49 protein-coding genes (1 of these 49 running past the window's edge) are annotated in these 57,671 nt (G+C 70.2%); 22 read left to right on the forward strand and 27 right to left on the reverse strand.

Annotation, left to right across the window (positions count from 1 at the left end; translation table 11 throughout):
• Window positions 1-731: CHAP domain-containing protein (locus E1292_RS10645; protein WP_132594554.1), on the reverse strand; the 731-nt coding region annotated here is incomplete at its 3' end.
• A gap of 198 nt (window positions 732-929) precedes the next feature.
• Complete coding sequence (locus tag E1292_RS10650) at window positions 930-1,700, reverse strand: PP2C family protein-serine/threonine phosphatase (protein ID WP_132594556.1); 771 nt, start codon at window positions 1,698-1,700, stop codon at window positions 930-932.
• Window positions 1,701-1,775: 75 nt separating this feature from the next.
• On the opposite strand from E1292_RS10650, the gene E1292_RS10660 reads away from it, so the two are divergent.
• The 10 genes from E1292_RS10660 to E1292_RS10710 all read left to right on the forward strand — a co-directional run bounded on the left by E1292_RS10660 (window position 1,776) and on the right by E1292_RS10710 (window position 14,729).
• On the forward strand, window positions 1,776-3,851 hold the full coding sequence (locus tag E1292_RS10660) for an N-6 DNA methylase (protein ID WP_246090043.1): 2,076 nt from the start codon (window positions 1,776-1,778) through the stop codon (window positions 3,849-3,851).
• A gap of 81 nt (window positions 3,852-3,932) precedes the next feature.
• Entirely contained in the window at window positions 3,933-4,823 is an 891-nt protein-coding gene (locus E1292_RS10665; protein ID WP_132594558.1) for a serine/threonine-protein kinase, read from the forward strand.
• Window positions 4,824-4,998: 175 nt separating this feature from the next.
• Window positions 4,999-6,297, forward strand: coding sequence for an ABC transporter substrate-binding protein (locus E1292_RS10670; RefSeq protein WP_132594560.1), 1,299 nt, complete (start codon window positions 4,999-5,001; stop codon window positions 6,295-6,297).
• Window positions 6,294-7,256, forward strand: a complete 963-nt coding sequence (locus E1292_RS10675; RefSeq protein WP_132594562.1) for a carbohydrate ABC transporter permease — start codon at window positions 6,294-6,296, stop codon at window positions 7,254-7,256. Before E1292_RS10670 ends, E1292_RS10675 begins: the two co-directional genes overlap by 4 nt.
• Window positions 7,253-8,056, forward strand: a complete 804-nt coding sequence (locus tag E1292_RS10680; RefSeq protein ID WP_132594564.1) for a carbohydrate ABC transporter permease — start codon at window positions 7,253-7,255, stop codon at window positions 8,054-8,056. Before E1292_RS10675 ends, E1292_RS10680 begins: the two co-directional genes overlap by 4 nt.
• Entirely contained in the window at window positions 8,053-9,423 is a 1,371-nt protein-coding gene (locus E1292_RS10685) for a GH1 family beta-glucosidase (protein WP_132594566.1), read from the forward strand. Before E1292_RS10680 ends, E1292_RS10685 begins: the two co-directional genes overlap by 4 nt.
• 35 nt (window positions 9,424-9,458) lie before the next feature.
• Window positions 9,459-10,454 (forward strand): LacI family DNA-binding transcriptional regulator, encoded by a 996-nt coding sequence (locus E1292_RS10690; protein WP_132594568.1) that lies wholly within the window; start codon window positions 9,459-9,461, stop codon window positions 10,452-10,454.
• A gap of 78 nt (window positions 10,455-10,532) precedes the next feature.
• Window positions 10,533-11,816, forward strand: coding sequence for a phospholipase D-like domain-containing protein (locus tag E1292_RS10695; protein ID WP_165974475.1), 1,284 nt, complete (start codon window positions 10,533-10,535; stop codon window positions 11,814-11,816).
• A gap of 529 nt (window positions 11,817-12,345) precedes the next feature.
• The gene (locus tag E1292_RS10705; protein ID WP_165974476.1) at window positions 12,346-13,443 is read left to right on the forward strand and encodes a SagB family peptide dehydrogenase; all 1,098 of its coding nucleotides are present in this window, start codon (window positions 12,346-12,348) and stop codon (window positions 13,441-13,443) included.
• A 17-nt stretch (window positions 13,444-13,460) separates the two neighbouring features.
• On the forward strand, window positions 13,461-14,729 hold the full coding sequence (locus tag E1292_RS10710; protein ID WP_165974477.1) for an MFS transporter: 1,269 nt from the start codon (window positions 13,461-13,463) through the stop codon (window positions 14,727-14,729).
• Window positions 14,730-14,860: 131 nt separating this feature from the next.
• Here the strand turns inward: E1292_RS10710 and E1292_RS10715 are convergent, their stop codons facing one another.
• Window positions 14,861-15,385 carry a carboxymuconolactone decarboxylase family protein gene (locus tag E1292_RS10715; protein ID WP_132594576.1) on the reverse strand — a complete coding sequence of 175 codons (525 nt, stop codon included), beginning with the start codon at window positions 15,383-15,385 and terminating at the stop codon, window positions 14,861-14,863.
• Between the two features lie 103 nt (window positions 15,386-15,488).
• Here E1292_RS10715 and E1292_RS10720 point away from each other — a divergent pair, with 103 nt between their 5' ends.
• Window positions 15,489-16,955: a nitrilase-related carbon-nitrogen hydrolase gene (locus E1292_RS10720; protein WP_132594578.1), complete on the forward strand. Its 1,467-nt coding sequence runs from the start codon at window positions 15,489-15,491 to the stop codon at window positions 16,953-16,955.
• A 4-nt stretch (window positions 16,956-16,959) separates the two neighbouring features.
• Here E1292_RS10720 and E1292_RS10725 read toward each other — a convergent pair whose 3' ends face one another.
• The 5 genes from E1292_RS10725 to E1292_RS10745 all read right to left on the reverse strand — a co-directional run bounded on the left by E1292_RS10725 (window position 16,960) and on the right by E1292_RS10745 (window position 22,752).
• The gene (locus E1292_RS10725) at window positions 16,960-18,474 is read right to left on the reverse strand and encodes a glycoside hydrolase family 13 protein (protein WP_132594580.1); all 1,515 of its coding nucleotides are present in this window, start codon (window positions 18,472-18,474) and stop codon (window positions 16,960-16,962) included.
• Between the two features lie 4 nt (window positions 18,475-18,478).
• A complete protein-coding gene (locus E1292_RS10730; RefSeq protein ID WP_246090044.1) occupies window positions 18,479-19,414 on the reverse strand; it encodes a carbohydrate ABC transporter permease in 936 nt (311 codons plus the stop codon).
• Window positions 19,411-20,277, reverse strand: coding sequence for a carbohydrate ABC transporter permease (locus E1292_RS10735; protein WP_132594582.1), 867 nt, complete (start codon window positions 20,275-20,277; stop codon window positions 19,411-19,413). The genes E1292_RS10730 and E1292_RS10735 overlap by 4 nt, the downstream gene beginning before the upstream one ends.
• A 4-nt stretch (window positions 20,278-20,281) precedes the next feature.
• On the reverse strand, window positions 20,282-21,631 hold the full coding sequence (locus E1292_RS10740; RefSeq protein ID WP_132594584.1) for an ABC transporter substrate-binding protein: 1,350 nt from the start codon (window positions 21,629-21,631) through the stop codon (window positions 20,282-20,284).
• A gap of 110 nt (window positions 21,632-21,741) precedes the next feature.
• Window positions 21,742-22,752, reverse strand: coding sequence for a LacI family DNA-binding transcriptional regulator (locus tag E1292_RS10745; protein ID WP_132594586.1), 1,011 nt, complete (start codon window positions 22,750-22,752; stop codon window positions 21,742-21,744).
• A 238-nt stretch (window positions 22,753-22,990) separates the two neighbouring features.
• Here E1292_RS10745 and E1292_RS10750 point away from each other — a divergent pair, with 238 nt between their 5' ends.
• Window positions 22,991-26,263 (forward strand): discoidin domain-containing protein, encoded by a 3,273-nt coding sequence (locus E1292_RS10750; RefSeq protein ID WP_132594588.1) that lies wholly within the window; start codon window positions 22,991-22,993, stop codon window positions 26,261-26,263.
• Window positions 26,264-26,278: 15 nt separating this feature from the next.
• On the opposite strand, the gene E1292_RS10755 is transcribed toward E1292_RS10750, so the two are convergent.
• Window positions 26,279-27,154, reverse strand: a complete 876-nt coding sequence (locus E1292_RS10755; protein WP_132594590.1) for a sugar kinase — start codon at window positions 27,152-27,154, stop codon at window positions 26,279-26,281.
• A gap of 190 nt (window positions 27,155-27,344) precedes the next feature.
• On the opposite strand from E1292_RS10755, the gene E1292_RS10760 reads away from it, so the two are divergent.
• The 4 genes from E1292_RS10760 to E1292_RS10775 all read left to right on the forward strand — a co-directional run bounded on the left by E1292_RS10760 (window position 27,345) and on the right by E1292_RS10775 (window position 29,929).
• The gene (locus E1292_RS10760; RefSeq protein ID WP_132594592.1) at window positions 27,345-28,076 is read left to right on the forward strand and encodes a hypothetical protein; all 732 of its coding nucleotides are present in this window, start codon (window positions 27,345-27,347) and stop codon (window positions 28,074-28,076) included.
• A 140-nt stretch (window positions 28,077-28,216) separates the two neighbouring features.
• Complete coding sequence (locus tag E1292_RS10765; protein ID WP_165974478.1) at window positions 28,217-28,921, forward strand: DUF4344 domain-containing metallopeptidase; 705 nt, start codon at window positions 28,217-28,219, stop codon at window positions 28,919-28,921.
• 17 nt (window positions 28,922-28,938) lie between these two features.
• On the forward strand, window positions 28,939-29,643 hold the full coding sequence (locus tag E1292_RS10770; RefSeq protein ID WP_132594596.1) for a maleylpyruvate isomerase N-terminal domain-containing protein: 705 nt from the start codon (window positions 28,939-28,941) through the stop codon (window positions 29,641-29,643).
• A gap of 31 nt (window positions 29,644-29,674) precedes the next feature.
• A complete protein-coding gene (locus E1292_RS10775; protein ID WP_132594598.1) occupies window positions 29,675-29,929 on the forward strand; it encodes a DUF6343 family protein in 255 nt (84 codons plus the stop codon).
• Here E1292_RS10775 and E1292_RS10780 read toward each other — a convergent pair.
• Window positions 29,900-30,130 carry a DUF3040 domain-containing protein gene (locus E1292_RS10780; protein ID WP_132594600.1) on the reverse strand — a complete coding sequence of 77 codons (231 nt, stop codon included), beginning with the start codon at window positions 30,128-30,130 and terminating at the stop codon, window positions 29,900-29,902. The genes E1292_RS10775 and E1292_RS10780 overlap by 30 nt on opposite strands.
• 125 nt (window positions 30,131-30,255) lie before the next feature.
• The gene (locus E1292_RS10785) at window positions 30,256-31,014 is read right to left on the reverse strand and encodes an SDR family NAD(P)-dependent oxidoreductase (RefSeq protein ID WP_132594602.1); all 759 of its coding nucleotides are present in this window, start codon (window positions 31,012-31,014) and stop codon (window positions 30,256-30,258) included.
• A 101-nt stretch (window positions 31,015-31,115) separates the two neighbouring features.
• Here E1292_RS10785 and E1292_RS10790 point away from each other — a divergent pair, with 101 nt between their 5' ends.
• Window positions 31,116-32,306 carry an MFS transporter gene (locus tag E1292_RS10790; protein ID WP_246090045.1) on the forward strand — a complete coding sequence of 397 codons (1,191 nt, stop codon included), beginning with the start codon at window positions 31,116-31,118 and terminating at the stop codon, window positions 32,304-32,306.
• A gap of 61 nt (window positions 32,307-32,367) precedes the next feature.
• Window positions 32,368-34,176, forward strand: coding sequence for a DNA helicase RecQ (recQ, locus tag E1292_RS10795; protein ID WP_132594604.1), 1,809 nt, complete (start codon window positions 32,368-32,370; stop codon window positions 34,174-34,176).
• A 763-nt stretch (window positions 34,177-34,939) separates the two neighbouring features.
• Here the strand turns inward: recQ and E1292_RS10800 are convergent.
• The 4 genes from E1292_RS10800 to E1292_RS10815 all read right to left on the reverse strand — a co-directional run bounded on the left by E1292_RS10800 (window position 34,940) and on the right by E1292_RS10815 (window position 38,234).
• Entirely contained in the window at window positions 34,940-35,578 is a 639-nt protein-coding gene (locus E1292_RS10800) for a DivIVA domain-containing protein (RefSeq protein WP_281284015.1), read from the reverse strand.
• 8 nt (window positions 35,579-35,586) lie between these two features.
• Window positions 35,587-36,708 (reverse strand): globin domain-containing protein, encoded by a 1,122-nt coding sequence (locus tag E1292_RS10805; protein WP_132594608.1) that lies wholly within the window; start codon window positions 36,706-36,708, stop codon window positions 35,587-35,589.
• Window positions 36,709-37,077, reverse strand: a complete 369-nt coding sequence (locus E1292_RS10810) for a group I truncated hemoglobin (RefSeq protein WP_132594610.1) — start codon at window positions 37,075-37,077, stop codon at window positions 36,709-36,711.
• Window positions 37,078-37,634: 557 nt separating this feature from the next.
• On the reverse strand, window positions 37,635-38,234 hold the full coding sequence (locus tag E1292_RS10815; RefSeq protein WP_220446758.1) for a TIGR03086 family metal-binding protein: 600 nt from the start codon (window positions 38,232-38,234) through the stop codon (window positions 37,635-37,637).
• Between the two features lie 92 nt (window positions 38,235-38,326).
• On the opposite strand from E1292_RS10815, the gene E1292_RS10820 reads away from it, so the two are divergent.
• On the forward strand, window positions 38,327-38,911 hold the full coding sequence (locus E1292_RS10820; protein ID WP_132594612.1) for a hypothetical protein: 585 nt from the start codon (window positions 38,327-38,329) through the stop codon (window positions 38,909-38,911).
• Between the two features lie 364 nt (window positions 38,912-39,275).
• On the opposite strand, the gene E1292_RS10825 is transcribed toward E1292_RS10820, so the two are convergent.
• The 4 genes from E1292_RS10825 to E1292_RS10840 all read right to left on the reverse strand — a co-directional run bounded on the left by E1292_RS10825 (window position 39,276) and on the right by E1292_RS10840 (window position 44,314).
• Window positions 39,276-40,088: an alpha/beta hydrolase gene (locus tag E1292_RS10825; protein ID WP_132594614.1), complete on the reverse strand. Its 813-nt coding sequence runs from the start codon at window positions 40,086-40,088 to the stop codon at window positions 39,276-39,278.
• 429 nt (window positions 40,089-40,517) lie between these two features.
• On the reverse strand, window positions 40,518-41,675 hold the full coding sequence (locus tag E1292_RS10830) for a serine hydrolase domain-containing protein (protein ID WP_165974481.1): 1,158 nt from the start codon (window positions 41,673-41,675) through the stop codon (window positions 40,518-40,520).
• A gap of 700 nt (window positions 41,676-42,375) precedes the next feature.
• The gene (locus tag E1292_RS10835; protein WP_246090046.1) at window positions 42,376-43,056 is read right to left on the reverse strand and encodes a helix-turn-helix domain-containing protein; all 681 of its coding nucleotides are present in this window, start codon (window positions 43,054-43,056) and stop codon (window positions 42,376-42,378) included.
• Between the two features lie 43 nt (window positions 43,057-43,099).
• Entirely contained in the window at window positions 43,100-44,314 is a 1,215-nt protein-coding gene (locus tag E1292_RS10840; protein ID WP_132594618.1) for an amidohydrolase family protein, read from the reverse strand.
• 101 nt (window positions 44,315-44,415) lie between these two features.
• Here E1292_RS10840 and E1292_RS10845 point away from each other — a divergent pair, with 101 nt between their 5' ends.
• Window positions 44,416-44,859 (forward strand): SRPBCC family protein, encoded by a 444-nt coding sequence (locus E1292_RS10845; protein WP_132594620.1) that lies wholly within the window; start codon window positions 44,416-44,418, stop codon window positions 44,857-44,859.
• A gap of 115 nt (window positions 44,860-44,974) precedes the next feature.
• Here the strand turns inward: E1292_RS10845 and E1292_RS10850 are convergent, their stop codons facing one another.
• From E1292_RS10850 to E1292_RS10875, 6 genes are all read right to left on the reverse strand, one after another.
• The gene (locus tag E1292_RS10850) at window positions 44,975-48,184 is read right to left on the reverse strand and encodes an AfsR/SARP family transcriptional regulator (RefSeq protein WP_132594622.1); all 3,210 of its coding nucleotides are present in this window, start codon (window positions 48,182-48,184) and stop codon (window positions 44,975-44,977) included.
• A 47-nt stretch (window positions 48,185-48,231) separates the two neighbouring features.
• Window positions 48,232-48,594 carry a nucleotide pyrophosphohydrolase gene (locus E1292_RS10855; protein WP_132504665.1) on the reverse strand — a complete coding sequence of 121 codons (363 nt, stop codon included), beginning with the start codon at window positions 48,592-48,594 and terminating at the stop codon, window positions 48,232-48,234.
• 247 nt (window positions 48,595-48,841) lie between these two features.
• Window positions 48,842-50,212: a glycoside hydrolase family 5 protein gene (locus tag E1292_RS10860; RefSeq protein ID WP_132594624.1), complete on the reverse strand. Its 1,371-nt coding sequence runs from the start codon at window positions 50,210-50,212 to the stop codon at window positions 48,842-48,844.
• 2 nt (window positions 50,213-50,214) lie between these two features.
• Window positions 50,215-51,057, reverse strand: coding sequence for a carbohydrate ABC transporter permease (locus tag E1292_RS10865; protein WP_132594626.1), 843 nt, complete (start codon window positions 51,055-51,057; stop codon window positions 50,215-50,217).
• Window positions 51,054-52,013, reverse strand: a complete 960-nt coding sequence (locus E1292_RS10870) for a carbohydrate ABC transporter permease (protein WP_132594628.1) — start codon at window positions 52,011-52,013, stop codon at window positions 51,054-51,056. The genes E1292_RS10865 and E1292_RS10870 overlap by 4 nt, the downstream gene beginning before the upstream one ends.
• Complete coding sequence (locus E1292_RS10875) at window positions 52,010-53,302, reverse strand: extracellular solute-binding protein (RefSeq protein WP_132594630.1); 1,293 nt, start codon at window positions 53,300-53,302, stop codon at window positions 52,010-52,012. Before E1292_RS10875 ends, E1292_RS10870 begins: the two co-directional genes overlap by 4 nt.
• Window positions 53,303-53,446: 144 nt before the next feature.
• Here E1292_RS10875 and E1292_RS10880 point away from each other — a divergent pair, with 144 nt between their 5' ends.
• A complete protein-coding gene (locus E1292_RS10880; RefSeq protein ID WP_132594632.1) occupies window positions 53,447-54,457 on the forward strand; it encodes a LacI family DNA-binding transcriptional regulator in 1,011 nt (336 codons plus the stop codon).
• 10 nt (window positions 54,458-54,467) lie between these two features.
• On the opposite strand, the gene E1292_RS10885 is transcribed toward E1292_RS10880, so the two are convergent.
• On the reverse strand, window positions 54,468-55,832 hold the full coding sequence (locus tag E1292_RS10885) for a sensor histidine kinase (protein ID WP_246090047.1): 1,365 nt from the start codon (window positions 55,830-55,832) through the stop codon (window positions 54,468-54,470).
• 173 nt (window positions 55,833-56,005) lie between these two features.
• Window positions 56,006-57,577: a DUF4434 domain-containing protein gene (locus E1292_RS10890; protein ID WP_132594636.1), complete on the reverse strand. Its 1,572-nt coding sequence runs from the start codon at window positions 57,575-57,577 to the stop codon at window positions 56,006-56,008.
• A gap of 93 nt (window positions 57,578-57,670) precedes the next feature.
• Here E1292_RS10890 and E1292_RS10895 point away from each other — a divergent pair, with 93 nt between their 5' ends.
• On the forward strand, window position 57,671 holds a 1-nt sliver of the coding sequence (locus E1292_RS10895) for an SDR family NAD(P)-dependent oxidoreductase (RefSeq protein WP_132594638.1). The gene runs 779 nt beyond the window's last position; only 1 of the gene's 780 nt is visible here; its start codon straddles the right edge of the window (only 1 of its three bases is visible, at window position 57,671); the stop codon falls past the right edge of the window.

Genomic DNA, 57,671 nt, shown 5'->3' on the forward strand with positions numbered 1-57,671 from the left:
GGTGCGGGGTGGCGCTGGGCGGCGGTCCGTACCTTCTCGCGGGCCTGCGGAGATCGCGGGCCGGAGGAGGTCTTGGCGGGACGGCGGGCGGTTGGCGCGTTCCAGGGCCAGGTGAAGCGGCGGTGGGTGCCGCGGCGGCGGCCGGTCAGGCGGAGCGAGAGCACGATCGTGGTGAGCACCATCGCGGCGAGCAGCGCGGGCGGGGTGCCCAGGACGTCCAGCGGCGAGCCGTGCCCGGTCTCCGGCCGCGGTGCGGACACGAACGGCCGTTCGGTCGACCGGATCTCGTCGAGCCGCTCGGCGTTCGCCTTGACTAATCGCGGGACGCCGTAGCCGACGACCTTGTCCGTCTCGCGGGTTTTGCGCTTGAGCCATTCGCGGTCGACGTTGGCCTCGATCGTGTGGATCTTCTTGCCGGCGACGCGCTCCACGACGCCCACATGGTCGACGCCCTTGTAACTCTTGCCGCCGCGCCAGTCGAAGAAGACCAGCGCTCCCGGCTCGGGCTTCCGCGTCCACGCGTCCTGCTTGATGAACCAGGCCGCGTGGGAAGGGGTCCACGCGAATATGCCGACGTAGTCGGTGAGGCCGGCCTTGTCCGCGGCCCAGGCGAGGAACATGTCACACCAGGGCGCGTCGCGATACTGGGTGTCTTGGACGCGATCCGCGTACCACTGACCGAACTTGGTGACCTGGCCGCTCTTCTCCCTGTAGCCGAGTTCCTGCCGCACCGTTTTCAGCAGCTCGTCCGCGATCGGGTCCAGGGTGACACCTCCCAGATAACCGACAAATCACGATGGACTGTAGTAGCGCCATCGCGCGTGCGCGTGTGTCACCGCGAAAGTGTCTTGCTATGAGGCGAAATTTCGACTATGTGGCCCTCGGGACTTTTGAGGCTGGTGAGGCTCCTGGGACTCCTGCTGCGAAGATCAGGAACCCGCGCCCACGCGGTAGACGCTCACATCTCCGGCGCCCGGCGCGACGACGTCGGCCACGATCACGGTCACGTTGTCGGGCGAGCCGCCCTCGTTGGCCAGATCTATCAACCGCTGGACGGCCGCGCCCGGGTCTGCCACCGTGGTCAGCACCTCGTGCAGGACCTCGGGCCCGAGCACGGTCGTGAGCCCGTCGGAGCAGAGGAGGTAGCGATCATCAGGCTCGGCTTCGCGCAGCGCCATGTCCGGCTCCGCCCTGCCCTCGCTGCCCAGCACCCGCAGCACCATCGAGCGCCTGGGGTGCACGGCCGCTTGATCCTCCGTTATCCGCCCTTCGTCCACCATCGACTGCACAAGTGTGTGATCCTTGGTCATCTGGTAGAGAGCGCCGTCGCGAAGCAGATATCCGCGGGAGTCACCAAGATGAGCCAGGGCGAACCGGTAGCCGTCCCACAGCATGGCGGTCACCGTGGTCCCCATCCCCCTGCGGGCGGGGTCGATGTCGGCCAGCTCGACCAGCCTGCGGGCCGCCTCGTGCACGGCGCCTTCCAGCGCCCCCTCCAGGTCGGCGCCCGTCTCGGGAAGCGTGGCATCCAGCTCCCGCATGACGGCGATCGCCGCCGAACTCGCCAGCTCACCGGCGGCGTGCCCACCCATCCCGTCAGCCACCACGAGCAACCGGCCACTCGCATAGCCGGAATCCTCGTTCTGCTCCCTGCGGCGGCCCACGTCTGATCCGGCGGCATAGCGGATGTTGTGCTTCATACCCAGCAGTAAATCATTGGTTGAAAGACTTCACAAGCAGATGCGCTGAAGACTCTTGTGAACTACTGTGGCCCCATGAGCCACGACCCGACCGTCAACGCCGGGGACATCGCCCGGCTCGCCGGTGTCGGGCGTGCCGCGGTGAGCAACTGGCGCCGCCGCCACGACGACTTCCCCCACCCCGTCGGGGGCACCGCCAACCAGCCGCTGTTCTCGCTGCGGCAGGTCGAGTCCTGGCTGCGCCGCTACGGGAAGTCCTACCAGGTCTCCCTGGGAGATCGGGTGTGGCAACGCCTGAAAGCCGCCGGCGATTTGCGGCTGGGCGAGCTGGTGGCCCAGGCCGGGGTGCTTCTGACCCGCCATGCGCAGGCCACCCTCCCCCGCCCTGCCGCGGGAAGTCACGCTCCCGGCCCCGACGGCGGCCGGGCCATGGACGGGCGAACCGGCGACGGGCAAGCCGGCCACGGGGAAGCCAAGGACGGGCGAACCGGGGACGGGCGAACAGGGGACGGGCGGGCCAGAGACGGACGAGCCGGTGGCTCGCACACCGGGGACCCGCGAACCGGTGGCGCGCTTGCCGGTGAGGCCGCAGGGGCGGTGGGCGGGGACGAACCGGTCGGGCTCGACGTGGAGCTGGCCGAGCTGATCCTGGAGCTGGCCGGGCAGCACGGCCCGCTGACCGCGTACGAGTTCCTGTGTGAGCGCTACCTCGAAGCTCATTCCAGGCAGCTCTCCGTCACCCGCGACGACGTGGCCGAGCTGATGGTCCGGCTCGTCAGCCCGGACGGCGCGACCATCCTCGACCCGGCCTGCGGCGTCGGGACACTGTTGCTCGCCCCCGCGCGGCCGGTTCATGGCCCCGTTCATGGTGAGGGCGGCGGCGAGCGCGCGATGCCCGCCAAGCTGCCCGCCAGGATGCTGGGCCAGGAGCTGAGCGAGACGTCGGCGGCCATCACCGCCTCCAGGCTCCGGCTGCGCGGCATCGAGGCCACGGTCGTGGCGGGCGACTCCATGCGCCACGACGGGTTCGCCGGAGAACGGGCCGACGCGGTGGTGTGCGACCCGCCGTTCAACGAACGCGCCTGGGGTTACGAGGAGCTGACCGGCGACCCGCGCTGGGAGCACGGCCTGCCGCCGCGCGGCGAGCCCGAGCTGGCCTGGGTGCAGCACTGCCTCACCCACGTCAAACCGCGCGGCCTGGTCGCCATCCTCATGCCCCCAGCGGCCGCCAGCCGCAAGGCAGGCCGCCGCATCCGCGCCAACCTGCTGCGCGCGGGCGCGCTGCGGGCGGTCGTGGCGCTGCCCGGCTCCGACCTGTGGCTGCTGCGCCGCCCCGCGGCGGGCGAGCGGCCGCCGTCCGACGTGCTGATCCTCGACGCCACGGCCGACCTGTCGCTGGTCGAGCCGGCCTGGCAGGCTTACGTGGAGGACCGTTCCGACCAGACCGTACGCATCATCGACCTGCTGGCCGACGAGGTCGACATGACGCCGGCCCGCCACCAGCGGCGTGACGACGTCGGGCGGGCGTTCGCCGAGGCCCGCGACCGGTTCCTGGCGGCCGCCGCCGTGCCGCCCGACCTGAAGGTCCTGGAGCAGCCGCTCGACCAGCCCGCCACCACGCTGGGCGATCTGATCAAGGAGGGCCTGGTGACCTCCATGCAGGCCCCGCCCAAGATGGTCGCGGACGGGGGCGACATCCCGGTGCTGACCACCGACGACGTGCTCAACGGCACCTCGCCGTCCGGCCTCACCAGCACGCAGCAGGGGCTGGTCGCGATCCGCCCCGGCGACGTGGTGGCCTCCTACTCGGCGGTGCGGGTGATCGCCGACGACGGCGCGGTGCTGGGGCCCCACCTGACCCTCTACCGCGGCGACGCCCGGCGGCTCGACCCCGACTTCCTGGCCGGGTTCCTGCGGGCCGCTGGTGGGCGGGTGACGACCGGCTCCAGCAGGTTCGACGTGCGCCGCACCCGGCTGCCGCGGCTGTCGCTGCGGGAGCAGAAGGCCTACGGCGCGGCGTTCCGGCAGCTCGCCGTACTGGAGGACGCCCTGCGCGAGACCGCCGCCCTGGGACAGACGCTCATCAGGCTGGGCCTCGACGGGCTCGCCGACGGCCACCTGCACCCCCCTGCTCATGGCCTCACTTCGTGAGGCGGGCTCGATCGCCCAACGCCGCGCTCTCTCGCCGTGCTGACGGTGTAGTTTTTTCCCGATAAGGCGGCAGGAGGGCGAATGGTCATCGGCGACCGCTATGAGCTCGACGACCTTCCCCTGGGGCAGGGCGGCATGGGCGCGGTCTACGCGGGCCACGACCGCCACCTCGATCGCCGGGTCGCGGTGAAGCTGCTCAGGTTGCCCAGCGGGCCCGACGAGGAGCTGGAGCGCAGGTTCATCCGCGAGGCCCGCATCCTGGCCAGGCTGGAGCACCCCGGCGCCCCCGTGCTGTACGACTTCGGCACCCACGAGCAGCGGCTCTACCAGGTGATGCAGTTCATCGAGGGCGTCACGGTGGCCGACGTGGTCAGCGAGCACGGCCCGCTGCCCGTGCCGTGGGCGGCGGCGATCGCGGCCCAGGCGTGCGCGGTGTTGTCGGCGGCCCACGCGCTGTCGATCTGCCATCGCGACCTGAAGCCGACGAACCTCATGCTCTGCCCCGACGGCAGCGTGAAGGTGCTGGACTTCGGGCTGGCCATGCTCCGTGACGCGGACGTCACCACGTTCACCAGGATCGGCCAGATCCTGGGCACGCCGGCGTACATGGCGCCGGAGCAGATCCAGCACGGCGTCGCCGAGCCGCGCAGCGACCTCTACTCGCTCGGCTGCGTCCTGCACGAGATGCTGGCCGGACGCCAGCTCTTCACCGGTCCCACCGACTACGTGGTCTTCGAGAAGCAGGTCAAGGAGCGTCCGCCCGCCCTCCCCGGGCTGCCGGGAGAGCTGGGCGCGCTGCTGGCGCAGCTGCTGGAGAAGAGGCCGGACGACCGGCCCGCGGACGCCGACGAGCTCTACGGGCGGCTCGACCCGTTCGCCGTCGGCCTCCCCATGCTGCCGGGCTTCCTGACCAGGGCGCCGAGCCCCGGCCGGATGTACGCCCGGATGGCCGGCCGCGTGCTCAGCGACTGAGCAGGGGCCCGGCGCGACCCCACGAAGCCCGCCGGACACCTGGCGGTGCCGGGAGAACGCTCTCTTCATAACGCCGATTGTTATTCAAGACCCGTTGACAGCGCCGTACGAACGCCTGGAATCTCTTGAGAGAGCGCTCTCTCCACCTTCCAGTTCCTACCCAGGAGGGTTTCCGATGACCCCTCGTATCCGGCGGCTCGGCCTGTCGTTGCTCGCCGCGTCCGCGCTCACCCTGGCGGCCGCGTGCGGCGGCGGTGGTGGCGGGGACTCCGCCACAGAGGCGAGCGCCAACCCCGGCGAGAAGATCAAGCTGACCGTCGACCTCTTCGGCGACTTCGGTTTCAAACCTCTCTACGAGGAATACAAGAAGACCCATCCCGACATCGAGATCGTCGAGAACGTCACGCAGTTCAACGACCACCACAGCAACCTGGTCAAGCGGCTGGCCACGAACTCGGGCGCGGGCGACGTCACGGCCGTCGAGGTCGGCTACATCAGCACGTTCACCGCGCAGCCCGCCAAGTTCACCGACCTCAAGCAGTTCGGGCTCGACAAGCGGCAGGCCGACTACCTCGACTGGAAGTGGCAGCAGGGTCTGAGCAAGGACGGCTCGCAGGTGCTCGGGCTCGGCACCGATGTGGGCGGCCTGGCCATGTGCTACCGCAAGGACCTGTTCGAGAAGGCGGGCCTGCCGAGCGACCGCGAGGAGGTGGCGGCGCTCTGGCCGACGTGGGACGCGTACATCGCGACCGGCAAGAAGTTCGCCGCGGCGGACGTGGCCGGCGCGAAGTTCGTCGACTCCCCCGGCGAGATCTTCCGCGCCATGGTCAACCAGGCCCCCGTCGGCCTGTACGACGCCCAGGACCAGATCATCGTGGACTCCAACCCCGACGTGAAGAAGGCCTGGGACCTGTCGAACCAGCTCACCCAGGAGGGCCTGACCGCGAAGCTGGCGGCCTTCTCCCCGCCGTGGAACACCGGTTTCGCCAAGGGTTCGTTCGCCACGATCATCTGCCCGGCCTGGATGACGGGCTTCATCCAGGAGCAGGCCAAGGACGCCTCCGGCAAGTGGGACATCGCGGCCGTGCCCGGCGGCTCGGGCAACAGCGGCGGCTCGCACCTGATGGTGCCGAAGCAGAGCGAGCACCCGAAGGAGGCGGCCGAGCTGATCGACTTCCTCACCTCCAAGGAGAACCAGGCCAAGGTCTTCAAGGAGGAGGGCACGTTCCCCTCGATCCCGGCGCTCTACGACGACCCTGAGATCCAGAACTTCACCAAGCCGTTCTTCGGCGACGCCCCCATCGGCAAGATCTACTCCGACGCGGCCAAGGCGCTCAAGCCGCAGCACCTCGGCCCCAAGGAGGCCGACGTCCGGGTCGCCATCGGCAACGGGCTCGGCCGGGTCGAGCAGGGCAAGCAGACGCCGGACGAGGCGTGGGCGCAGGTGCTCGAGGACGTCAAGAAGATCAAATGAGCACTCTTCCCCTCGCGGTCACGCGACGGCGCGGGCAGGGCATGCGGCACACCCTCGATGTGAGGGTGTCGCCGTACGCCTACGTGGCGCCGTTCTTCCTGCTGTTCTGCGCGTTCGGGTTGTTCCCGCTCGTCTACACGGCCTGGGTGAGCCTGCACGAGTGGACGTTGTTGTCGGAGACCCAGACGTTCATCGGGCTGGACAACTTCGCGACGCTGCTCGCCGACGGCTACTTCTGGAACGCCACGTTCAACACGCTCTCCATCGGCGTGCTGTCGACGGTGCCGCAGCTCGTGCTGGCCATCTGGCTGGCGCACCTGCTCAACAGGCGGCTGCGGTTCCAGACGTTGTTCCGTGTCTCGCTGCTGCTGCCCAACGTCACGAGCGTGGTGGCGGTGGTGGTGATCTTCAGCCAGCTCTTCGGCCGCGACTTCGGCATGATCAACTGGGTCCTGTCGTGGTTCGGGGTCGGCAGCGTCGACTGGGCGGCGGGCACCGCGAGCTCGCACGTCGCCCTGTCGGTGATGATCATGTGGCGCTGGACCGGCTACAACGCGCTGATCTTCCTGGCCGCCATGCAGGCCGTGCCGCGCGAGCTGTACGAGGCCGCCACCCTCGACGGGGCGGGCAACTTCACGCAGCTGCGCAGGATCACCATCCCGATGATCCGGCCGACGATGATCTTCGTGGTCATCGTCTCCACGATCGGCGCCATGCAGATCATCGCCGAGCCCATGTTGTTCGGGCAGAGCAGCGGCGGCGGGGGCGGCATCGCCACCGGCGGGCCCGACCGGCAGTTCCAGACCCTGGCGTTGTTCGTCTACGAGCAGGGCTTCGCGAACTCGACGTTCGACTTCGGCTACGCCTCGGCCGCGTCCTGGCTGATGTTCCTGGCCGTGGTGATCGTGGCCGGCGTCAACTTCCTGATCACCCGCAGGGCGAAGGGAGGACTGGTGTGAGGCTGCGCTATCTGACCCTGACCGCGGTCGCCTTCTTCTCGGCGTTCCCGCTCTACTACAGCGTCGTGGTGGCCTCCCGGCACAACTCGGCGCTGGCCGAGGTGCCGCCGCCGCTGCTGCCCGGCGGCAACTTCTTCGCCAACGTCGCCCGGGTCTTCGACACCGTCCCCTTCGGGCTCGCGCTGCTCAACTCGATCATCGTGGCCGGGTCGATCTCCATCGCGGTGATGTTCTTCTCGACGCTGGCCGGGTTCGCGTTCGCCAAGCTCAAGTTCCGGGGCAAGAACGCCATGCTCGTGATCACCGTGGCGACCATGATGGTCCCGGCGCAGCTCGGCATCATCCCGCTCTACATGCTCATGGTGAAGCTGGAGTGGACCGGCACCAACTACGCGCTGATCGTGCCGGCGCTGGTCAACGCGTTCGGCGTGTTCTTCATGACGCAGTACCTCTCGCGCGCCCTGCCCACCGAGCTGCTGGAGGCCGGGCGGGTGGACGGGTGCACGACATGGGGGCTGTTCTGGCACGTCGTGCTGCCGGCGGCCCGGCCCGCGGCGGCCGTGCTCGGCATGCTGACCTTCATGTCGGCCTGGAACGACTATTTCTGGCCGCTGGTCGTGCTGAGCCCGGACAACCCGACGGTCCAGGTCGCCCTGTCGACGCTGGCCAGCGGATACGTCAACGACTACGTGCTGGGCCTGGCCGGAACGGCGATCGGCACGCTGCCGCTCGTTGCCGTCTTCGCCCTGTTCGGCAAGCAAATCATCGGCGGAATCATGCAAGGAGCTGTGAAGGGATGATCTTTCCCGAGGACTTCGTCTGGGGGGCCGCCACGGCCTCGTACCAGATCGAGGGGGCGGTCAAGGAGGACGGGCGGGGCCAGTCGATCTGGGACGCCTTCTCCCACACCCCCGGGAACGTGGCGGACGGCGACACCGGCGACGTGGCGTGCGACCACTACCACCGCTACCGGGACGACGTCGGGCTGATGCGCGAGCTGCGGCTGGCGGCCTACCGGTTCTCGATCGCATGGCCGCGCATCCAGCCCGACGGCGCGGGGTCGATCAACCCGCGCGGCCTGGCGTTCTACGACAAGCTCGTCGATGAACTACTAGCCGCCGAAATTTCGCCCTACGTCACGCTTTATCACTGGGATCTCCCCCAAGCCCTCGAAGAACGCGGCGGCTGGACCCACCGCGACACGGCCTACCGGTTCGCCGACTACGCGCAGGCCGTACACGACCGGCTCGGCGACCGCGTCAGCGACTGGGCGACGCTGAACGAGCCGTGGGTGGCGGCGTACCTCGGCTACGGCAACGGCGTGCACGCCCCGGGCCGCCGCGACCCGGCCGACGCCATGCGCTCCGCGCACCACCTGCTGCTCGGCCACGGGCTGGCCGCGCGGCGGCTGCGCGCGGGCGGCGCGCAGAGCATCATGCTGGTGGTCAACTCCGCGCCTGTGCTCACACCCGCCCAGGTCAACGACCCCTCCGCGGTGCCGGACGAGGCGGACGCGGCCGTCGCCCACCGCATCCACACGCTGCTGACCCGGCAGTTCCTGGACCCGGCGGTGTACGGGACGTACCCCCAGGAGGTGCTGGACGCGGCGGCCCGCAACGGCGGGACCGGCCACATCCAGGACGGCGACCTCGCGCTCATCAACGCGCCGATCGACCTGGTGGGCATCAACTACTACAACCCGTGCGTGGTCGAGGCGGGCCCGGGGCTGCCCGCCGACGCCGCGTGGCCGGGCTCGGAGGACGTCAGGTTCGCGGCGGCGGACGCGCCGACGACCGCGATGGGCTGGCCCATCGTGCCGGACGGCCTGTCCAGGCTGCTCGTACGCCTCTCGCGGGACTACCCGCAGGTCGGCCTGATGGTCACGGAGAACGGCGCGGCCTTCGACGACGTCGTGGAGGACGGGCGCGTGCACGACGACGAGCGGGTGGCGTACCTGGACGGGCACCTGCGCGAGGTGCACCGGGCCATCGAGGCGGGCGCGGACCTGCGCGGATATCTGGTCTGGTCGCTGCTCGACAACTTCGAGTGGGCGGAGGGCTACCGGCGGCGTTTCGGCATCGTCCATGTGGACTATGCGACACAAACCCGGACGCTCAAGGACAGCGCCCTCTGGTACCGGGACGTGATCAGCCGAAACGGCCTGTAGATTTTTTCCATGCTCTCCCTCCTGCCGGTCCAGCCATGAGACGTCCGACACTGGAAGCGGTCGCCGCCCGGGCGGGCGTGTCGCGCGCCACCGCTTCCCGGGTCGTCAACGGGCAGACGACGGTGGCGCCGCACATCCGCGACGCCGTGCTGCGCGCGATCGACGAGCTGGGCTATGTCCCCAACTCCGCCGCGCGCAGCCTCGTCACCCAGCGCACCGACTCGATCGCCCTGGTCGTCAGCGAGCCCGGCACCCGCGTCTTCTCCGAAGACCCGATGTTCTCCACGGCGATCAGGTCGGCCTCCATGGAGCTGGAGGCGGTCAACAAGCAGGTCGTGCTCATGATGGCCTCCTCCGCCAAGAGCCACGCCCGCCTGGAGCGCTACATCTCCGGCGGCCACGTCGACGGCGTCATGCTGATCTCCATGCACGGCGCCGACCCGCTGCCGTCGGCCCTGTCGCGGTTGCGCGTCCCCGTGGTCTCCTACGGGCGGCCGGCCGTCCCCGTGGAGATCCCGTACGTCGACAACGACAACATCGGCGGCGCGGAGGCCGGGGTGCGGCACCTGGTGGAGACGGGGCGGCGCAGGATCGCCACGATCGCCGGCCCACAGGACATGATCGGCGGCCAGGACCGCCTGACCGGCTACCGCAACGTGCTGCGCGACTCCGACCACCGCTCGATCGTCGCCGTCGGCGACTTCACGCGGGAGTCGGGGGCGGTGGCGATGCGCCAGCTCCTGCGCGACGATCCCGAGCTCGACGCCGTGTTCGTGGCCAACGACCTGATGGCGGTCGGCGCGCTGCAGTCGTTGCGCCAGGCCGGCCGGCGGGTGCCCGACGACGTCGCCGTGGTGGGCTTCGACGACATCGAGGCGGCGAAATACACCGAGCCGCCGCTGACCACGCTCCGCCATCCGGTCGCCGAGCAGGCGGCGGCCATGGTCAGGCTGCTGCTCAACCTCTTCGAGGGCGGGGCGAGCGAGCCGGTGATCCTGCCCACCGAGCTGGTGATCCGCGAGTCGGCCTGACCGCGGCCTTGACAGCTCCGACCACCGACACGACAGTCGATCTCGACGATCATGCCCCACCCTCCGAAGGGGATCTCCATGACCACGAGATCTGTCAGCCGCCGCGTCACCGTGGCGTTATGCCTGGCCGCCTCGCTCCTGGCCACCGGCCACCCGGCCGCCGCCGACCCGGCGCGGACGACGGCGGTCACCGGGCCGCCCGTGCTGGACGCGGCCGTCTTCAACGATCCCACCGCCGACCCGGGCGTGCCCGGCACGCCGAGCGCCGCGCAGTCCGCCGTCATGGACCAGCTCATCAGGCTGATCCGGGCGGTGCAGCCCGGTGGCGACATCCGGTTCGTGATGCACCAGTTCTCCACCGGCCAGCGGTCGAGCGAGGTGGCCGACGCGCTGGTCGCCGCCCACGACCGCGGCGTGCGGGTGAAGGTCATCCTCGACAGCCGCGAGGACGCCTCCAGCGACGCCGTCCACGCCCAGCTCGCCGCCGCGCTCGGCACCTCGGAGAGCGCCGGTTCGTGGGTGGTGGGCTGCGAATATCCCGACCCGGCCACGAAGAACCGCGGCTGCATCGCGCGCAACTACCAGCACAACAAGTTCGCGCTCTTCTCCAACGTGCTGGTCGACGGCACCGTGCACGCCAAGGTCGGCTTCCAGACGTCGTCGAACCTGTCCGACTGGTACCTGTACAACTCCTACAACGACGCCTACACCTTCACCGACGCCACGGTCTATGACGGCTACCTGAAATACTTCGACGACATGCGTACGGGTCGGCGCGCGGACGTCAACCCCGGCTACTTCTGGGCCACCCCGACGGGCACGCCGATCAAGGCGCACTTCTTCCCCCGGGCGAAGTCGTCCGGCGACCCCGTCGTCAACATCCTGCGGCTCGTCGAGTGCTCCTACAGGGACGTCGACGGCGTGACCAAGCAGACCGACATCCGGCTGTCGCTCACGGCCTTCAACAAGAACCGCAAGGCCATCGCCGACGAGCTGCTGCGGCTCAGGGGCGAGAACTGCTGGATCGACATCGTCTTCTACGAGAACGCCGGCAACGCCATGACGAACGTCGACAGCGAGATCAGGAAGGTCCTCGCCACCCGGGCGTCCAACGGGAAGTACATGCAGGTCACGCCCTGCCGCTTCACCGTCGGCTCGCGGAGCGTGGTGCCGCACACCAAGCTCATGCTGCTGGACGGCTTCTACGACGACGACATCACGCCGCGCGTCTACACCGGCAGCGCGAACTTCTCGCACCTGGAGAACGCCGACGACGCCTGGCTGCGCATCGCCGGCCGCGACCTGCACGACCAGTATGTGCGCTGGTTCAAGGACATCCGCAAGGCCTGCGGCGGCCCATGAGCCGGGCTCGCTGAAGCCCGGCCGCACCCGGAAGACGCGGAGCTGGAGTGGCGGCGTCGTGTAGTAGCCGACCAGGGTGGTCAGCTCGAACAGCACGCTCTCCTCCAGCTTCGCGTACTCGTCGTCGAGGCCGCGGGCGCTGAAGTGATGCGAGAACCGATCAACCAGCCCGGCGTCGTGAGGGTCGGGTCGACACCGATCTACGGTCGCCAGGGGTCGGGTGGGGTCGGACCTTCGGGTGAGGGCCGCTGGTGAGTGGCAAGTGTCCGCACAGTGTCCGGGCGCTGCCCTGGATTTGGCCGCCCGAGAGGCGGTTGTCTTCAACAGGACAGCGGGATCGCCCAGATCCGCATGATCTGGAGCCAGGCGATTCTGCCCGGGATGAGGAGCGCCATGAACATGTCAGCCACGGACCACGTCGTCGTGGAACTGAGCGACGATCACCTGCCCGCCGAGGTGCTGAATGCCTGGGTGGAGCGGACGTCGGACATCGACTGATCAGCTTCGGGAGGTCTGGCGGAGCCGCCACATGGACGACCGGCCGCTACGCATCTCATCGTGCGGCGCGTTGCTGCGGCATGCCGATCAGCTGGTCTGGCATGACACCTTGGCTCATCGTCGCTTTGCCCTTGATGAGGACGCCGACATCGTGCTGCGGTGTTTCGTCACGTGGCAACCATTGAGCCACATACGTACGCGCGCCCGCGATGAGGACCATGCCCAGTTTCTGATCACGATCGCCGAGCGACTGCGCGTGGCCAATATTCTCATCGCCTGGGAGTCGGAACGGCACCGCGTCGAGGACGCCAACGAGGCCGCGTGGCATCGCTGGGGCCGGCTCGCCGCGCTGTTTCACACGGAGACACGCAACCTGCGCGACCAGCGGTTCATCACGTCCGAGCTCGATCAGCACCGGCTGCGGCAACGCCTCGAGCATGAACCGCCACCTCCCGTCTGCCGGGAAGTGCCCGCGCCACGCCGTGTCGTACTGGCGGCGGCCGACACGGCTTCGTGGTCCCGCTCCGACTTCCTGGACGTCCTGTCGCATCGCCGTAGTTCACGACGGTTCAGCGGAGAACCCGTGCCCTTCGAGGCCGTCAGCGCACTGCTGCGCTGGTGTGGTGGGATCACCGAACTCGACGAGCGCACCCAGACCGCCTTCAAGACCTCCGCTTCCGGGGGAGGCCGGCACCCCACCGAGATCTACCTCCATGCGCACCGGGTCAGCGGGCTCCAGCCTGGGATCTATCACCTGAACACCCGACGCGATGAGCTCGAACTGGTGGGGCCGCCGCAGAGTGCGGACAGCCTCGTGAGGCTGCTGGGGGACCAGGACTGGGTGTCGGACAGCGGATGTGTGGTGTTCTTCACCTGCGTGCTCGCGCGCAGCACCTGGAAATACTCCACCGCGCGCACGTATCGCATGCTCAATCTCGACGTCGGTCACCTCAGCCAGACCGTGTACCTGCTGGCGACCGCGCTGGGACTCGGCGTCACCTTCACTGCGGCAATCCAGGACGAGGCACTGGAAGACCTGCTGGGGATCGACGCCGCCCACGAATTGGTGATGGGCTGCTCGGTGATCGGCGCGCTGACACGCACGACGACAAGTGGCCACACAGGTTGATCACAAAGGACGAAAGGGTGCCGGGGAAGGGCGAACCACACGTCCGCGTCACATATGCCGACATCTTCGGCGGGCGCGAGTTCCGCGCGTTGTTCGTCAGCCGGGCGCTGTCGACCATCGGCGACTACGTCGCTCGAGTGGCGCTGGTGATCACGGTCTTCGCCGAAACCGGGTCCGTGGCTCTCATGGGCGTCACCTTCGCTCTTACCACCCTGCCGGACCTCTTCGGCGGCCCGATGCTGGCCGGTCTGGCAGACCGGCTCCCTCGTCGCGCCGTCATGGTGGCCGCTGATCTCGGACGAGCACTCCTCCTGTTGGTCATGGCGATCCCCGGACTCCCGCTGGTCGCCCTGTGGGCACTTCTGGCCGCGATTCGGCTGCTCGACTCACCGTTCACCAGCGCCTACATGTCAACCATGTCCGTGGTGCTCCCGGGGAAGCGGCTCGTGAAAGGGTCTGCGCTCACGCAGTTGGTCAACCACGTCTCCTACACCATCGGCTTCGCGGCTGGGGGCGTGATCGTCTCCCTTACCGGATTGTCCGTGGTCCTGGTGTCCAACGCCGCCACCTTCACCCTCTCCGGCGTCGTCATCCTGCTGGGTGTGCGTACCCGCCCGGCGACTGCTCGCACCGGTCCCTCGTTGTCCTGGCTCGGTGCCACGCGCGCCGCGATCCGCTACGTTGCCGCCCACCGGCGGCTCCGGGTGATCATGCTGTTTCCGTTCCCCATCGCCACCACACTCGTCTGCCAGACGCTTGCGACGCCCTACACAGCGCAGATCGGCCACGGACCGGCCGGGGCCGGCCTGTTGATGGCGGCCAGTACCGCCGGCATCGTCGTCGGACTCTGGATCTTCCCCCTGCTGATCCCCGACCAGCGCCCGCTCCACGTCGTGGTCCTGACCATCATGAGTTGCGCACCGTTGGTGCTGTTCGTCGCCGTGCCCGGGATGGTGGCCGCGGCCGCCCTGATGGTGGTCTCCGGAATCGCTCTGTACTTCTGGATCCCGCTCGCCGCCGAGTTCACGCAGACCGTTCCTGACGACATGCGCGGACAGGCCGTGGGGCTGCTCACGACGACGATGCGGGTCACCCAGGGCACCGCCATTCTGATATTCGGGCTCGCCGGCCAGAATGCGATGTCATCCACGGTGATTGCGACGTCCGGAGCGATCGGAACGGTCATGGTGACCATCCTGTCCGCGGCATGGGTACGGGCGAGCAGGTCCCTGACGATCGCGGCAGCACCGCGGACCGCTTTCCCCAACGGCGACGCGGTCAAGTGACAACGCCGCGACACGACCGTGTCCACGTCGAACTCCGGAACGCCATCGATGACCTTCACGACGGGCTGGTCCCGGTCTGGCGACCGCCGAGTCGGAGAGGTCGCCCAGGCCAGTGACCGGCGTCGCCCCGGCTACACCCGGAAGACGCGGAGCTGGAGCGCCAGGGTCGCGTAGTAGCCGACCAGGGTGGTCAGCTCGAACAGCTCCTGCTCCCCCAGCCTCGCGTACTCGTCGTCGTCGAGGTCACCCCTGGCCACCAGGGCGCGGGCGACGTCAAGGACCGCCTGCTCGTGCTCGGGCAGCGACAGGGGCGAGCCGTCGCGCAGCGCCCGGAGCTGGTCGTCGGTGAAGCCCAGGTCGCGGGCGATCGGCTCGTGGGCGGCCCGCTCGAACGCGCTGTCGTGGTGGCCGGCCACGACCAGGATCGCCAGCTCCCGCGCCCGGTCGGTGAGCGAGGAGCGGTAGCGGACGGCCGCCCCGAGCTCCTGCAGCGCGTCGCCGACCGGCGGGCTGAGCAGCATCGCGTTGAACGGGCCCGTCAGCCCGCCCTCGGGAGCCACCATGAACGTGCCGCGCGGTCCGGCGGTGATCTTCTCGTAGAGGGCACGGGCGTGCGGTGCCAGGTCATGCGGGGGCGTTCTGCGCAGGCGAGCCATCCGGCGATCGTAGCGCTGGACGGCGGGGGCCGCCCCGCGGCACGTTGACACCGTATACTGGGTATGTTTACGGTGTATACACGCCGACGGACGGGGGAGCTTCATGGCATCACGACTAAGAGCGCCGGTCGCGCTGGCGGCCTCGGCACTGCTGTTCTACTTCGGCACCGGCTTCGCGCCGATCCCGGCCCTCACCTGGCTCGCGCCGCTGCCGGTGCTGCTGCTGGCGCCTCGGGTGAGCGCAAGGACGGCCTTCTGCGTCGCCTTCCTGGCGTACCTGCTGGGCCTGAGCAACCAGTTCGAGTTCTTCCTGAAGACACCGTCGGTGCCGCTGCCCATCGGGATCACCATCGTCATCGGCACCTCCCTGCTGTTCGGTCTGGTGGCCTGGCTGTTCCGGGCGCTCCTCCTGCGCGGGCTGCCGCTGCTCGCCGCGAGCGCGCCGCCCGCCGTATGGGTGGCGTTCATGTACGCGACCGTCCTGGCCAACCCGACGGGCATCGTCTGGCCGTTGGCCACGTCCGTGGCCGACGTGCCCGTCGTGATCCAGATCGCCTCGGTGACGGGCGCGTGGGGCGTGGAGTTCGTCGTGCTCATGGTGCCGGCCGCCATCGCGGCGGTGGCGTGGCCGGGGGCCGTCACGGGAGCACGGCTGCGTACCGGTGTCGCAGGGGTGGCGGCGTGCGCCGTCGTGCTCGGCTTCGGGGCGCTGCGCCTGGCCGACGCGGGCGGACCCGCCGCACAGCGGGTGGCGGTCCTGTCGGCGAGCCGCTTCCAGTGGGCCCCCGACGCGGCCGGCCCGGAAGCCCAGGCCCTGGTCAAGGAGTACGCGGAGCAGATCGCCGCGCTGCCGGAGGGCACCATGGCCGTGCTGCCGGAGGGCGTTCTGGGCACCGACGAGGACAGCCTGGCCGGCGCGCTCCAGCCGCTGCGCGCGGTCGCCCGCGAGCGAGGCGTCGACGTGGTGATCGGGATCGTACACACGACCCCGGAGATCAAGTACAACTACTCCGTGCACCTCCCGTCCGACGGGTCCGCGCCGGTCTCCTACACGAAGTGGCACTTCGCCCCCGGCGTGCCGTTCCGCCGCGGCGACGAGCTGGTCTTCGCGCACGGCCACGGGCGCGACGTCGGCCTGGCCAACTGCATGGACCTCAACTTCCCCACGCCGATCCGCGACTACGCCCTGGCGGGGGCGCGCCTGCTGGCGACGCCGGCCGCCGACGAGTTCGGCAACGGCCGGCAGCACAGCCGGAACGCGCTGCTGCGCGGCGTGGAGAGCGGGCTCTCGGTGGCGTGGGCGGCGCAGCAGGGCACGCCGATGATCTCCGACCCGTGGGGACGGGTGCTCGCCGAGACCGACACCGAGAGCAGCAGCCCGTTCGTCATGGCGGCCGCCGGCGTGCCCGAGGGGCCGGGCACCACCGTCTACGCCCGCTTCGGCGACTGGTTCGCCTGGTTGTGCCTGGTGCTCGCGGCGGCCGGCGGGTTGCGGCTGGTCAGGCGCGGAAGCTCCGCACCCGAGACGGCCGGGACCCGCCGAGCCGCCCCCATCGCGCACGGGGCGTGAGCGCTCAGCGCCCGGCCAGCCAGACCGTGGTGTCCGGCGGCAGCGTGCCGTCCTCCAGCGGGCCGCTGGCCAGGACGACCTCGCCGGCGGGCATCGGCACCGGGCCGGGGTCCAGGTTGGTGACGCAGGTCAGGCCCGACTCGCGGGTGAAGGCCAGGACGTTCTCCCCCAGCGGGAGCCAGGTCATGGTGCCGTCGCCCAGCCGGTCACGCCGGATGGCCAGGGCCGTCCGGTAGAGGTTGAGCATCGACCCCAGATCCGTGCGCTGGGCCTCGGCGGTGAGCTTGCGCCAGCTCACCGGCTGCGGCAGCCAGGGCGTGCCGGTGCCGAAGCCGTACGGCGGCTCGTCGCCCGACCAGGGCAGCGGCACCCGGCAGCCGTCGCGGCCCGGGTTGGCGCCGCCCGACCTGGCGAACATCGGGTCCTGGCGGAGCTCGTCCGGAAGGTCCTCCACCTCCGGCAGGCCCAGCTCGTCGCCCTGGTAGACGTAGACCGAGCCGGGCAGCGCCATCGACAGCAGGGCCGCCGCCCGCGCCCGCCGGTAGCCCAGCTCCGGGTCCGACGGGGTGCCGTGCAGGCGCCCGCCGTGCTCGAACGTGGTGTCGGCGCGGCCGTAGCGGGTGACGGGCCTGGTCACGTCGTGGTTGGACAGCACCCACGTGGGCGGGGCGCCGATCGGGGTGTGGGTGGCCAGCGTCAGGTCGATGACCCGGCGCAGCTCGGCGGGGTCCCACGGGCAGGACAGGAAGTCGAAGTTGAAGGCCGTGTGCAGCTCGTCGGGACGCAGGTAGCGGGCGAACCGCTCCTGGTCGGGCAGCCAGACCTCGCCGATCAGGACGCGCTCGCCGTACTCGTCGGCCACCTCGCGCCACCGCCGGTAGACGTCGTGGACCTCGTCGAGGTCCTCGTAGCCGGTGTCCGACTTGTACAGCAGGGCCGCCGAGTCGATGCGGAAACCGTCGACGCCGCGCTCGAACCAGAACCGCAGCACGTCCTCGAACTCCCGGTGCACCTCGGGGTTGGCCCAGTTGAAGTCGGGCTGCTCGGGGGCGAACAGGTGCAGGTACCACTGCCCGTCGGGCACCTGGGTCCAGGCGGAGCCGCCGAAGATGGACCGCCAGTCGTTCACGGGCTCGTCGCTGAACCAGAACCGGTCCCTGACCGCCGGGTTCGCCAGCGCCTCCTGGAACCAGGCGCTCTCCGTCGAGCTGTGGTTCGGCACCACGTCGATGATGACCTTGATGTCCAGGTCGTGCGCCTCGGCGACGAACCGCTCGGCCTCGGCGAGCGTGCCGAAGACCGGCTCGATGTCCCGGTAGTCGGCCACGTCGTAGCCGCCGTCGGCCATCGGCGACGGATACCACGGGTTCAGCCAGATGGCGTCGATCCCCAGATCCTTCAGGTACGGCAGTCGGGCGCGCAGGCCGGCGAGGTCGCCCACGCCGTCGCCGTTGCCGTCGGCGAAGCTACGCAGGTAAACCTGGTAGATCGCGGCCCCCCGCCACCACGTTTGCGACATGCGCTCATCCCTTGATGCTTCCGGCGGTGAGTCCCGCCATGATGTGCCGTTGGAAGACGAAGAAAACGATGATCATGGGGATGCCGGCGATGACCAGGCCTCCCATGACTTGGTTCTGCGTCACCGCTCCTGCCGTCTGCGACAGGCCCACGCTGATGGTCATCTTCTCGCTGTCGGTCATGACCAGCAGCGGCAGGACGAAATCCTTGAACGCGGTGACGATGGTGAAGATGGAGACCACGCCGAGGATCGGCCTGGAGACCGGCAGCACGACCGACCACAACACCCGCACGGGGCCGGCGCCGTCGATCTGCGCCGCCTCGATCAGCTCGCGGGGAATAGAGTCGAAGAACCGTTTGAGCAGGAAGATGTTGAAGCCGTTGGCGGCCGCGGGGAACCACAGGCCCCACGGGTTGTTGAGCAGTCCCAGGTCCACGATCGTGACGTAGAGCGGGATGAGGATCACCATCGGCGGGATCATCAGGGTGGCCAGCATGGCGCCGAGGATCACGTTGCCGAACATCGGCCGCAGCTTCGACAGCGCGTACGCGGCCGTGACGTCCACCGCCATGGAGAACAGCCACGCGCCCAGCGCGTAGTAGACGGTGTTGGCCAGCAGCGTGCCGATGTCGAACAGGTCCCACGCCTCGGCGAACGCGTCGGTCGTCGGGTGGGCGGGGAAGAGCGACGGCGGCATCTCGGCGATCTCCTCCGGCGTCTTCATGGCGCCGGTGATCATCCAGTAGAGCGGGAAGACGAAGGCCAGCGTGAACACCACGATGACCGCGACCAGCACCAGCCAGTAGATCCGCCGCCCCCACCTGCTGTTGAGCTGGTGTGGCGAGACGATCGTGCGGAACTGCACGTGAATGGGTTTCGGCGCGCGCGCCTTCCCGGCCCTGCGTCGTGTGGCGGGCCGGACGTCCGTGGCGGAGGTCATGCCTGGTCCTCCCTGGTCGTCCGGAGCTGGAGGGCCGCGAAGACGAGGAGGGCCAGCATGAGCATCATGCCGAGCGCGCCCGCCTGGCCGTAGTTCATCTGCGAGAAGGCGAACTGGTACATCAGGTACGCCACCGAGACCGTGGCGTTCTCCGGCCCTCCGCCGGTGAGCATGTACGGCTCGATGAAGACCTGCATGGTGGCCACGATCTGCAACATCAGCATGAGGAGAAGGATCAGCCGGGTCTGGGGGATGGTGACGTGCCTGACGCGCTTGAGGATGCCGGCCCCGTCGAGCTCGGCGGCCTCGTACAGCTCGGGCGGGATGTTCTGCAGCGCGGCGAGATAGATGAGCGTCGCGCTGCCCATGTTCATCCACGTCGAGACGAGCACCAGCGAGATCAGCGCCGTGGACGAGCTGTCGAGCCAGGCCAGCGGCGGGAGGCCGACGGCGCCGAGGACCTGGTTGAACAGCCCGGGCCCCGGATCGTAGAACCACCGGAACAGCAGCACCGCGACGATGGGCGGCAACATGACCGGCAGGTAGACGACGAACCGCAGGTAGGCCCGGGCGTGGCGCAGCTCGTTCAGCACGAGCGCGACGACGAACGGCACGGCATAGCCGCACAGCAGCGCGAGGAGCGTGAATTCCACGGTGTTCAGCCAGGCCTCGCCGAAGGCGGGGTCCTGGACGGCTGCCGTGAAGTTGTCCAGCCCCACCCATTCGGGCGGGTTGATCAGGTCGGTCTTCTGGAAGCTCAGCACGAACTCCCTGACCATCGGATACCAGGCGAACACCGCGAAGCAGGCCAGCGCCGCGCACAGGAACCCGTAGGCCGTCAGATTGCGCCTCAAGATGCCCACAGGGTCAGCCCTTGGCCGCCAGCAGGGAGTTCGCCTTGGTCTCGGCGTCGGCGAGGAGCTGGTCGATGCCGGCGTCCTTGCGGCTCAGCACGCCCGACATGGGCACGTCGAGGATGGCGTACAGCTCCTGCGCGTGCACCGGCTCGGCCTTCGGCGGGATCGTGGCGGCGGCCCGCACGTACGGCTCGTAGTTCTCGACCGGCAGCGAGGCGTTCTTCACGCGGTCGGCCTGGATCGCCTTGCCGGTGGGCGAGTCGCCGTAGACGTCGTTGTCCGGCACGCCCACCGGGTTGCCGAGGGCCTTGCCGCGGGCGAAGTCGAAGCGGCCCTTTCCGACGGTGTTGAAGCGGAAGTCGAGCCACGCCAGGCCCGCCTTTGCCTCCTCGGGGGTGGCCTTCGGGTTGATCATGAACGCCTCGCCGCCGCTGAGCGACGCCTTGGCCTCGGGGAAGCCGGTGATGCCGTAGTCGGCGACGTTGCCCTTGAACTTGTTGACCACGTCGGTGACCACGTCGGGCGCGCCGAGCATCATGCCGACCTTGCCACTGCCCATCGCCATCATCAGCGACTCCCAGCCGACCAGGAGCTTGTTGCCCATGCTGTTGTCCACCCAGCGCATGTCGTGCAGGGTCTGCAGCACGGCCTTGCCCTCGGGAGAGTTGAAGGCGGCTTTCGTGTTGTCGGGGGTCAGGATGCTGCCGCCGCGACCGTAGATCGCCTGGGTGAAGTGCCAGCCTCCGGTGTTGCCGCCGGAGTATTCGCCGTAGCCGACGTAGCCCTGGCCGAGGGCGGCGATCTTCTTGGCCGCCTCGCGGACCTCGGCCCAGGTCGCAGGCGGGCTGTTCGGGTCGAGCCCTGCCTTGGTGAACAGGGCGCGGTTGTAGACGAGGCCGACGCCGTAGTGGACGTTCGGCACGCCGTACACCTTGCCGTCCTTGGTGACCAGCTCGCGGACGTCGGGGCGCAGGTCGTTCCAGTTCTTGATCGTGCTCGTGTACGGGGTGATGTCGAGCGCCTGGCCCTTGCCGATGACGTCGGCGTAGTTGGTCACGGGCACCACGAAGACGGTCTCCATCTGGCCGCCCGCCATCTTGGGGCCGAACGTCTTGGGGTCGAAGCACGGCTGCTGGTCCGTGCTCTTGACCGTCACCCCGGGGTGGTTCTTCATGAACGTGGCCACGTCGTCATCCCAGGCCTGCCGTTCCTTGGGCGCGGACTTGGCGGGCTGGCAGGCCACCGTGATCGTCACGGCCTCGGCGCCGCCGGCGGAAGGGGAGGCGGGCTCGCCCGAGCCGCAGGCCGTGGCCGCGAGCCCGAGCACGGTTACGAGCAGGAGTCCCGTGGATCTCTGCATGGTCTGACCCTTCTGATGCGAGGTGCCCACACCATAGGATCGCCGATCGAAGTACGCAATATTTTGACGGACTATTGCAATATAACGACTACATTACGAGCGGCCTCGCGTCAACGGCGGGCCGCCCGCGCCTCCTCCGGAGCGCGGGCCGTGGAGGCCCTGACCACCAGCTCGGGCTCGAACAGCAGCTCGTCCGCGGGCACGACCGCCTTGTCGATCTGCGCGACCAGCAGGTCCACCGCGGCCCTGCCCATGGCGTCGATCGGCTGGCGGACCGTCGTCAGCGGCGGCTCGGTGCAGTTCATCAGCGCGGAGTCGTCGAAGCCGATGACCGAGACGTCCGCAGGCACGGCGAGCCCGGCGCGGCGGGCCGCCCTGATGGTGCCGAGCGCGAGCAGGTCGCTGGCGCAGACCACGCCGGTGACGCCGCGCCTGACCAGCCTGGCCGCGGCCGCGTGCCCGCCCTCCAGCGAGAACATCGTGTGCTCGACCAGCTCGGGGTCGCAGCCCTCCGACACGAACGTCTCCAGCTTGCGCCGCGACGGCATGTGGTCCTTCGGCCCGAGCACCATGCCGATCCGCTCGTGGCCGAGCGCGCGCAGGTGGGCGACGGCCATCTCGGCGGCCACCACGTCATCGCAGGACACCTGGGGGAAGTCGAGCCGCGCCACGGCCGCGTTCACCAGCACGGTGGGCAGCTTGCGCTCGTGCAGCAGCTCGTAGTGCCCGTGCGCGGCGTCGGCCTGGGCGTAGAGCCCGCCGGCGAAGACCACGCCGCTGACCTGCTGCTGCAGCAGCAGGTCGACGTAGTCGGCCTCGGAGACGCCGCCGACCGTGCGCGTGCACAGCACTGAGGTGAAGCCCTGCTGGGCCAGGGCGCCGCCGACCACCTCGGCGAAGGCGGGGAAGATCGGGTTCTGCAGCTCGGGGAGCACCAGGCCGACCAGCCGGGCCCGGTCGCCGCGCAGCTGGGTGGGGCGTTCGTAACCGAGGACGTCGAGGGCGGTGAGCACCGCCTCGCGGGTCGCGTCGGACACCCCGGGCTTGCCGTTGAGCACGCGGCTCACGGTCGCCTCGCTCACCCCGACCTTCTTGGCCACCTCTGCGAGTCGTCGTGTCATGCGCAAACTATACGGCCTGGAACGCAAGCGCTTGCAATGGCTTACGTGAATCCGGCGCCGTCGCTTGCAACGCGTCCACGGCGGTTTTCGACCGCGGCGGCCTGTCCTGACCAGCGAGGAGGGCCTGGAAACCATAACGAGAGTCAGTCAATTCCTTGCGAAACATCGTCGTAATATTGCGACTGTCTGCTCGGCATCCTATGGTTCGGCCATCCGCCTGACCCGAAGGGCCACCCCCATGAGAGCACTCATCGCCGCCCTCACGTTACTCATCGGACTCCTCGCCGCCCCCGCGCACGCCGCGGCCGACACCGACCTCGCCGCCGGGAAGACGGCCACCGCCAGCAGCCACGCCGACGTCTACCGCGCCGCCAACGCGACCGACGGCGACCAGGCCACCTACTGGGAGTCGGCCAACCACGCCTTCCCGCAGTGGATCCAGGTCGACCTCGGCGCCACCGCCGACGTCAGCAAGCTCGTGCTCAAGCTGCCCGCCGGCTGGCCCCGCCGCACCCAGACGCTGACCGTCCAGGGCAGCGCCGACGGCACGACCTTCACCACGCTCGCCGGCTCGGCCACGTACACCTTCGAGCCCACAGCGACGATCACCCTCGCCGAGGCCAGAACCCGCTACGTCCGGCTGCGGTTCACCGCCAACACCGGCTGGCCGGCCGGGCAACTGTCCGAGTTCGAGATCTGGGGAAGTCGCCCCGACGAGCCCGGCGGCCCTGGCGACGGCGCCAACCTGGCCCTCGGCAAGCCCGTCGAGGGCTCCTCCCACACCCACACCTACGTCGCCGGGAACGCCAACGACGACGACCTGACCACGTACTGGGAGAGCGCTGCCTACCCCGGCACGCTCACCGTGAAGCTCGGCGCCGACACCGACCTGAGCTCCATCACGCTCAAGCTCAACCCCGCCCAGGAGTGGGCCAGGCGCACGCAGGCCATCCAGGTCCTCGGCCGCGAGCAGGGCGCCACCGGCTTCACCGGCCTCGTCGCCCAGGCCACCTACACCTTCGACCCGGCCACCGGCAACGCCGTCACCATCCCCGTGACCGGCAGGGCCGCCGACGTCCGGCTCAGCATCACCGCCAACTCCGGCGCGCCCGGCGGCCAGATCGCCGAGTTCCAGATCTTCGGCACGCCCGCGCCCAACCCCGACCTGACCGTGTCGGGACTCACCTCCTCGCCGGCGTCGCCGGTCGAGACCGACGACGTCACGCTCTCCGCCACCGTCAGGAACGCCGGCACCGAACGCTCCGCCGCGACCACGGTGAACTTCTACGTCGGCGACGACAGGGCCGGCAGCGCCGACGTGGCCGCGCTGGCCGCGGGAGCGTCGGCCACCGTGTCCGCGGACGCCGGCACGCGTACGGCCGGCACCCACGAGCTGTCCGCCAAGGTGGACGAGGACGGCGAGGTCACCGAGCAGAACGAGGCCAACAACGCCACGACCGGCACGCTGACCGTGCGGCCCGCCGACACGGCCGACCTGGTCGCCTCCCCCGTCTCCTGGACACCGGGCAACCCCGCCGCGGGCACCACCGTGACGTTCACCGTGGCGATCAAAAACCAGGGCACGGTCGCCTCCAGCGGCGGTTCCCACGGCGTCACGCTCACCGTCGCCGACGACTCCGGCGACGTCGTCAGGACGCTGACCGGCTCCGCGACCGGCGCGATCGCCCCCGGCGCCACCACCGCCCCGGTCAACCTCGGCACCTGGACCGCGGCGAACGGCAAGTACACCGTCAAGACCGTGATCGCCGCCGACGCGGAGGAACTGCCCGTTCGGCGCGACAACAACACCAGCACGCTGCCGCTGTTCGTGGGCCGCGGCGCGAACATGCCGTACGACACCTATGAGGCCGAGGACGCCGTGCTCGGCGGCGGCGCCACCCGCGTCGGCCCGAGCAGGGAGATCGGCACGACCGCCGGTGAGGCGTCAGGGCGGCGCGCGGTGACGCTGGACAGGACCGGCGCCTACGTCGAGTTCACCACCAAGGCGCCGGCCAACACCCTCGTCACCCGCTTCTCCATCCCCGACGCCCCGGGCGGCGGCGGCATCGACTCCACGCTCAACGTCTACGTCGACGGGGCGTTCCACAAGGCCATCGACCTGACCTCCCGCTACGCCTGGCTCTACGGCCCCGAGGCCAGTCCCGGCAACGATCCCGGCTCGGGCCCGCCCAGGCACATCTACGACGAGGCGAACCTGATGCTCGACACCACCGTGCCGGCGGGCAGCACGATCAGGCTGCAGAAGGACGCGGCCAACGGCTCCACGTACGCGATCGACTTCGTCGACTTCGAGCGGGTGTCCCCGGCCGCCAACCCCGACCCGGCGAAGTACGCCGTACCGGCCGGGTTCTCCCACCAGGACGTGCAGAACGCGCTGGACAAGGCCCGCATGGACGCCGGCCTGACCGGCGTCTACCTGCCCGCGGGCGACTACCAGACCTCCAGCAAGTTCCAGGTGTACGGCAAGTCCGTCAGGATCGTCGGCGCCGGCCCCTGGTACACGAGGTTCCACGCGCCGTCCGGGCAGCAGAACACCGACATCGGCTTCCGCGCCGACGCCACGGCCAACGGCTCGACGTTCGCGGGCTTCGCCTACTTCGGCAACTACACCTCGCGCATCGACGGCCCCGGCAAGGTGTTCGACTTCACCAACGTGGCGAACATGACGATCGACGACATCTGGGTCGAGCACCAGATCTGCATGTACTGGGGCTCCAACACCGACAACATGACGATCAGGAACGCGCGGATCCGCAACGTGTTCGCCGACGGCCTCAACATGACCAACGGCAGCACCGGCAACCACGTCACCAACGTCGAGACCAGGTCCACGGGCGACGACAGCTTCGCCCTGTTCTCCGCGATCGACAACAACTCGGGCGAGCAGCACGGGAACGTCTACGAGAACCTGACCTCGCTGCTCACCTGGCGGGCCGCGGGCGTGGCCGTCTACGGCGGCTACGACAACACGTTCAGGAACATCTACGTGGCCGACACGCTGGTGTACTCCGGCGTCACGATCAGCTCGCTGGACTTCGGCATCCCGATGCACGGGTTCGGGGCCAGCCCGCCCACGGTCTTCGAGAACATCTCGCTGGTCAGGGCCGGCGGGCACTTCTGGGGGCAGCAGACGTTCCCGGCGATGTGGCTGTTCTCCTCGTCCAAGAAGTTCCAGGGCATCCGCGTCAGCAACCTGGACATCGTGGACCCGACGTACAGCGGGATCATGTTCCAGACCGGCTACCAGGGGCCCACGCCGCTCAACCCGATCGAGGACACGGTCTTCACGAACGTCTCCATCAGCGGGGCGAAGAAGAGCGGCGACGCCTTCGACGCCAAGTCGGGGTTCGGCATCTGGGTGAACGAGCTGCCCGAACCCGGTCAGGGCCCGGCGGTCGGGTCGGCCACGTTCAACGGCCTGCGGTTCTCGGGCAACGCCCAGGACGTCAGGAACACGACCTCGACCTTCACGCTGACCATCAACCCCTGACGGCCGGGGCTCCCGTCAGGTGAGGTCCGACCTGGTGGGCAGGCCCTGCCAGTCGCTCGCGCTGGTCACCGCGGCGGCGCTCAGCAGCGCCCCGCGGTGCAGGCGTTCCTGGGGGATGAGGCCGTCGAGCGCGGCGCTGATGTAACCGGCGGTGAAGGCCTCTCCCGCCCCGGACGTGTCCACGACGGGCACCTGCCAGCCGGGCACGTCGTAGCGCATGCGGTCGGCCCGCACGCTCGCGCCCTTCGCCCCGCGGTCCACCACGACCTCGCGCTCGGGGGTGAGCGCGGGCTTGACCAGGTCGAGCTCGTCCTGGTGGAGGAAGAGCAGGTGGGAGCGGCAGGCCAGCTCGCCGAGCACGTCCTCGGCCTCGCGCACGGACGCCCACAGCTCCGGGACGTACTCGACGGCGAAGGAGATCATCACGTCGGCGTTCCTGGCGGCGTTCACGGCGACCCGCACGGCCTCGAGCGTGTCCCTGCCGAGGCCGGCCGTCAGGCCGGTGACGTGCAGCATCTTGGCCGCGGCGATCCGGTCGATGGGCACGTTGCCCGGCGCCAGCCGCGAGCCCGCCGAGCCGGCGCGGTACTGCGCCGCCCTCGGCTCCCGGCCGACGCGCGTCTCCCTGAGGATCAGCCCCGTGCGCAGCCCCTCGGACATCCGCATGTCCAGCACGTCCACGCCCTCGCCCTTGAGCACGGTGAGCGCCCTGGCGCCCAGCTCGTCGTCGCCCACCTTGCCGAGGTACGCGGACCGGTGCCCGAGGCGGGCCAGGGCGATCGCCAGGGTGAACTCGGGCCCGCAGACGTCCAGCCTGGCCTCGCTCTCGTGGCGCACGCGGCCGCTGGAGACGACGCCCAGCGGCTCGCCCAGGGTGTAGACGTCGGTCATGACCTCAAACTGTAGTGGCTCAAGTCACCCAAACAGTCTTTCTTCCCGCATAAGTGCAGGTTAAAGCGTGATCAAAAATTTTCTTGAAACTTGGGCCAACCTTTTCCCGAACGAGTGCCTCTAAGCAGTAGAGGAGCCGGCGCCCCGGGCCGGTTCTGAAGTCAATACGGGGAGAGGAATCAGCACCCTCATGAAGAAGATCACAGCAGGCCTCATTTCCGCCATCGCCGGCGGCACCATGCTCGTGTCGGGCGCGGGTGTGGCTTCGGCCACCACCTACGACACCGAGCTCAGGATCCGCGACATCTCGCCGAACCCCGTCGTGGTCAAGGGCAACTCCGAGACCAAGGCGTACTTCGACGTCGGCGCCAGCCGCGACATCGAGAAGGTCGTGCTCAGCGTGGAGCCTGCCAGCTCCAGGTTCCGCACCATGCGCACCAAGGGCGTCGACGACCTCGAGGGCTGGCGCTACGCCATCGCCTTCAACAAGAACGACCCCGAGGGCAAGTGGAAGGCCACGGCCGTCGCCTACAACGAGGACGGCAGGCGGATCGCCACCGACTCCGCGTACTTCTACGTGGACGTCCGCAAGGGCCGGGCCGACACCCGGATCTCCCGGTTCTACGCGTCCCCGTACAAGGTGCGCAAGGGCCGGTCGATCTACTTCTCCGGCCGCCTCCAGGTCGATGACCACCGGTGGGAGGGCGTCCGCGGCGAGCGGGTCAGCATCTACTACCGCGCCAGCGGCTCCAGCGCCTGGAAGTGGGTCGACTCCGCCACGACCGGTCGGCACGGCAAGTTCTACGGCAAGACGCGCGCCTACCGCAGCGGCAGCTTCAAGGCCGTCTACCGCGGTGACCGCGAGCTCCAGCCCACCACGAGCCGCACGGACTACGTGCGGGTCTACAGCTGGCGCCGGTAGTTCATCCACCTGAGGCCCGGTCCCCTGAAGGGGGCCGGGCCTCAGGCTTTCCGGATTGCTTCACGATCCGAGGTTTATCGATCACTTGAATGCCGCATGGACTACCCCATTGCGTTGATCGACCTCGAAGGAGCCGCCGAATGCCGCATCCCGTGATCGCCCTCGTCCTGAGCATGACGAGCACGCTCGGGACGGCCCCTTCGTCCGAAGTGTCCGTACGTTACGACCCCGCCGGCTCGCCGCGCGCCGAGCAGGCCAGGAAGCTCCTGAAGGAAAGCGGCGCGCTCAAGACCAGGATCCGGGTCCCCCAGCCCGTCAAGGTCGTCGCCAAGGACTGCGGCTCGCCCGAGGCCATCTGGGATCACGGCGAGCGCCGCATCACGATCTGCTACCAGCTGGTCGACAAGGTTCGTACGACGATGAAGGGCATCGCGGAGACCGAGGAGGTCGACTCCGCGGCCGCGGCCGCCCGCATGGACGGCGCGCTGAGCGTGCTCTTCCACCACCAGCTCGGCCACGCCCTGACCACGCTCAACGGCATGCGCGACAGCGAGGGCCAGGCCGACCGGTTCGCGGCGCTCACGCTCGCGGCCGACGCGCCCAAGCGGGTGGTGTCCGCCGCCGAGGCCCGCCACCTGCTGGCCGGGCACACCGGCGTCGACCACCTGTCCGGCCTGACCCAGTCGGCCACGTTCGCCTGCCTGTTGTACGGCTCCGACCCCGGCAAGCACGCCGAGATCGCCAAGGGCGGCTGGGTCCCCGCCGAGCGGGCGCCCTCCTGCGCCGACGAATACGCCCGCGTCAAGACGGCCCTCGGCTCCATGGCGGTGAAAGCCGGCACCTGACGGGTAGCGTCCCGGGTATGGCTGACGACCTGCTCAGGGACTACGACCCGTTCGACATCCTCGACGCCGAGGCGGCCCGGCTCGACCGGTTCTTCTCGGGGCTCGACGAGGCCGGCTGGTCGAGCCCCTCGCGCTGCGACGGCTGGTCCGTCCGCGACGTGCTGGGCCACCTGGCGGGCGAGGAGCTGTACAACCACGCCTGCCTCGACGGGACCGTCCAGGACCTGCTGGCCCGCCTGTCCGCGGAAGGGGTGAGCGGCTACAACGACTTCAACGAGTGGTCCGTGCGAAGGCGCCGGGAGCTGCCCGTCGGAGAGGTCCTGGAGGAGTGGCGGGTCAAGAACGGCGAGACGCGCCGGCGCATGCGGGAGCTCGGCCCCGACGCCCCGCTCGACACGATGGCCGGCCCCTACCCCAACGGCCTGCAGGCCTTCCACTACGACTCCGAGTACGCCACCCACGCCGACGACGTCGGCGCCCCCGTGTCCGCGGACGAGGCCGAGGGCAGGACATCGTGGCGGGTCGCCGTGGGGCGGTTCGTGCTGGCGGAGCAGGAGGCCGAGGTGCAGGTCGAGCAGACGGCCGAGCAGATTCGGGCGTCCGTCGACGGGGTCGGCGCGACGCTGTCGCCCGCGCAGTTCGTCGAGGCCACGGTGGGCCGGCTGCCCGCCTCCAGCGGGGTCGACCCGCGCGTCGCCGCGGCGCTGAGGTGCCTGGCCTGAACCCTTCGAGCTTCTGAGAGGAGACCTGGTCATGTGGTTGCGCGACCGCTCGGGAACGGAGCCGGTGACCGCGCGCAGCCCGCTGCGCGCCCGGCGGATCCTGTCATGGGTGGCACTCGTGATCGCCGTCGTGGCGGGAGTGTTCTTCCTCGTACGCGCCATGAGCACGGGCGAGGAGGTCTGGCGCTGGGAGGCCCTGATCGCCGCCGCGGTGGCCGTCATCGCCGCCGTCGACCTGCTGGTGCTGCGCCACCGATCAGGTCGTCAACACGGCGACCAGCAGTGACACGATCACCAGGGCGACGGCGAGGTAGATCATCCAGGCGCGGGGCGCCCGCCTGCGCACGCCGCGCGACCCAGGACGGGCGTCCCGCGCCCACCCGGCCCTGTTGATCTCGGCGACGCGCCTGGCCAGCTCGGGGTCCTCCTGCTCAAGGGCACCCTCGATCTCGGCGAGGATGCGGCGCTCCCTTGGGGAGAGACTCATCGCGATCACCTCACACCGCTGACCACCTCTTACCCGCCGTGGGGGCGGACATGCCGCTCCTTTGCCGACGGGGCGTCCTCAATCCCGTGCCTACGGGGCGAGCTCACCGTGCCTACGGGGCGAGCTCACCGTGCCTCCGGGTCGAGCCCGAGGACGGTGCGTCCGCCGTCCACCGGGATCGTGGCCCCGTTGACGAAGGAGGCGTCGTCCGACAGGAGGTGGGCCACGACGGAGGCCACCTCGGCGGGCGTCGCCACGCGTCCCAAGGGATGGAGCGTGGCCAGCTGCTCCTCGACGGCCGCCGCGCTCTCCGGGGACTGGGCGGCCATGAACGCCTCGTGCCGTTCCGTGGCCACCGTGCCGGGTGCCACGGCGTTGACCCTGATGCCGCGCCTGCCGTACTCCACCGCCAGCGACCTGGTCAGCCCCTCCGTGGCGGCCTTCGCGGTCGCGTACGGGAGGCCGCCGGGCACGGCCCTGGTGGCCTGGTGCGAGGTGACGTTGACGATGGCGCCCGGCGTGCCGGCGTCGAGGAAATGGCGTACGGCGGTGGCGCAGCCGACCACGGCCAGGTCCAGGTTGGCCGCGATCAACGCTCTGACCTCGGCGATCGGGGCGGAGTGCACCGAGGCGTCCCTGAACACAGCGGCGTTGTTCACCCAGCCGCTCAGCGTGCCCGACTCCTGGGCCAGGTCGGCGGCCCAGGCTGCGACCTCCTCGTCCGCCGCGTCGCCGATCACAGGGATCACCCGAGGGCCCGCCCAGGCCAGGGCGTCGGGGTCGCGCTCGACGGCGACCACGGTGCTCCCCTCGCCGAGCAGCCGTTCGACCACGGCCTTGCCGATACCGCGTCCGCCACCGGTTACCACAAAGGAATGTCCCATGACACAACGCTATTAGCTGTTCACGCATATAGGACAATGCAATTCCTGGCGGCGTGACCTTTATCACGAGTTGCCGTCACATGAACGGGAACAGTAATCGCGTGATCGCTCAACCGACATCTTCCGTACGACTGATCGGTGCACTCGCGATCACCCAGACCGCCGGATACGGCGTGCTCTATTACGCGTTCTCGGTCTTCATTCCGCCGATGTCGCGGGACCTTCACACCGGCGTCGCGCAGCTCACCGGAGCGCTCACGCTGGCCGTGCTGGTGTCCGGGTTGGTGGCGCCGGCCGTCGGGCACTGGCTGGACCGGCACGGCGGGCGCGCGCTGATGACGGCGGGATCCGCGCTGGGCGCCCTGGCGCTGCTGGCCTGGTCGCAGGTGCGCTCCGTGGCCCAGCTCTACCTGGTGTGCGGGGTGCTCGGCGTGGCGTCGGCGATGGTGCTGTACGAGGCCGCCTTCGCGGTGATCGTGGCCTGGTTCGACGCGGCGCGGCGCGCGCGGGCGCTGCTGGCGGTGACCGTGGTGGCGGGGTTCGCGTCGAGCATCTTCCTGCCCTTGACGGGGCTGCTGATCGAGCTCTACGGCTGGCGGTCGGCGCTGGTCGTCCTGGCCGCCGGATACGCCCTGGTCGCGGTGCCGCTGCACGCGCTGGCGGTACGCGGCCGGCGTGCGCCCGTCCACGTGGACCGGCGCGAGATCGTCCGGACCGCCCTGCGCGAGCGTCCGTTCTGGCTGCTGGTGTCCGCGTTCCTGACCCAGACCGGCGCGCTGGCGGTCATGGGGGTGCTGCTGGTCACGTACCTCATCGTGCTCGGCCACCCGCCGGTGTTCGCCGCGGGCGTGGCGGGCCTGCTCGGGGTGCTCTCGGTGACCGGCCGCCTGGTCACCACCGGGTTGCAGGCGCGCTGGCCGGTCGCGCTGATCACGGCGGCGATGTTCGCGCTGCAGGGGCTGGCCGCGCTGCTGCTGCCGCTGGCGGGGCGGAGCGCGGCCGGAGCCGTGGCGGCCGTGGTGCTGTTCGGGCTGGGGTTCGGGGTGGGGACGATCGCGCGACCGGCGCTCCTGGCCGACAGATACGGGACGGCCGCGTACGCGTCGTTGAACGGCGCGCTCGCGCTCCCCGTCACCGTGGCCAAGGCCGTCGCGCCGCTGCTGGCGGCCGGTATCGCCCAGTTCGTCGGGTATCCGGCGGTCATGGCGGCGGTGGCGACGGCCTGCGCGCTCGGCGCTCTCTCCCTGGTGGCCTACGATCGGTCGGAGCGCGCCGGCGGAGCACCCGCCTGATCGCCCGATCGCCGTCGGCGAACTCCCGGAAAGCCGGCCCCCGAACACGTAAGGTAGCCGCATGGATACACCCCTCGAGGTCCTGCACCGCGTGTTCGGCTACGACTCGTTCAGGGCGGGTCAGCAAGAGATCATCGACCACGTCGTGGCCGGCGGCGACGCGCTCGTCCTCATGCCCACCGGCGGCGGCAAGTCACTGTGCTATCAGATTCCCGCCCTGGTGCGACGCGGTGTGGGGGTGGTCGTCTCGCCCCTCATCGCGCTGATGCAGGACCAGGTCGACGCGCTGCGGGCGCTCGGCGTGCGGGCGGGGTTTCTCAACTCGACGCAGGATTTCGACGAGCGCCGGCTGGTGGAGTCGGAGTTCCTGGCGGGCGAGCTCGACCTGCTCTACCTCGCCCCCGAGCGGCTGCGCGTCGATGCCACGCTGCGGCTGCTGGCCAAGGGTGACATCTCGATGTTCGCCATCGACGAGGCCCACTGCGTGGCGCAGTGGGGCCACGACTTCCGCCCCGACTACCTCGAGCTGTCCAAGCTGCGGGAGTCCTGGCCCGACGTGCCGCGCATCGCCCTGACCGCCACCGCCACCCCGGCCACCCGCACCGAGATCTCCGCCAGGCTCGGCCTCGACGAGGCCCGCCACTTCGTCGCCGGCTTCGACCGGCCCAACATCCACTACCGCATCACCCCCAAGAGCGAGCCCAAGCGGCAGCTGCTCGACTTCCTGCGCACCGAGCACCCGGGCGATTCGGGCATCGTCTACTGCCTGTCCCGCTCCTCGGCGGAGAAGATCGCCGAGTTCCTGGCCGGCAACGGCATCGCCGCGGTGCCCTACCACGCGGGCCTCGACGCCCGCACGCGCGCCGCCCACCAGTCCCGCTTCCTGCGCGAGGACGGGCTGATCGTGGTGGCCACGATCGCGTTCGGGATGGGCATCGACAAGCCCGACGTGCGCTTCGTCGCCCACCTCGACCTGCCCAAGTCGGTGGAGGGCTACTACCAGGAGACCGGGCGGGCCGGGCGCGACGGGCTGCCCGCCACCGCGTGGATGGCCTACGGCCTGCAAGATGTGGTGCAACACCGGCGGATGGCCATGGAGGGCGACGAAGCACACCGCCGCCGCCAGGTGCACCACCTCGACGCCATGCTCGCGCTCTGCGAGACCGTGGGCTGCCGGCGGACGATGTTGCTCGACTACTTCGGCCAGAAGAGCCCGGAGTCCTGCGGCAACTGCGACACCTGCCAGACGCCCCCCGAGTCGTGGGACGGCACGACCGCGGCCCAGAAGGTGCTCTCCACCGTGTGGCGGCTCGACAAGGAGCGTCGCCAGAAGTTCGGCGTGGGGCAGACGGTCGACATCCTGCTCGGCAAGAAGACCGCCAAGGTGCTCCAGCACGGCCACGAGACGCTGACGGTGTTCGGGGTGGGGACCGACCTGGGCAACGCGGAGTGGCACGGGGTCGTGCGGCAACTGCTGGCCCAGGGGTTGCTGGCGGTGGAGCCCAACCACGGCGCGCTGGTGCTCACCGACGGTAGCGCGGCCGTGCTCAGGGGCCGGCGCGAGGTGCCGCTGCGCCGCGACGCGCTGCGCCCGGCCCGCACCAGGACCGCGTCGGCGAAGGCCCAGGCCGCGGCCGAGCTGCCCGAGGAGGCCGCGCCGGTCTTCGAACGCCTGCGCGCCTGGCGCGCCGCCGCCGCCAAGGAGCAGGGGGTGCCCGCCTACGTGATCTTCCACGACGCGACGCTGCGCGAGATCGCCACCCGATCGCCGTCCTCACTGGCGGAGCTGAGCCAGGTCAACGGCGTGGGCGAGAACAAACTGGCCAAATACGGCGAGCAGGTGCTGGCCACGTTGCACGAAAGCCACTGACGCCCGGCCACCGGGATCGGGCGGTGCCCACCACCAGGCCCCCGAGCCCATGCACCAACCACCACCAGCACCCCCGGCACCAGACGCCAGCCACCACCAGGACCTCTGGGATCACACGCCAACCACCACCAGCACCCCCCTGCCCAGGCACATCCTCCACGGCAACCCCGAGGCCAGACCAACAACAGCCTCCGGCACCAGACGCCGACCACCGCCAAACCCCGAGACCCAGACTGCGACCACCGCCGGACCCTTCGAGGCCGGACGGCAACCACCACCGCCGGACCCTTCGAAGCCGGACGGCAACCACCACCGCCGGACCCTTCGAGGCCAGTGGTGGCAACGCCGGGACGGCCGGGGTCGGGTGGTGGCGGCGAAGGAAGCGGATGATGACAACCGCCGCGATCACGTGGGGCGGCGGGTGGTGGCGACGGCCGCACGAAGAACGGTCGTCGCCACCACGTTGCTCGGCCCTGGCCGTGGCGATCAGCCGGGTCGCCACGCCGACCGGGCCGGACGGATATCCGCTCCCCTATGACACGGAATGCCCCGTGTGATGGTCCGGTGGTGACCGGTGGCCACTTACGATCTTCCCACCGTATCGGATGGATCGTTGGGGGTTCGCGGAGAGTCATGTCCGGGTGACTGCTCTGTACAGCACGATCGTACGGCGTTTTGTGTGGTTTTGGTGGGATGGGCGCGCGCGATTACCTCGGGTCGCGCCGACGCGCCGGGCGGCCCTGGCATGGACGGACGGCCCGTGTCAGTCGCGGCCCGATGAGGAGTAGGCGGCGTACTGCCCGGAATCCGGGAGGTTGCCGAGCTTGTTCACCTCGTTCGTCAGCCCTTCGAGCACCGCGCGCAACTGGACCTGCGTGACCTCCGCGAAGGTGCGCAGATAGGCGATCCGCCGTTCCAGTTCCTCGGCCTCGGCCGACTGGTGCCCGCCGCTCGACCGGTAGACGTTGACCGCCTGGTTGGCGGCCTCCTCCGCCCGCTGCTGCGCCTCCTGCAGCACCTGCTCGTACTGCTGGCGTGCCTGGGCCACCAGCCGGCGGGCGTAGTCCTCCGCCTCGGCGATCTGGGCGTCGGCCGTCTGCTGGGCGCGGGAAAGAAGGTTGACCGCGTCGACGCTGAGCCTGGCCTGCTGGTTCGCGTTCGGGGCAGTGACGTCGGTGCCCCGGTCCTTGTACCAGTTCTTCAGCCGTTCCACCTCGGCGCGGAGATCGGCCTTCTCCATGTCGCCGGCCGCCATGTCGTCGGCCATGCGGTACAGGAAGGTCCGCACCTCGTCCTCGCTGTAGCCGCGGTGCCCGAGCTTGGTACGGGAGAAGGCTTTGTTCCGCACTCGTTCCGGTGTGAGTCGCTGACGGTCGTTCGATGGGCGCTCCCCCCACGGCATGTCTCCGGTCACGGCTCCCTACCTCCAGCAGTGGTGAACTCGTCGAAGCGGATTTGCTCGGGCGGCACCCCGGCGTCCAGGAGCCGGGCGACGGAGCCTTGGACCATCTCCTCCGAGCCGCAGACGAAGACGTCCTGGTCGCGCCAGGCCTTCAGCGCGGTGTCCACCGCGTAGCCGTGCTCACCCCGGTAGAAGGCGTCGCGGGACACGACGGGCACCACGCGCAGCCAGGGGTTGTCGGCCGCCAGCTTGGAGAGCGCCTCGGTGTCGTACAGCTCGCGGGAGGTTCTGGCACCGACGAAGAGGCGGACCGCACGGGGCGGGCCTTCGTAGGCCACCTGCTCCACGAGCGCTTTGAGAGGGGCCAGGCCCGTGCCGCCCGCGATGAGGAGGAGTTCCCTGGCCGAGTTGTGGCCGAGCGTCAGCCGGTCGCCCACCGGTGCGCTGACTTTCAGGATGTCGCCGCGCTGCGCGCCGTGCACGAGGGCCGTGCTGACGGTGCCGCCGTCGACGACGCGTACGTGCAGGTCGATGGTGTTGTCGCGGCGCGGCGCGTTGGCGATGGAGTAGTAGCGCCACAGTTTGGGACGCTGCGCGATCGAGACGGAGGCGGACTGCCCGGGGCGGAAGGGATACTGGTAGTTGAGGCGGGTGCGGATGACCGCGATGCCGGGGGCGCGCACCTCGTGGAGCACGATCTCGCCCTCCCACCATGGCGGCGACGTGGCCGACGACTCCTCCGCCGCCTCGGTCATCACCTGCGCGACCAGCCCGTACGCCGCCGTCCAGTCGCGCGCCAGGGCCGGCGTCCAGCGGTCGCCGAGGAAGTGCTCCAGGGTGGCGAGCAGCGCCTGCCCGACGGCGGGATAGTGCTGGGCGACCACGGAGTACTTGCGGTGGTCGCGGCCGAGTTGCTGGAGGAACGGCACCAGCTCGTTCACCCGGTCGACGTTGCTGACGACGTGCCCCAGCGCGTTGACGAGCCGGTCGCGCTGGGCGGCCATGGAGACCGGGAACAGGCCGCGGGTCTCCGGATACATGAGGAACAAGGCGGAGTAGAAGAACAGCGGCACCTGGTCACCCGACTGGGCGACCTGATGCCAACTGCCCTTCAGAGCTTGCGTGTCCACTTATCCCGCTGCTCCTACCTCCACGATGGACCCCCGCACCTGGCCCAGGACCGTCGCGACGTGCTCCACGAGGCCGTCGTCGGCGCCGAAGTCCTCCCGGAGCACGGTGACCAGGATGCGGCCGACCTTCTCGTAGTGCTCGCCCGTGATGGCCATGCCCCGGTGGGCGTCGCCCAGGTCGTGGCCTTCGTACACCTCAGGGCCGCCGAGGACGGAGCAGAGCAGCATGACCATGTGCCGCTTGAGCCGCGCCATGTCGACACCGTTGAAATACGGCTTGAGCTCGACATCGTCCAGCACGACCGTATAGAAGCGGTCGACCACGTCGCGAATGGTCGAAGCGCCGACCTTCTCATAGTACGAAGCCATGGAGACTACAAACCTCCTGAAAGGACCGATATGCCCATGCGTGATTACGCGCAGTAAATTGACCGCCCCAATGCGGGATCAGTCCGGCTGGACACTCCTCAGCCGGTCGTCTGAATGCCCTCCTCGGTGGAGGTCTCTCCCTGGTGGCGAAGGCGGGCGCTCGGCCGAGCCGGTGCGCTCATGACCCCGAATGCCTCATCTACCTGCGCCGATGAGCCCCGAGCCGATCGGATGGCGGGATGACGCCCGCCCCCTGCCGCAGGCTCCGCCGCCGAAACCGCGCGCAATCCGAGTGCCACTCATGTCCCCCATAAAGGGGATCAGATGCAGGTGAATACCTGTACCGACCCCTTAACCATCAAGCTTTCCGAGAACGTGAACATGCGTCAGAAACACTAAGGGCTGATCAGATCGCTCGCAACCACATCAGGACGACAATGCCCTATTTTTCGGACAGCCATTCCCCCTTCAAGGGCCATTCCACGCGGAACATCCGAGATCTCCTGTTTATGGACGAAAACACGCCGCGCCTGCATTTCCATGGCCGGAGTCATGTCTCAGAGGTGCGCGCGCCAGTCCGGGTCACGGCCCAGGAAGGCGAGCAGGTGATCCTGCGCGGGTGCCTGGCGCGGAACGACCACGCGCGCGGCGAACCTGTCCGGCCGGTCCGCAGGCGTGACCAACACGTGGGCCAGATCCAGAAGTTCCTCGGCCATCGCGGGCGGGATCGGGCGGTGCTCCCCGCACGACCTGGCCACGTCCCAGCCGTGCACGGCGATCTCGATCGCGCCGACCGCGGCCACCATCGGGCTCGACACGTGCCATCCGCCGATGGAGACGGGCTCGTCGGCGAGCAGGGCCGTCCAGAGGCCGAGCACCGCCGTCGCGTCGTCCCTGAGGAGCAGGGCCGGGTTGGCGGCGGCCGGCCGGGGAGCGGCGGCCCCGCACAGCTCGACGGTGCGGGACGCCGCCGCCTCGTTCAGGCTCCGCAGCGAGTCGTCGACGTGGTCGAGCAGCCGCTGCAGGCTCCAGCCCGAGCAGGGTGTGCCGCGGCAGAGCGCGTCCGGCGTGACCACCCGCAGGCTCCCCACGGCGTATTCGATCGCCCGCTCCAGCAACGCCACACCGGCGGCCAATGCCCGATTCTGCTCGCCCATCATCGCCTCCTCGGACAGGAAGACCCGGCCACGGCGGGAAACTCATCGCAACCTTCCGTCCCGATCAGAAGTAGACAAGGTGAGGAGGTTCGATGATGAGGTGGCTGACATGTGGGGCGGCCGTGGTGGCGGCGGTCGCCCTGGCCGGATGTTCGACCGTGGCACCGGCTTCGGGCTCCGCCCCGAGCGGCGCTGCCAGCGCGACCGCGACCGCCGTACCGACCGGCGCTGCGAGCCCGACCCCTAGCGACGTCGCGAGCGGCGTCGCGAGCCCGGCCCCGAGCGGCGTCGCGAGCGGCACCCCGGGCCCCGGCCGGAGCGATGGGTGTGCGGAGGCCGTCGCGCCGGCGGGCGGGGGGTTCCCCGAGGTACAGGGGACGGCTCGGGACGCCGAGCTGTGGGGGCTGCTCTTCGTGAAGAAGACCCCGCTCCACCATGGCGACGAGATCAAGATCGTGTGGCGGATGACCGGTGAGGGGCCGCTGCGTGTCAAGGCCACGCTGCCCGACGGCGCCGCCGCCAAGCTCGTCTGGGGGCCCGAGCAGCACGACGGATCCACCTGGCGGCGGCCCGGCCAGGAGTGGGGCACCGGGTTCGTGTTCCCGAAGCCGGGATGCTGGAAGGTCGAGCTGACCCGTACGCGGGGCTCGGGGCACGTCTGGCTGGCCGTGGACTGACTCCGCTCCCGCCTGGCAGGGAGATCTCCCCACCTCCGACGCTGAAGGCCCGGGACCGAGTCCGAAGGTCCGAGACCGAGTCCGAAGGGATGGGACCGAGTCCGACGCCGAAGGCCCGGGTCCCAGACCCACGCCGAAGTTCGCGTCCGGGGTCGAAGTCCCAGGGCCGGGGCCAGAGGTCTGGCCCGGGGCCGGCGCCGAGGCCGAGGCCGGAGGTCCCGATCCGAGGCCGAGGCCGGAGGTCCTGGTCCAGGCTGGAGGTCCTGGTCCGAGGGCCGGAGGTCCCGATCCGAGGCTGGAGGTCCTGGTCCGAGGGCCGGAGGTCCCGATCCGAGGCTGGAGGTCCTGGTCCGAGGCTGGAGGGTTACGTCCGGGTCAGGGCGCGGTCGATGAAGGTCGTGACGTCGTCCAGCACCTCGTCCTTGTTGGTCTCGTTGAACACCTCGTGCCGGGCGCCCGGGTAGATGCGCTCCGTCAGATCCGTGCCGCGCACGGCCTCGATGCCGGGGCGGCTGCCGCTGATCGGGACGAGCTCGTCCGCCTCCCCGTGCACCCACAACGTCGGCAGCGATCCGAGCGTGCCGCTCCCGGTGATCGTGGCCAGCGTCGTCGCGAACGCCTTCAGGGTGGCGCGCTTGAAGGGGCCGTGCCACACCAGCGGGTCGGCGGCGTACGCGGCGCCCACCGGCAGGTCGCGGGAGAGGGTGTCCGGGTCGATCGGGGTGTCCGGCGGCTCCTCGTAGGCCAGCAGTTCCGGGACGATCGCCCAGCTGCCGATCACCGGCCCCGACAGGACGAGAGCGGCCAGCCCGGCTCCGTAGCGCTGTGCGTAGCGGGCCGCGATCAGGCCTCCCATCGAGTGGCCGATCACCACGACGGGCACGTCCGGGTGGTCGGCCCTGCCGTGCTCCTCGACGGCGTGCACGTCGGTGACGACGTCCTCGAAGTCCTCGATGAGCACGCGGTCGCCCTCGGATCTGCCGTGGCCCATGTGGTCGGGCCCGTAGACGGCGGCGCCGTGCCGGACGAGCCGGTCGGCCACGTACTCGTAGCGGCCGATGTGCTCGCCGTAACCGTGGACCAGCACGGCGACATAGCGCGGCCGGTCATTCGGCCAGCTGCGGGCCGTGATGCGGCCCCTGGTGCCGGAGAAGGTGTGCTCCCGTGACTGCGCCATCGCTCACTCCTTGATCGAAAGTCCGGCGAGCGTATGCCCGGAACCGCCCGGCCGTCCACCTGACCTGCCGAGGGCGGCCGGTCATGCGATCGACCGTCTCCGAGCTGTAGCCGCGCGATGCGTGTTGGGAGGCGATGGACCGGCGCGGCGCCACGACGCGACGCCAAGCGCCGGCATGCGCTCAGGAACGCGGAAGATCTCGACTACGCTGCCGCGTTGTCGCAAGCCCTGATGTGTCTACTAACCGGGGCAACTCCACTCCGGAGTGGTGGACCGCTTCTGATTGGCTCGCTGCTTGTGAGCGGGCGACGGTCGCCGCCCGGGGCGGCGTCCAGCTCACGTCCCTGGTGGGGTCGTTCGTACCCTGGGCCCCGCCGCCGCCACCGCCCGCGTGCTGCGGCGGGCGCACTCGTGAACGCGGAGCAGTTGCTATTGCTTCGGGCAGAGCACCGCTTCGGCCGCTTGCTGGATGATCGAAATAGGGGCTTGGGGATTAACGGTCAGCGTGGTGGATACGGCGAATTGTACGCGCCCGTCGAGCGTGCTGAAGGTCATCGCGTTGAAACCTGCCGCTGCGCCTCCGACAACCCGCATCGGCGGCTCGTTCCCGCATACGCGCTCGGCAGGAGGCGGCGCTTCCGGCTTGCCCGGCGGCGTTGCGTCCCAGACCTGCTGCAGGTCATCCGGCAACAGCTTGTCCTTCTCGAACGCGCTGAAGAACCTGCTCATGTCACGCGCGGTGGAGACCACTCCTCCGGTGCCCGCGCCGTAGCTCGCGTTGAGCCGGTCCATGTCGCGGAGCTTGCCCTCGTCATCACGAGCGTAACCGTGCCCGTGCGGGCCCTTGATGCCCTCAGGGGGCTTGGTGGTCCCGTAGGTGCGGGTCATCTTGAGCGGGTCGAAGATCCGCTGCTTGAACTCCTCGGTTGGGGGGTTGCCGGTGATCTCCTCGATGATCATTCCGAGGAGGATGAAGTTGGTGTTGGAGTAGTGGTACTTCTCGCCCGGCTTCCCCGTCCGGGGCAGGTCGCGGGTCTTCTTCACCAGATCGACCGGCGAATAGTTGGTCGTGAAGTCGAAGATGTCGACGAGGCCGCTGGGGATGCCGGAGGTCTGCTGGACAAGGTGCCGGATGGTGATCTCGCCGGCCAGTTCCACCAGGTCCTGCTCGGCCACGATCGGCAGCACTTCGCTGAGCTTGTCGTCCAGGTCGAGCTTGTCCTCCTCGACCAGTTGCAACGCCACGGTGGCCGTCATGTACTTGCCCTGGGATCCGATGCGGTAGCGGGCGTTCTCGGGAATCTTTCCGCCCTTACCATCCAGGAGCTTGGAGCCGGCCGTACCTCCGTCGACCTTCCTGCCGTCGACGTAGAGTTCGCCGATGGCCCCGACGATCCCAGAGTTCTTCGCCAGGGCGGTCAGCGCCTTCTGCACGTCCCCGAATCGAGGCTTGGCCTCGGCGGTGGCGGGCTGCACGCTGCCCAGCGCGATTATCGCGCAGGCCATCCCGGCGATGCCGATGGCCTTCGGGGGATTCATCCTCGTGATCCTTCCTTGCGAGTGACATCTGAAAGGCGCCAGCCGCATGCCCGGAACTCGCCGAGCCGGGGTCCCACGCGACGCCGGCCTCATGTCTAAAGCAGCAGGCGTTTCCGTACCGTTTCCGGCTCCCGAAGACCTCTGGCGGGTGAGGGTTGGCGCGCCGTGGCGGGACGCACCGGAGTGTTGCAGGGTGTCTGAAGTGCCATGTTCGCGATTGATTGCCAGTCACGCGCTGAGATGTAGTGGTACACGGTCGTGCGAGGTGGGAAGGCGTGGGGGAGGACTTCCAGGCGATGCCGGTGCGTTGACGTAGAAGATGTCGCGCAGGCGGGTCGGCGGGTCGGCGACGGTGATTCCAGCCCGCGCGCGCCTGCATGCGTACGGCTCGCCAGGCGCTCAGGGTCGGCTCGATCAACGCCCGGCGGGCGTCACACAGATCCGAGGGGTATGCGCGGCGTCAGGTCATAGCCCTCGTGCTGACGACTGTCGCCGCAGAAGGCCCGCACCTGTCGAGTTGGGCAATCTGGTCATCATGAGATACGCCCACTCAGGCTGCCCGGCCGGCAATGGGCGCGTGTGCAGGAGCTGGCGCAGGCCGTGACGATGACGTGGCTTGTGCGCCGGCGGCCTACGCGGGCGGTGGTGGACGAGGTGGCCGGCGCCATGCGATCCGTGCCGGCCTGGCCCCCTTCCGGCCCGCGTCATACGATCCGTGCCGGCCTGGCCCTCTCCGGCCGGCTGACCGTCACGGGGCCGCGGTGACGTAGTCGAAGTCGTCGTCGGAGAGCGTGCGCCGCAGGGTCCGCAGCACCTTGGCCGCGTCGTCGTGCGGCCCCTCCACGTAGAAGGGCCTGCCGTCACGGCCGAACGTGATCGCGGACTTCTCGTCCCACGCGCCGAGGGCGTCGGCCACGGGTGTGATCTCCTCGTCGGGCTCGAACCCGAGCGTGCGGGCGTGGTCGACCGACCCGAGCACGAGGTGCCTGGCCAGCTCGATCGGCGCCTCCTGCCATCCCGCGTACTCGCCGAAGAAGTATTCGCGAAAGCGCCGCAGCTCGAGGTCGTCGAACACGTCGGGCCCGATGGCGTTCTTCACGCCCAGGCAGTAGACGTCGGCGAGGTAGCCGCAGACCGTCATCCGGTCCCACGTGTGCCGCCGGGCCACGAGCACGCACACCATGCCGTCCGCGCCGGAACCGGGCGCTTCGTCCACCCAGCCGCGCGCGGGGTCGACGTCGAGGCCGTCGCTCCAGCCGGTGTTGATCCAGCACCCGACCACCTCGGGGTCGCCCGTGGGGGCGGTCTCGGCGGCGATGGCCCGCACGAGCGGCGCGACGACCGACGGCGCGACCTTGAGCGCGCGGGCGATCTCCTTCGGGGAGCGGCCCTGGAGGCGCAGCTCGCGTACCCGATCTTTCAGGTTCATGGGAGGAGCCTAGCCGTCCGAGAGGATCCTGGGGGCCGGTGCCTCAGCCTGTGGACGACGTCACCGTCTCCACGCCCGTCTGGCCCACGGATCGGCCCGAGACCAGGACGAGGGCGAGGTTGCGCAGGTCGGACAGGCGGGTGAGCGGGTCGCCCGCGACCGCGATCAGGTCGGCCCGCTTGCCCGCCTCCAGGCTGCCGGCGACCTCCCCCACCCCGCAGGCGTCGGCGGCCCGCACGGTGGCCAGCTCGATGATCTCCGCGTTGCCGAACCCGGCCTCCGCGAACGCCTCCAGGCTCGCGACGAATCCGTCCGTACGGTTGGCCACGCCGCCGGAGGCGAACCCGGCGTCGGTCCCCGCGATGAGCCGCACGCCCGCCTCCCGCATGGCCACGATGCCGCTCAGCCAGTCGTCGAGCATCTCGGCGCCGAACACCTCGCGCGAGCGCCAGAACACGCCGTGCAGGGTCGGGCAGACGTACGTGCCGCCGGCCGCGACCAGGTCGGCGAGCTTGGAGTCGTAACGATGGCCCGAGGGGGTGAAGAAGGAGCAGTGCTCGATCGTGGTGACCCCGGCTTCGAGCGCGCTGCGGATCGCCGCGTGGGCGTGGGCGTGCGCGGCGACGCCCCTGCCGCGCGCGCCGGCCTCCTCCACGACCACTCTGAGCTGCTCGGTGGTGTACTGGGGCACCCAGCTCGGGGGCGCGCCCGGCGTCATCAGGCCGCCGGAGGCCATCACCTTGAGGCAGTCGGCGCCGGCCCGCAGGTTCTCCCTGGCCACGCGGCGGATGGCCACCTCGTCGTCGGCCTCGCCGCCCATGTACCAGCAGTGGCCGCCGGTGATCGTGATGGGTCTGGTGGCGGCCACGATGTGCGGGCCGACGGCCAGCCCTTCCTCGATCGCGTCCCGTAGCGCCAGGTCGAGGAAGTCACGCCCGCCGAGGTCGCGGGCGGTGGTGACGCCGGCGGACACGAGCTTGCGCGCGTTCTCCGCCATTCGCAGCAGCAGATGCTGGTCGCTCTCGGCGCTCCGCCGCGTCACCGGGTCGACCGCGGCGTCGAACCCCAGGTGCACGTGCGCGTCGACCAGACCGGGCAGCACCGTGTGGCCGGGCAGCTCGATGACCTCGCCGGCCTCGCCCGCGCTGCCGCGCGGCCCGACCGAGACGATCGTCGTCCCGTCGATGAGGACCTCTCCCTCAGCGATCAGCTCTCCGGGGCGTCCGGTGAGCACTCTTGCCGCGCGAATGATCCGCATGATCTCAGCCTGCCATGGTCCTTAAGGCGCCGAGAAGGGGACCGTAAGCGCCGTACGACACCGTGGAGCGGTCGCGACCGGCAGCACGGAGGGCATGGACGATGGCTCAGACCGCCGAGTACGGCCTCACGCTCGTCTTCGACGCCCCCCGCGAGCTCGTGTGGGCCGCCTGGACCGAGCCCGAGCACTTCTCCCGCTGGTTCGGGCCCGCCTCGCTCGCCACGCCGGTGGGCCGGCTCACGCTGGACGCCTGGCCGGGCGGGATCTGGCGGGCCACGCTCGTGGGCGAGGAGGGGTTCGAGGCGACACTCGACGGCACGTACCGTGAGGTGGAGCCGCCGGAACGGCTGGTGTTCACGACCGGCGACCCGGACGGCCCGGGCGACGGCCCCGCGTCGGTGGTGACGATCGAGTTCGCGGACCTGGCGGGCCGGACCGAGATGCGCTTCCACCAGTACGGCGTCAACACCGACCGGGTCCACGCCGAACAGGCCAGGGCGAGCTGGATGGCGTTCTTCCACCGCCTCGCCGCCCACCTCGGATGAGCACCGCCGCGTGCCGCACCACCACCTTGTAGCGGCGCGCCACACCCCACCGCGGGCCACCCATCCCGTCTCAGCGCGGGCCGCGCGCCTCGTCGCGCAGGCCGCCCGGCCCGTCTCACCGCGGGCCGCGCGCCTCGTCGCGCAGCAGGTCGTGCACGTCGTCCAGCTTGTACGCCGTACCCTCCTCGTACGCCGCCGTGAACCGCTCCTCCCCCAGCGCCTCGCGCGCCCCGGCCGCGACCCGGTCGATCTCGGCCAGCTCCGACGGCCCCGCGGGGGTCTGGTTGTGCTCCCTGGCCGCGGCCGCCAGCCCCAGCAGCAGGGCGGCCATGCCGGGCGCCCTCGTCGCGGAGGCCGCGCCCTCGACGGCCCACACCATCGTCCTGGGGTCACCGATCTTCCCGGCGGCGGCCAGCGCCTCCAGCTGCAGATCCAGGGCCGTGGCCGGGTCGCCGCGCGCTTCCGTGAGGAATCCCAGCTCGATCAGCGTGGACGGGACGTGCATGGAGGGTTCGATGTCCGGATCGCGCGGCACGCCTTCGAGCAGGCGGGCCAGGTGCTCCTCGGCCAGGTCCAGGCGCCCGGCGCGGCGCGCGGCGAAGGCCAGGCCCATCCTGGCCATGGCCTCGCCCTCCTTGTAGCCCTGCTCGATGGAGAGTTTCATGGCGCGCCCGCAGATCTCGACGGCGCTGTCGTAGTCGCCGCTGGAGAACGCGATCCAGCCCAGCCACGCCGTCTGCGTGGCGACCTCCGCCCACAGCCCGAGGTCCTCGGCCATCCGCAGGCCCTCGCCGAACAGCCGGTTCGCCCGCTCGGCGTCGTGGGCCATCTCGGCCTGGGAGGCCAGCCACTCGGTGGCCCGCAGCAGCCCCCACCGGTCGCCCAGCTCGGTGAACAGGCGCGCGCTCTCCCCCGCGGTGCGCTCGAGCGCCTCCAGGTCGCGCTGGGTGAACGCGTCCCTGGCCTGCCGGGTCAGCGCGGCGGCGATGCCCCATTTGTCGTCGAGGGCCCGGAACGTGGCCAGCGCCCGGCTGGTCAGCTCCTGCCCGGTCGGCATGTCCCTGATGTGCAGGCCGACGAACAGCTCGGCCCTGGCCCGCGCGCCCGGGTCGTCGATCGCCGCGAGCGCGGGCTCGTACGCGACCTGCTCGCCCAGCATGAGCGCGAACCCGGCGTGCCAGGCGGCGGCCCTGGCCCTGGCAGGGGACGGCTGCCCGTCGATCGCCAGCGCCTCCGCGAGCGACCGCCGGCCCTCGGCCAGCCTGCCGCGCAGGAACCAGTACCAGGCCAGCGCGTTGACCAGCCGGGTCGCGCGGTCGCCTTCCTTCGCCGCGACCGCCGTGTCCAGCGCCGCCCGCATGTTCGCGGCCTCGGCGTCGAGGCGCAGCAGCCAGTCGCGCTGCTCGGGCCCGTACAGCTCCGGCTCGGCCCGCTCGGCCAGCTCCAGGTAGTGGCGCAGGTGCGCGAAGCGTACCCGGTCGAGCTCGGCCGCGTCGGTCAGCCGCGCCACGCAGTATTCGGACACCGACTCCAGCAGCCGGTATCTGACACCCGCGGGAGCGTCGGCGACGACGACGAGCGAGCGGTCGACGAGGCGGGCCAGCAGGTCGAGCACGTCGAGGCCGCTCTCGGCGCAGACCGCCTCCGCGGACACCATGGTGCAGCCGTCGGCGTGCACGGCCAGGCGGCGCAGGACGAGGCGTTCGTCGTCGGGCAGCAGGTCCCAGCTCCAGTCGATCACCGCGGTGAGCGTCTGCTGCCTGGCAGGGGCGCCGCGCTGCCCGGAGGCCAGCAGCCGGAACCTGTCGTCGAGCCGGGCCACCACGCCGTGCACGCCGAGCGCCCGCACCCGGGTCGCGGCCAGTTCGAGGGCCAGCGGGATGCCGTCGAGCCGCCGGCACAGCTGGGCGATGGCCTGCGCGTTGCCCGCGTCGAGCTTGAAGCCGCGAGCGGAGGCGGCGGCCCTGGACACGAACAGCCTGACGGCGTCGGAGCAGACCATGGTCGCCAGGTCCGCGCCGGCGGGCACGTCCAGCGGCGGCACGCTCCACAGCACCTCGCCCGCCACGGCCAGCGGCTCCCTGCTGGTGGCCAGGACGCGCAGGTCGGGGCAGGCCCGCAGGAGCCGCTCGGCCAGCTCGGCGACCTGCTCGACCACGTGCTCGCAGTTGTCCAGGACGAGCAGCATCCGCCGGGGCCTGAGCGCGGCGGCCAGCTGCCCCGCGGGGTCGCCGCCGGCGTCCTCCCTGATGTCCAGGGCCGCCATGACGGCCTCGTAGATCAGGGAGGACGCCGGCCCCCGGGACACCTGGTCGAGCGCGACCATCCACGCGCCGTCGGCGAAGTCGTCGATGAGCCGGTTCGCGGCCTCCAGCGCCAGCCGGGTCTTGCCGACCCCGCCGCTGCCGGTGAGCGTCACCAGCCGCTCGTCGCCTGCGAGCGCGCACACCTCGGCCAGCGCCTGCTCCCGGCCGATCAGCTTGCCGACGGGGGTGGGCAGGTTGCTCACGGGGCGTGCGGCGGGCACGTTGAGCTCGGGGTCCTGCCCGAGGATCGCCTGGTGCAGCGCCACCAGCTCGGGGCCGGGGTCGAGGCCGAGCTCGTCGGCCAGCCGCTCGCGCAGCTCGCCGTAACCGGCCAGCGCCTCGCTCTGCCGCCCGGCCCGGTAGAGGGCCCGCATGTGCACGGCCCTCAGCCGCTCCCTGAGCGGATGCCTGGCCACCAGGTCGCCGAGCTCGCCGACGAGCAGCCCGTGCTCGCCCAGCTCCAGCCGGGCCTCGGCGTGCTGCTCCAGCGCCGACAGCCGCTGCTCCTCCAGCCGGAGCACGGCCGTCCTCGTGTACTCCTCGTCGGCGAAGTCGGCGTACGCGGGCCCGCGCCACAACGCCAGCGCGTCGCCCAGCAGCCGCGCCCTGGTCCGCGCGCTGCCCGCCGCCTCGGCCTGGGCCAGCAGGCCGGCGAAGCGGACGGCGTCCACGGCGCTGTCGCCGGCCTTCTCGCCGGCCCTCTCGCCGGCCCTGTCGCCGGCCCTGTCATCGGTGCGCAGCAGGTAGCCGGGGGCGCGGGAGACGATCAGGTTCTTGCCGCCGGGCTCGGCGTCCTCCAGCGCCTTGCGCAGCTGGGACACGCGGACCTGCAGCGCGCCCGCCGGGTTGGCCGGTGGCTCCTCGCCCCAGAGGTCGTCGACCAGCCGGTCCACGGACACCGGATGGCCCTCGTGGACGAGCAGGTCCACGAGGAGCGCCCGGACTTTGAGACCGGGAATCGTGACGGTCTCGCCGGCGTCCGTCCACACGGCCAGCGGCCCCAGCACCCCGAATCGCATGCTCGTCACCTTATGCGGGGCCGGGTGACCGCGAGAAGCAGCCTTTCTCAGGTGGTGCCAGGGGACGGTGGCGCCTTCCTGGCCGAACCGCGATAGACGTCGGGGTCGTAGCGGCGGTCGTTGTCGTCGAGCTTGGCCCTGGCCGCCTCCACCAGGTCGACGCCCAGGACGTCTGCCAGGCGCACCAGGTAGAGGGTCACGTCGCCGAGCTCGGTGCGCATCCTCGCGAGTGCCTCGTCGCCGGGGCTCCTGGACTCCTCGGCGGTGAGCCACTGGAACTCCGCCACCAGCTCCCCCACCTCGCCCGCGAGCGCCATCGCCAGGTTCTTCGGCGTGTGGAACCGCTCCCACTCCCTGACCTTCGCGAACTCCCGCAGCCGTACGGCGAGGTCCTCCAGCTCCGTCGTCACGGAACAGGACCCTACCGACCTCCGGCGTTCCCCCACGCACCTCGCCGCCCGCGGGGCTCTACGTGGCAGCAGCCTCGCGGAGCCGGCCCACGTGGCCGTGAGACCGAACGTCACGGGTGCGTGCGTGAGCGCCCGCCCGGAAGGGGACGGCTGAGGGCAGGCCGAGGGATGGCGTCCCCCGGCCTGGCCCGCGGCGCGTTCGGTTCGCCGCCGGGGAATGGCGGCGAATGCTCGCCCAGGCGGCTCGTCAGCGGCCTTTGAGGTTGTCGGAGAGCAGGTCGAGCAGGGGCCGGCGGCGTACGCAGCGGTCGAGGAGGAAGGAGTCGGCGAGGGCGGTCAGTTCCCCGTCGTCGAGACCGCGGAAGAGCTCGGCGTACTCCGGCAGCAGCGCCTGGGCCATGAGGATGTGCCGGATGAGGTCGTCGGTCTGGTAGCGGGCGCCCCACGGATAGGGCTCCCAGCCGGGGAACTCGGTCTCGATCAGCGTGTGCAGCGGAGCCAGGACGTCGGCCGACTCCTCCATGGTCGAGCCCCAGCGGTCCACCCCGAGCCGCCGCTTCTTGGCGATGAAGTCGCCGAACCTGTCGAGGTACGGCCCCGCGGCGTGCACCAGGCCCTGCAGTCCCACGTCCTTGTAGGTCCACAACGACCAGCCCGCGCCGTGGCCGTCGTAGATCTCCAGCTGGTCGCGGAGGATCTGGTAGCGCTGCGCGTCCACGCCGGGGTTGCCGGTGTAGACGGGGCCGAACTCCCCCACCCACAGGGGTGTGCCGGTCTCGCGCTGGAAGCGGGAGCGTCTGGCGAAGGCGCGTTCCAGCTCGTCGCGGTCGCACCACTCGCCGCGGGTGTATCCGGGGTACGGCCCGCCGTGGGCGAAGCCGGCGAGCGCGTAGTCGTGCAGGACGAAAACCGCGTTTTCGTACATTTCCCGAAATATTGAGAAGTCGGTGGCGTACGTGTTGCCGTCCAGGAACAGGATGTGCCGCGGGTCCGCGGAGCGCACGGCCTTGACCAGCCGATCGTAGAAGGGGCCGATCACCTTGCCGGTGAGGTCGCCCGGCTCGTTGACCGGGTTGTAGCCGGCCACCCAGGGATGGTCGCGGTAGTGGTCGGCGATGACCTCCCACAGGTGCACCGCCCGGTCCTGGAAGTGGCGGTGCTGCCAGAACCCGGCCACGTGCGTGGGGTTGTCGGAGTGCCAGTGCTGGTTCTGGGAGCCGGGCAGGGCGTGCAGGTCGATGACGCTGTAGACACCGCGCTCGCCGAGCAGCCCGATCACCCGGTCGAGGTGGCGGAAACCCTGCGGGTCGATCTCGAAGGGCCGGTCGTCGGACTCCCAGTGGCGGTAGTTGACCGGGATGCGCACGCAGTTCATGCCCAGCCCGGCCAGCAGGTCCGCGTCCCGCTCGGTGAAGAACGACGCGAGCAGCCGGTCGAAGAAGACTTCCGCCCGCTCCTCGCCCAGCACCGAGCGCACGGCCCGCCGCATCGAGCTCTCGTTGGCCGGATAGCCCGTGATGAAGTTCTCCATGTTCATCCAGCCCCCGAGACCCACCCCGCGTAGTCGTACCGGTGTGTTGTCGTCCGCGACGAGCTGGGTTCCGGACACGTGAAGCATGTTCACCCTTTCGTAGCACCAGCGGTGAGACCACCGACGAGGTGACGTTCTGCGACGGCGTAGAACCCGAGTGCCGGCACCATGGCCAGGACGAGGTAGGCGAGGATGCGGGCGGTGTCGGAGGCGTACTGGCCCTGGAACTGCTGGATGCCCAGCGGCAGCGTCCAGCTCGCCTCTTCGCTGAAGACCACGAGCGGCAGCATGAAGTTGTTCCAGCTGCCCACGATGGCCAGGACGGAGACGGTGGCGATGGCGGGCCTGGCCATCGGCAGCAGGATGCGCCAGAAGAAGCCGAACGGGGTGCAGCCGTCGATGGTGGCCGCCTCTTCGAGCTCGCCGGGGATGCTGCGGAAGAAGCCCCGCAGGATGATGATCGTCAGCGGCAGGCCGAAGGCGGCCTGGGTGAGGATCACGCCCATCGGGTTGTCCAGCAGCCCGAGCGTGCGCAGCAGCACGAAGATCGGCAGGATGGCCACCGCGAACGGGAACATCAGCCCGGCCGTGAACAGCGTGAAGTACAGCTCCCTGCCGCGGAAGGCGAACCGGGCGAAGACGAACGCCGCCAGCGCCGACAGCGCGACCGTCACCACGGTCGTGGCGACGGCGATGAACGTGCTGTTCCACATCTGCAGCCAGAACGAGCCGGAGGCCAGCACCTCGGTGTAGTTGCCGGTGGCCCACGTCTCCGGCAGGCCGAAGGGGTTCGCGGACAGCTCGCTGTTCTGCTTGAACCCTCCGAGCAGCGCGTAGACGACCGGGATCAGGATGAACGCGCCGACGATCCACGCGATCAGGTGGAGCGGCAGGGTGGTACGGCGCGCACGGGTCGCCTTGCCGTGGTTCATCGGCGGCCTCCCATGGAGGTGGACGCGCCCTCGAGGTCGCGGCGCATCACGAAACGCTGGTAGATGAGGGCGAAGACGAGGCTGAGCACGAACATCACGACGCTGATCGCGCTGGCGTAGCCGACCTGGGTGCGTTTGAAGCCCCACTCCATCATCGTGACGGCCATCGTCTCCGAGGAGTGCGACGGCCCGCCTCCGGTGAGGATCCACACGAGGTCGAACAGCTGGATCGTGTAGATGACGGACAGGAAGATGCTGATCCGGATCGTCGGGCCGAGCAGTGGCAGCGTGACGTGCCTGAACGTCTTCCAGCCCGTCGCGCCGTCGATCTGCGCCGCCTCGATGAGCTCGTTGGGGATGTTCTGGCGTCCCGCCAGATAGATCATCATGTGGAAGCCGAAGTACTTCCAGGTCATGACGATGAAGAGCGACGGCATCACCGTGTCGGGGTTGGCCAGCCACTCCGACTCGATCCCGAACACCGACAGCAGCTGGTTGGCCATGCCCGCGTCCGGCGCCAGGATCAGCGAGAACAGCACGCCGGTGATCACCTCGGAGAGCACGTACGGCGCGAAGAACACGACCCGGTAGAGCGCCCGCCCGCGGATGCGCTGGTTCAGCAGCATCGCGAGGGCCAGGGAGAACGGCAGTTGCAGGCAGATCGACAGCACGACCAGCACCAGCAGGTGCCACAGGTCCTGCGCGAAGATCTCGCTGCCGAACAGCCGGGTGAAGTTGTCCAGCCCGATGAAGTCGGTCGGCAGCCCGCCGAAGCCGTTCCACTTGAACGCGCTGGAGTAGACGGCCACCAGCATGGGGGCCACGACGAGGAGGAGGAACAGGACGAGTGCCGGCAGCAGGAACAGGGTGATGGTCACCCAGCGTCCGCGCCGCCTGGCGGCAGGGGCGGGGGCCGGAAGCCTGACCGCCTCCGGCCCTCTGGTGAGTGTCGTCATTCTTCGCTCTTGGCCACTTCCGTGATGTCCTGGGAAACCTCTTCCGGCGTCTTCGTGCCGCCGATGAGCTCGGCCACACTGTCGTTGACCTGCTGGCCGACGGCCGGCGGGTAGGCCTGGTCGAGGTAGAGCTGGTAGCCGGTGGTCTCGGCGAGCAGGGTCGCCACCTGCTTGAGGTTGGCGTCCTTGACCGCGCTCTCCTCGCCCTTGAGCACCGGCAGCACGCCGCCCGCCTCGACGGCCTTCGCGTGGTTCTCCATCTCGGTCATGTACTTGACGAAGTCGACGGCCTCCTTGGGCGCGTCGGTGCCCACGGCCAGGCCTCCGCCGCCGCCGAAGGCGTCGCCGATCGAGCCCTTGCCGCCTTCGACCGCGGGGAAGGGGAAGAAGCCGAGGTCGTCGCCGAGGCCCTTGCCCGCGGACTCCTGCGTGGCGGGCGCCCACTGGCCCATCAGCTCCATGGCCGCCTTGCCGTTGCCCATCGTGGCCGCCTGGCCGTCAGGGGTGCCGTAGCCGGCGCCCAGGAAGCCCTTCTGGAACGGCTGCAGGTCCGCAAGCGCCTTGACCTGCTGCCCCGCGGCCACGAAGTCCGGCTTGGTGAAGTCGTGGTCGGTGGCCGCCTGCTTGAGCGCGTCCAGGCCGGCGATGCGCATGGCGAGGTAGGCCCAGTAGTAGTGGCCCGGCCACTTCTCCTTGCCGGCCAGGGCGATCGGGGTGATGCCCGCGGCCTTGAGCTTCGTGACGTCTTCGAGGAACGCCGACCAGGTGGCGGGGGGTTCGCTGATGCCCGCCTTCTCGAAATGTTTCTTGTTGTACCAGAAACCCACCAGCCCGATGTCGGTCGGCAACCCGTACGTCTTGCCGTCGAACTGGTACGCGCTCAGCGCGGCGGGCGTGAAGTTCGGCAGGACGTCGGCGACGTCGCCCGACAGGTCCTTGACCAGCCCCGCCTCGATTTGCTGCTGGAGCACGCCGCCGCCCCACGTCGCGAAGATGTCGGGCGCCTTGCCCGACTGCGTGATCGTGGTGAGCTTGGCCTTGTAGGCGTCGTTCTCCAGGACGGTGGCCTTGATGGTGACGTTCGGGTTCTTGGCCATGAATTCCTTGGCGCGCTGCGCCCAGAGCGTCTTGAGCGGCTCGGAGGTCGACAGGTGCCACCACTCGAGCGTGACCTTGCCGGGCGAGCCGCCCTCGCCCTGGGGTGACGCGGACTCTCCACCGCCGCCGCAGCCGGCCAGGAGCCCGGTTATGAGCATTGGGGCCGCGATCAGCACCACACTGCGTCGCATAGGGGTCCCTTCTTGGAAAGGTGTGAAAATTTCGTATAACCCCCGATAATTTCTTTCCTCGGAGCGTAAGTAAACGCCAGGTAAAGCGTCAACACCTGGGGGCCGAGCGATGGCAAACCGAAACTTTCGGATACACTCCCGAACGTGTCAGCGAAGAGGCGGGTGACGATCGCACTGATCGCGGAGGAGGCCGGAGTCTCCATCCCGACGGTCTCGAAGGTCATCAACGGACGTCCAGAAGTCGCTCCCGCGACCCGCCACCGGGTCGAGCGGCTGTTGCAGGAGCACGGCTACCAACGGCGCATCAGCCAGGACGACACCCCGGCCGGCCTGGTCGACCTGGTGTTCGCCGAGATCGAGTCGCCGTGGGCCATGGAGATCGTGCGGGGCGCGGAAGGCGCGGCCCACGAGGCCGGAGCCAGCGTGGTCATCTCCGTCCTGCACACGCACGCCGGCCCGGGACGCGACTGGCTCGAACGCCTGGCCGCGCGCAGGACCGACGGTGTGGTGATCGTCGCCTCGCGGCTGTCGACCGGCATCCAGGCCCAGCTCAGCGCCCGTTCGCTGCCGTTCGCGGTGGTCGATCCCGAGGGCGAGCCCGCCCCCGGCGTCGTCTCGGTGGGCGCCACCAACTGGAACGGCGGCCTGGCCGCGACCCGCCACCTGCTGGAGCTGGGTCACCGCAGGATCGGCATGATCAGCGGCCTGTCCGACATGCTCTGCAGCCAGGCCAGGATCGACGGCTATCGTGCCGCGCTGGAGACGGCCGGGCTGCCCGTCGTGCCCGAGCTGATCAGGCGCGGCACGTTCCTGGTGGACTCCGGTCACGACCAGGCCCACGCCCTGCTCGACCTCGACGAGCCGCCCACGGCCATCTTCGCGCACAGCGACCTGATGGCGTTCGGCGTCTTGGAGGCGGCCAGGCAGCGCGGGCTGCGCGTCCCCGAGGATCTGAGCGTGGTGGGCTTCGACGACCTGCCGCTGGCCAAATCGGCCTGGCCGCCGCTGACGACGGTGCGTCAGCCGCTGCAGGAGATGGCGGCCCTGGCCACCCGTACGGTGCTGGCCATGGGCCACGGTGACGTGCCGGAGACGAAGCGGGTGGAGCTGGCCACGGAGCTGATCGTCCGGGAGAGCACGGCCGCGTACGGGTAGGCCGGGGGGCTCACTCGTCCCGGAGCGGCATCCGGAAGACGAACCGGGCGCCGCGTTCGGAGTCCTCGACGGTCAGCGTGCCGCCGTGGGCCGTGGCGATCTCGCGGGCGATGGGCAGGCCGAGCCCGGTGCCACCGGCGTCGCGGTTGCGCGCGGCGTCCAGGCGGGCGAACCGTTCGAAGACGACCTCACGCTGCTCGGGCACGATGCCCTCGCCGTCGTCGAGGACCTCCAGCACGGCCTGCCCGCCCTCCTCCCGCACCGTCACGGTGATCTGGCTCTCGGCGTGCCGGTCGGCGTTGTCCATGAGATTCGTCAGCAGGCGGGCCAGTTGCAGCCGGTCGCCCGTGACGACCACCTCCCGCCGCGCGTCGGTGACGACCCGCTTCGAACGCCGGCGCACGGCCTCGGCGGCGACCGACTCGGCCAGGTCCACGGGCTCGCGGCGGCTCGGGGCGCCCGCGTCCAGCCTGGTCAGCACGAGCAGGTCGGAGACGATCCCCTGCAGCCGGTCCAGGCTGGCCAGCACCTCGTCGCTCGTCTCCATCCAGTCGGCTTCCTCGGGGTGCAGCCGGGCGTCCTCGATCTGGGCGCGCATGGCGGTGATCGGGCTGCGCAGGTCGTGCGAGGCGTCGGCGGCGAACCTGCGCTGCCGTTCCATCGCGAGCTCCTTCTCCCGCATCGCCGTCTCCAGCCGCTCCAGCGTCCGGTTGGCGGTCTCGGCCAGGGCCGCGATCTCGTCGTCGTTCTGCGGCACGGGCACGCGCATCCCGCCGCCGAACGCGGTCAGCTCGGCCAGCCGCTTCGTGATGGCGCTGACCGGGGCGAGCGTCCTGGTCGTGGCGCGCCACACCACGAACCAGGTCAGCGCGACCAGCGCCGCCGCGAGGGCGATCTGCGAGAGGACCACCTGAAGTCCGACGTACCAGGGCACCGCCGGGTCGAAGGCGTAGATGATCCACTCCCCGTCCGGCTGGTACGCGGTCACGGCGACCACGATCTTGCATTCGCCGGGGAATCCGCTCAGCCCGCAGAGCTCCGCGACGGCGTTGGCCTGGCCGTCCCGGGGGATCGCCGTCGTCTGCCTGGGCAGGCCGACCAGGTTGAGCGTGGAGGTGACCGGGCTCCCCGACGGGTCGACGACCTGGACGCCGTCGAGCCCGACGGTCGCCAGCACCTGCGGCAGGCGGTCGTCCTTGACCATGAGCAGCACGGACACGGCCCTGCTCGACATCTCCTGCGCCTGGATGTCGACGAGCTCGTCGCGGATGCCGTGCAGCACGAACGCGCTGACGACGATGATCAGCAGCAGCATCGCGATGCTGGCGAACATCGCCAGCCGCACCCGCAACGACCGGCCCAACCGTCCCCTCACGCGCCTTCCCCCGGCCATCAGAACATCACAGGCCTGACCTTCATCGCCAATCCAGGGAGATTCCTCGACAAAAGCGCATGAGCCCCGCTACCTGTCGACGAGCCCTCCCGGCCGTCGGCCCCGCCCCGGACGGAGAGCGGCCCTGCTCGCGACGTGCTCGTCGCGGCGCTCGGCTAGCGGATCACGTACGGGCTCGTGCTGGTGTGGCCGGCGCCGTTCGTGGCCGTGACGGAGGTCCAGGGGCCCGGAGGGACGTACGGCGCCCAGGCCGACTCGAACCGGCCGCCGGAGTGCCACTCCTGCCGGACCACCGCCCCCTGCGGGTCGAAGCGCAGCGAGCCGCCCCGCAGGTTGTGGCCCTCGACCAGGATGCCGGCCCGCCCGTCCCTGTCCTGCCTGACGGCGTTGACGATGATGGGCTGCTGCCAGCCGCTCGCGATGTCGTCGGCCAGCGAGGGCGTGTCGTAGCGGGCCTGGCAGGTGAAGAACGGATCCCACCCGTACGAGATGATCTTCACGGCGTGCGGGCCCGCGGCCATGATCTGCTGGTCGAGCCGGCTCTTCGTGGTCCGCCCGCGCAGCGGCAGCGGATCGACCCGCCCGCACTCGCCGGCGGCCGGGGTGGGTTCGAAGCCCTCGACGTTCACCCACAGCTCCACCCCGTCGGGCACCTTGCCGGCGGCCGCCTCGACGTATTCGCGCGTGGCCCCGTAGTAGGCCTGGGCGTTGCTGACGTCGCCCACCACGGGCACCAGCCGCGGCACGACCTTGGCGTCGGCCTCGTGCGCGCCGTGGACCGGCACCTTGCCCGTGCCGCGCCCGTCCTGGACGGCGATGGCCATGGGCGCTCCGGCCCGCGTCGCCGCGATGTCCTCCATGCCGTCGCCCGCCTGCTCGGGCGGGAACCCGCGCCCGCGGCGGGCGTCGATGTACGGGCTGACCAGGATCGGCTTGCCCGGCAGGACGTCGGCGACGACGGCGTGCTGCGCGGTGTAGAGCTCGATGATCGGATCCTTCGGCGCGCGGTCCCGCATGGCCAGCTCGAACGACTGGTAGACCCCGCCGAAGGCGCCGGACGCCCCGAAGCGCGCCCGGTAGTCGGCCAGCACCCGCGCGGTGAAGGCGTTCAGCGCGCGGGTGTGGTCGTGATCGGGCTCCCACGGCTTGTCCGCCCGCTGCGCCGCCGCGGGCAGCCCGGGGAAGACCTTCATGCCGTACGCCGCCGCCTCGGCCATCAGGTTGCCCAGCCCGTCGCCGTCCGTGGCGACGAGCACGAGGTCGTGCACGCGTTCGCGGCAGGTTTCCGCCAGCGACAGCCGGTAGAAGACGCGGCCCCCGCTCTCGATCCGCCGCTCGAGCCCGGGGCAGCGCAGCATGCCCTTACCGAACTCCTCGCTGGTCGTGTACGTGTAGACCTGCCGGATCTCCTTGCCCGGCACCTGCGCGCACGGGCGGCCGTCGACGCGGCAGGCGGCGAACTCGGGGTCCTCGCGGGCGTTGAAGCGCGGGCCGAACGTGATGAGCGTGTCGCCGCCGATCGTGTGGATCGCCTCCACCATGCGCTGGGTCACGCAGCGGTCGGCCCGCGGGATGACCCAGTAGCCGGTGATCGCGTAGGGGGCGGTGACCCGGGTGTCGCGCGGCGGGCACTCCGCCGGCTCGGAGGAGCCGGGCACGAACGCACCCACGACGAAGGCGACCGCGACGATCAGCCAGAGGATCCGGTGCACCCACGCCCCTTCCACGCCCGCACCCCAGCCTACGCACCGGCGCCGGCCCGGTGCGTGCCGGCGGGAGACTGATCGCGGAGAATGGCGGGGCAAGGGGGGTGCGGAATCG

The organism is Nonomuraea deserti (assembly GCF_004348685.1).
GTDB lineage: Bacteria > Actinomycetota > Actinomycetes > Streptosporangiales > Streptosporangiaceae > Nonomuraea > Nonomuraea deserti.

Coding starts and splice junctions, on each gene's coding strand:
- E1292_RS10720 (WP_132594578.1), top strand. CDS start 15,489: ATGGCATCACGACTAAGAGCGCCGGTCGCGCTGGCGGCCTCGGCACTG.
- E1292_RS10750 (WP_132594588.1), top strand. CDS start 22,991: ATGAGAGCACTCATCGCCGCCCTCACGTTACTCATCGGACTCCTCGCC.
- E1292_RS10785 (WP_132594602.1), bottom strand. CDS start 31,014: ATGGGACATTCCTTTGTGGTAACCGGTGGCGGACGCGGTATCGGCAAG.
- E1292_RS10730 (WP_246090044.1), bottom strand. CDS start 19,414: ATGACCTCCGCCACGGACGTCCGGCCCGCCACACGACGCAGGGCCGGG.
- E1292_RS10725 (WP_132594580.1), bottom strand. CDS start 18,474: ATGTCGCAAACGTGGTGGCGGGGGGCCGCGATCTACCAGGTTTACCTG.
- E1292_RS10860 (WP_132594624.1), bottom strand. CDS start 50,212: ATGCTTCACGTGTCCGGAACCCAGCTCGTCGCGGACGACAACACACCG.
- E1292_RS10800 (WP_281284015.1), bottom strand. CDS start 35,578: ATGCCGTGGGGGGAGCGCCCATCGAACGACCGTCAGCGACTCACACCG.
- E1292_RS10740 (WP_132594584.1), bottom strand. CDS start 21,631: ATGCAGAGATCCACGGGACTCCTGCTCGTAACCGTGCTCGGGCTCGCG.
- E1292_RS10760 (WP_132594592.1), top strand. CDS start 27,345: ATGAAGAAGATCACAGCAGGCCTCATTTCCGCCATCGCCGGCGGCACC.
- E1292_RS10650 (WP_132594556.1), bottom strand. CDS start 1,700: ATGAAGCACAACATCCGCTATGCCGCCGGATCAGACGTGGGCCGCCGC.
- E1292_RS10685 (WP_132594566.1), top strand. CDS start 8,053: ATGATCTTTCCCGAGGACTTCGTCTGGGGGGCCGCCACGGCCTCGTAC.
- E1292_RS10670 (WP_132594560.1), top strand. CDS start 4,999: ATGACCCCTCGTATCCGGCGGCTCGGCCTGTCGTTGCTCGCCGCGTCC.
- E1292_RS10695 (WP_165974475.1), top strand. CDS start 10,533: ATGACCACGAGATCTGTCAGCCGCCGCGTCACCGTGGCGTTATGCCTG.
- E1292_RS10840 (WP_132594618.1), bottom strand. CDS start 44,314: ATGCGGATCATTCGCGCGGCAAGAGTGCTCACCGGACGCCCCGGAGAG.
- E1292_RS10870 (WP_132594628.1), bottom strand. CDS start 52,013: ATGACGACACTCACCAGAGGGCCGGAGGCGGTCAGGCTTCCGGCCCCC.
- E1292_RS10830 (WP_165974481.1), bottom strand. CDS start 41,675: ATGCGGCTGGCGCCTTTCAGATGTCACTCGCAAGGAAGGATCACGAGG.
- E1292_RS10660 (WP_246090043.1), top strand. CDS start 1,776: ATGAGCCACGACCCGACCGTCAACGCCGGGGACATCGCCCGGCTCGCC.
- E1292_RS10835 (WP_246090046.1), bottom strand. CDS start 43,056: ATGAACCTGAAAGATCGGGTACGCGAGCTGCGCCTCCAGGGCCGCTCC.
- E1292_RS10765 (WP_165974478.1), top strand. CDS start 28,217: ATGCCGCATCCCGTGATCGCCCTCGTCCTGAGCATGACGAGCACGCTC.
- recQ (WP_132594604.1), top strand. CDS start 32,368: ATGGATACACCCCTCGAGGTCCTGCACCGCGTGTTCGGCTACGACTCG.
- E1292_RS10820 (WP_132594612.1), top strand. CDS start 38,327: ATGATGAGGTGGCTGACATGTGGGGCGGCCGTGGTGGCGGCGGTCGCC.
- E1292_RS10715 (WP_132594576.1), bottom strand. CDS start 15,385: ATGGCTCGCCTGCGCAGAACGCCCCCGCATGACCTGGCACCGCACGCC.
- E1292_RS10810 (WP_132594610.1), bottom strand. CDS start 37,077: ATGGCTTCGTACTATGAGAAGGTCGGCGCTTCGACCATTCGCGACGTG.
- E1292_RS10815 (WP_220446758.1), bottom strand. CDS start 38,234: ATGGGCGAGCAGAATCGGGCATTGGCCGCCGGTGTGGCGTTGCTGGAG.
- E1292_RS10745 (WP_132594586.1), bottom strand. CDS start 22,752: ATGACACGACGACTCGCAGAGGTGGCCAAGAAGGTCGGGGTGAGCGAG.
- E1292_RS10875 (WP_132594630.1), bottom strand. CDS start 53,302: ATGCGACGCAGTGTGGTGCTGATCGCGGCCCCAATGCTCATAACCGGG.
- E1292_RS10775 (WP_132594598.1), top strand. CDS start 29,675: ATGTGGTTGCGCGACCGCTCGGGAACGGAGCCGGTGACCGCGCGCAGC.
- E1292_RS10770 (WP_132594596.1), top strand. CDS start 28,939: ATGGCTGACGACCTGCTCAGGGACTACGACCCGTTCGACATCCTCGAC.
- E1292_RS10690 (WP_132594568.1), top strand. CDS start 9,459: ATGAGACGTCCGACACTGGAAGCGGTCGCCGCCCGGGCGGGCGTGTCG.
- E1292_RS10865 (WP_132594626.1), bottom strand. CDS start 51,057: ATGAACCACGGCAAGGCGACCCGTGCGCGCCGTACCACCCTGCCGCTC.
- E1292_RS10845 (WP_132594620.1), top strand. CDS start 44,416: ATGGCTCAGACCGCCGAGTACGGCCTCACGCTCGTCTTCGACGCCCCC.
- E1292_RS10665 (WP_132594558.1), top strand. CDS start 3,933: ATGGTCATCGGCGACCGCTATGAGCTCGACGACCTTCCCCTGGGGCAG.
- E1292_RS10755 (WP_132594590.1), bottom strand. CDS start 27,154: ATGACCGACGTCTACACCCTGGGCGAGCCGCTGGGCGTCGTCTCCAGC.
- E1292_RS10780 (WP_132594600.1), bottom strand. CDS start 30,130: ATGAGTCTCTCCCCAAGGGAGCGCCGCATCCTCGCCGAGATCGAGGGT.
- E1292_RS10850 (WP_132594622.1), bottom strand. CDS start 48,184: ATGCGATTCGGGGTGCTGGGGCCGCTGGCCGTGTGGACGGACGCCGGC.
- E1292_RS10705 (WP_165974476.1), top strand. CDS start 12,346: ATGGACGACCGGCCGCTACGCATCTCATCGTGCGGCGCGTTGCTGCGG.
- E1292_RS10675 (WP_132594562.1), top strand. CDS start 6,294: ATGAGCACTCTTCCCCTCGCGGTCACGCGACGGCGCGGGCAGGGCATG.
- E1292_RS10825 (WP_132594614.1), bottom strand. CDS start 40,088: ATGGCGCAGTCACGGGAGCACACCTTCTCCGGCACCAGGGGCCGCATC.